The sequence below is a fragment of the Acinetobacter sp. Ac_3412 genome, from assembly GCF_013072675.1.
In the GTDB taxonomy this organism is placed as follows: domain Bacteria; phylum Pseudomonadota; class Gammaproteobacteria; order Pseudomonadales; family Moraxellaceae; genus Acinetobacter; species Acinetobacter higginsii.
Genome location: NZ_LXUJ01000012.1, coordinates 230,687 through 288,357, shown reverse-complemented (window position 1 = coordinate 288,357; position 57,671 = coordinate 230,687). Strand labels below are relative to the sequence as shown.

General features: G+C 40.6%; 51 protein-coding genes and 1 riboswitch (1 of these 52 cut by a window edge). Of the genes, 28 read left to right on the top strand and 23 right to left on the bottom strand.

From position 1 onward, the window contains the following. Window positions 1-8: 8 nt before the first annotated feature. Window positions 9-764, top strand: a complete 756-nt coding sequence (locus A7P54_RS16635; protein WP_004802722.1) for a hypothetical protein — start codon at window positions 9-11, stop codon at window positions 762-764. Window positions 765-850: 86 nt separating this feature from the next. On the opposite strand, the gene A7P54_RS16630 is transcribed toward A7P54_RS16635, so the two are convergent. The 3 genes from A7P54_RS16630 to A7P54_RS16620 are packed head-to-tail and all read right to left on the bottom strand — an operon-like array spanning window position 851 to window position 3,959. After that, window positions 851-1,876 (bottom strand): NAD-dependent epimerase, encoded by a 1,026-nt coding sequence (locus tag A7P54_RS16630; RefSeq protein WP_171550232.1) that lies wholly within the window; start codon window positions 1,874-1,876, stop codon window positions 851-853. After that, window positions 1,873-3,042, bottom strand: a complete 1,170-nt coding sequence (locus A7P54_RS16625) for a nucleotide sugar dehydrogenase (protein ID WP_171550231.1) — start codon at window positions 3,040-3,042, stop codon at window positions 1,873-1,875. Before A7P54_RS16625 ends, A7P54_RS16630 begins: the two co-directional genes overlap by 4 nt. Before the next feature lie 35 nt (window positions 3,043-3,077). Then, window positions 3,078-3,959 carry an ATP-grasp fold amidoligase family protein gene (locus tag A7P54_RS16620; protein ID WP_171550230.1) on the bottom strand — a complete coding sequence of 294 codons (882 nt, stop codon included), beginning with the start codon at window positions 3,957-3,959 and terminating at the stop codon, window positions 3,078-3,080. 375 nt (window positions 3,960-4,334) lie between these two features. Here A7P54_RS16620 and A7P54_RS16615 point away from each other — a divergent pair, with 375 nt between their 5' ends. The 3 genes from A7P54_RS16615 to A7P54_RS16605 all read left to right on the top strand — a co-directional run bounded on the left by A7P54_RS16615 (window position 4,335) and on the right by A7P54_RS16605 (window position 7,076). Beyond that, entirely contained in the window at window positions 4,335-5,333 is a 999-nt protein-coding gene (locus A7P54_RS16615; RefSeq protein ID WP_171550229.1) for a Stealth CR1 domain-containing protein, read from the top strand. Between the two features lie 3 nt (window positions 5,334-5,336). Further along, a complete protein-coding gene (locus tag A7P54_RS16610; RefSeq protein ID WP_171550228.1) occupies window positions 5,337-6,095 on the top strand; it encodes a glycosyltransferase family 25 protein in 759 nt (252 codons plus the stop codon). 69 nt (window positions 6,096-6,164) lie between these two features. Next, window positions 6,165-7,076, top strand: a complete 912-nt coding sequence (locus A7P54_RS16605) for a capsular polysaccharide synthesis protein (RefSeq protein ID WP_171550227.1) — start codon at window positions 6,165-6,167, stop codon at window positions 7,074-7,076. 18 nt (window positions 7,077-7,094) lie between these two features. On the opposite strand, the gene A7P54_RS16600 is transcribed toward A7P54_RS16605, so the two are convergent. Both A7P54_RS16600 and A7P54_RS16595 read right to left on the bottom strand, forming a co-directional pair. Then, entirely contained in the window at window positions 7,095-7,991 is an 897-nt protein-coding gene (locus A7P54_RS16600; protein ID WP_171550226.1) for a lipopolysaccharide biosynthesis protein, read from the bottom strand. Between the two features lie 77 nt (window positions 7,992-8,068). Then, window positions 8,069-8,971 carry a hypothetical protein gene (locus tag A7P54_RS16595; protein ID WP_004802739.1) on the bottom strand — a complete coding sequence of 301 codons (903 nt, stop codon included), beginning with the start codon at window positions 8,969-8,971 and terminating at the stop codon, window positions 8,069-8,071. Window positions 8,972-9,086: 115 nt separating this feature from the next. On the opposite strand from A7P54_RS16595, the gene A7P54_RS16590 reads away from it, so the two are divergent. The 4 genes from A7P54_RS16590 (at window position 9,087) to A7P54_RS16575 (ending at window position 13,965) form a co-directional block, all read left to right on the top strand. Next, the gene (locus A7P54_RS16590; protein ID WP_171550225.1) at window positions 9,087-11,054 is read left to right on the top strand and encodes an HAD-IA family hydrolase; all 1,968 of its coding nucleotides are present in this window, start codon (window positions 9,087-9,089) and stop codon (window positions 11,052-11,054) included. Window positions 11,055-11,439: 385 nt separating this feature from the next. Then, window positions 11,440-12,252, top strand: coding sequence for a glycosyltransferase family 25 protein (locus A7P54_RS16585; RefSeq protein ID WP_081406954.1), 813 nt, complete (start codon window positions 11,440-11,442; stop codon window positions 12,250-12,252). Continuing rightward, the gene (locus tag A7P54_RS16580; protein WP_171550224.1) at window positions 12,249-13,022 is read left to right on the top strand and encodes a glycosyltransferase family 25 protein; all 774 of its coding nucleotides are present in this window, start codon (window positions 12,249-12,251) and stop codon (window positions 13,020-13,022) included. The genes A7P54_RS16585 and A7P54_RS16580 overlap by 4 nt, the downstream gene beginning before the upstream one ends. Window positions 13,023-13,158: 136 nt before the next feature. After that, window positions 13,159-13,965 (top strand): glycosyltransferase family 25 protein, encoded by an 807-nt coding sequence (locus A7P54_RS16575; protein WP_171550223.1) that lies wholly within the window; start codon window positions 13,159-13,161, stop codon window positions 13,963-13,965. A 28-nt stretch (window positions 13,966-13,993) separates the two neighbouring features. Here the strand turns inward: A7P54_RS16575 and A7P54_RS16570 are convergent, their stop codons facing one another. The 4 genes from A7P54_RS16570 to A7P54_RS16555 all read right to left on the bottom strand — a co-directional run bounded on the left by A7P54_RS16570 (window position 13,994) and on the right by A7P54_RS16555 (window position 17,905). After that, window positions 13,994-14,860 (bottom strand): lysophospholipid acyltransferase family protein, encoded by an 867-nt coding sequence (locus A7P54_RS16570; RefSeq protein WP_033133855.1) that lies wholly within the window; start codon window positions 14,858-14,860, stop codon window positions 13,994-13,996. A 4-nt stretch (window positions 14,861-14,864) separates the two neighbouring features. Then, window positions 14,865-15,086 carry a hypothetical protein gene (locus A7P54_RS16565; protein ID WP_004802750.1) on the bottom strand — a complete coding sequence of 74 codons (222 nt, stop codon included), beginning with the start codon at window positions 15,084-15,086 and terminating at the stop codon, window positions 14,865-14,867. Window positions 15,087-15,208: 122 nt separating this feature from the next. Beyond that, a complete protein-coding gene (gene aspS, locus A7P54_RS16560; protein WP_171550222.1) occupies window positions 15,209-16,990 on the bottom strand; it encodes an aspartate--tRNA ligase in 1,782 nt (593 codons plus the stop codon). Between the two features lie 144 nt (window positions 16,991-17,134). Next, on the bottom strand, window positions 17,135-17,905 hold the full coding sequence (locus A7P54_RS16555; protein ID WP_171550221.1) for a DUF4184 family protein: 771 nt from the start codon (window positions 17,903-17,905) through the stop codon (window positions 17,135-17,137). Window positions 17,906-18,107: 202 nt separating this feature from the next. Between A7P54_RS16555 and A7P54_RS16550 the strand changes: the two genes are divergently transcribed. The 4 genes from A7P54_RS16550 to A7P54_RS16535 all read left to right on the top strand — a co-directional run bounded on the left by A7P54_RS16550 (window position 18,108) and on the right by A7P54_RS16535 (window position 24,066). Then, window positions 18,108-19,364: an O-antigen ligase family protein gene (locus tag A7P54_RS16550; protein ID WP_171550220.1), complete on the top strand. Its 1,257-nt coding sequence runs from the start codon at window positions 18,108-18,110 to the stop codon at window positions 19,362-19,364. Window positions 19,365-19,588: 224 nt separating this feature from the next. Continuing rightward, window positions 19,589-21,661, top strand: a complete 2,073-nt coding sequence (gene znuD / locus A7P54_RS16545; RefSeq protein WP_171550219.1) for a zinc piracy TonB-dependent receptor ZnuD — start codon at window positions 19,589-19,591, stop codon at window positions 21,659-21,661. 106 nt (window positions 21,662-21,767) lie between these two features. Then, window positions 21,768-23,231 carry a phospholipase D family protein gene (locus A7P54_RS16540; protein WP_171550218.1) on the top strand — a complete coding sequence of 488 codons (1,464 nt, stop codon included), beginning with the start codon at window positions 21,768-21,770 and terminating at the stop codon, window positions 23,229-23,231. Between the two features lie 25 nt (window positions 23,232-23,256). Further along, window positions 23,257-24,066, top strand: a complete 810-nt coding sequence (locus A7P54_RS16535; protein ID WP_171550217.1) for a hypothetical protein — start codon at window positions 23,257-23,259, stop codon at window positions 24,064-24,066. An 84-nt stretch (window positions 24,067-24,150) separates the two neighbouring features. On the opposite strand, the gene A7P54_RS16530 is transcribed toward A7P54_RS16535, so the two are convergent. After that, a complete protein-coding gene (locus A7P54_RS16530; RefSeq protein ID WP_171550216.1) occupies window positions 24,151-24,597 on the bottom strand; it encodes a hypothetical protein in 447 nt (148 codons plus the stop codon). A 170-nt stretch (window positions 24,598-24,767) separates the two neighbouring features. On the opposite strand from A7P54_RS16530, the gene A7P54_RS16525 reads away from it, so the two are divergent. Further along, the gene (locus A7P54_RS16525) at window positions 24,768-25,259 is read left to right on the top strand and encodes an RcnB family protein (RefSeq protein WP_171550215.1); all 492 of its coding nucleotides are present in this window, start codon (window positions 24,768-24,770) and stop codon (window positions 25,257-25,259) included. A gap of 153 nt (window positions 25,260-25,412) precedes the next feature. Beyond that, window positions 25,413-25,784, top strand: coding sequence for an RcnB family protein (locus A7P54_RS16520; protein ID WP_171550214.1), 372 nt, complete (start codon window positions 25,413-25,415; stop codon window positions 25,782-25,784). 41 nt (window positions 25,785-25,825) lie between these two features. Here the strand turns inward: A7P54_RS16520 and A7P54_RS16515 are convergent, their stop codons facing one another. From A7P54_RS16515 to A7P54_RS16500, 4 genes are all read right to left on the bottom strand, one after another. Next, window positions 25,826-26,323 carry a phosphate-starvation-inducible PsiE family protein gene (locus tag A7P54_RS16515; RefSeq protein WP_171550213.1) on the bottom strand — a complete coding sequence of 166 codons (498 nt, stop codon included), beginning with the start codon at window positions 26,321-26,323 and terminating at the stop codon, window positions 25,826-25,828. A 122-nt stretch (window positions 26,324-26,445) separates the two neighbouring features. Then, window positions 26,446-28,227 carry an acyl-CoA dehydrogenase C-terminal domain-containing protein gene (locus A7P54_RS16510; protein WP_004652441.1) on the bottom strand — a complete coding sequence of 594 codons (1,782 nt, stop codon included), beginning with the start codon at window positions 28,225-28,227 and terminating at the stop codon, window positions 26,446-26,448. A gap of 162 nt (window positions 28,228-28,389) precedes the next feature. Continuing rightward, window positions 28,390-30,192, bottom strand: a complete 1,803-nt coding sequence (locus A7P54_RS16505) for an acyl-CoA dehydrogenase C-terminal domain-containing protein (RefSeq protein ID WP_005193034.1) — start codon at window positions 30,190-30,192, stop codon at window positions 28,390-28,392. 311 nt (window positions 30,193-30,503) lie between these two features. Continuing rightward, window positions 30,504-30,878 carry a hypothetical protein gene (locus tag A7P54_RS16500; protein WP_004652439.1) on the bottom strand — a complete coding sequence of 125 codons (375 nt, stop codon included), beginning with the start codon at window positions 30,876-30,878 and terminating at the stop codon, window positions 30,504-30,506. Window positions 30,879-31,009: 131 nt separating this feature from the next. On the opposite strand from A7P54_RS16500, the gene baeS reads away from it, so the two are divergent. From baeS to A7P54_RS16480, 4 genes are all read left to right on the top strand, one after another. Further along, on the top strand, window positions 31,010-32,683 hold the full coding sequence (gene baeS / locus A7P54_RS16495) for a sensor histidine kinase efflux regulator BaeS (RefSeq protein WP_005322421.1): 1,674 nt from the start codon (window positions 31,010-31,012) through the stop codon (window positions 32,681-32,683). A gap of 45 nt (window positions 32,684-32,728) precedes the next feature. Continuing rightward, complete coding sequence (locus A7P54_RS16490) at window positions 32,729-33,415, top strand: response regulator (RefSeq protein WP_004652437.1); 687 nt, start codon at window positions 32,729-32,731, stop codon at window positions 33,413-33,415. Between the two features lie 163 nt (window positions 33,416-33,578). Further along, window positions 33,579-34,934 (top strand): hypothetical protein, encoded by a 1,356-nt coding sequence (locus tag A7P54_RS16485; protein WP_171550212.1) that lies wholly within the window; start codon window positions 33,579-33,581, stop codon window positions 34,932-34,934. A 38-nt stretch (window positions 34,935-34,972) separates the two neighbouring features. Then, the gene (locus A7P54_RS16480) at window positions 34,973-36,046 is read left to right on the top strand and encodes a hypothetical protein (protein WP_171550303.1); all 1,074 of its coding nucleotides are present in this window, start codon (window positions 34,973-34,975) and stop codon (window positions 36,044-36,046) included. A 516-nt stretch (window positions 36,047-36,562) separates the two neighbouring features. Here A7P54_RS16480 and A7P54_RS16475 read toward each other — a convergent pair. From A7P54_RS16475 to A7P54_RS16465, 3 genes are all read right to left on the bottom strand, one after another. Then, window positions 36,563-37,144, bottom strand: coding sequence for a L,D-transpeptidase family protein (locus A7P54_RS16475; protein ID WP_171550211.1), 582 nt, complete (start codon window positions 37,142-37,144; stop codon window positions 36,563-36,565). Window positions 37,145-37,156: 12 nt separating this feature from the next. Next, the gene (locus tag A7P54_RS16470; RefSeq protein WP_171550210.1) at window positions 37,157-38,599 is read right to left on the bottom strand and encodes a protein adenylyltransferase SelO family protein; all 1,443 of its coding nucleotides are present in this window, start codon (window positions 38,597-38,599) and stop codon (window positions 37,157-37,159) included. Between the two features lie 137 nt (window positions 38,600-38,736). Continuing rightward, window positions 38,737-39,906, bottom strand: coding sequence for an acyl-CoA desaturase (locus A7P54_RS16465; protein ID WP_016162632.1), 1,170 nt, complete (start codon window positions 39,904-39,906; stop codon window positions 38,737-38,739). 211 nt (window positions 39,907-40,117) lie between these two features. Here A7P54_RS16465 and A7P54_RS16460 point away from each other — a divergent pair, with 211 nt between their 5' ends. Continuing rightward, window positions 40,118-40,645, top strand: coding sequence for an META domain-containing protein (locus A7P54_RS16460; RefSeq protein WP_171550209.1), 528 nt, complete (start codon window positions 40,118-40,120; stop codon window positions 40,643-40,645). 33 nt (window positions 40,646-40,678) lie between these two features. Here the strand turns inward: A7P54_RS16460 and A7P54_RS16455 are convergent, their stop codons facing one another. The 3 genes from A7P54_RS16455 to A7P54_RS16445 all read right to left on the bottom strand — a co-directional run bounded on the left by A7P54_RS16455 (window position 40,679) and on the right by A7P54_RS16445 (window position 43,967). Further along, window positions 40,679-41,395: a glycerophosphodiester phosphodiesterase gene (locus A7P54_RS16455; protein ID WP_171550208.1), complete on the bottom strand. Its 717-nt coding sequence runs from the start codon at window positions 41,393-41,395 to the stop codon at window positions 40,679-40,681. Between the two features lie 23 nt (window positions 41,396-41,418). Continuing rightward, on the bottom strand, window positions 41,419-42,006 hold the full coding sequence (locus tag A7P54_RS16450; protein WP_005206161.1) for a cob(I)yrinic acid a,c-diamide adenosyltransferase: 588 nt from the start codon (window positions 42,004-42,006) through the stop codon (window positions 41,419-41,421). 104 nt (window positions 42,007-42,110) lie between these two features. After that, window positions 42,111-43,967, bottom strand: coding sequence for a TonB-dependent receptor (locus A7P54_RS16445; RefSeq protein ID WP_171550207.1), 1,857 nt, complete (start codon window positions 43,965-43,967; stop codon window positions 42,111-42,113). 36 nt (window positions 43,968-44,003) lie between these two features. Next, window positions 44,004-44,218, bottom strand: a riboswitch (cobalamin riboswitch). Between the two features lie 119 nt (window positions 44,219-44,337). On the opposite strand from A7P54_RS16445, the gene A7P54_RS16440 reads away from it, so the two are divergent. From A7P54_RS16440 to A7P54_RS16430, 3 genes are read left to right on the top strand one after another with little or no spacing between them, the layout of a single operon-like run. Next, a complete protein-coding gene (locus tag A7P54_RS16440; protein WP_171550206.1) occupies window positions 44,338-44,994 on the top strand; it encodes a phosphoribosylanthranilate isomerase in 657 nt (218 codons plus the stop codon). Beyond that, a complete protein-coding gene (trpB, locus tag A7P54_RS16435; protein ID WP_005206155.1) occupies window positions 44,978-46,207 on the top strand; it encodes a tryptophan synthase subunit beta in 1,230 nt (409 codons plus the stop codon). The genes A7P54_RS16440 and trpB overlap by 17 nt, the downstream gene beginning before the upstream one ends. Before the next feature lie 9 nt (window positions 46,208-46,216). Then, entirely contained in the window at window positions 46,217-46,729 is a 513-nt protein-coding gene (locus tag A7P54_RS16430; protein ID WP_171550205.1) for a DUF1543 domain-containing protein, read from the top strand. Between the two features lie 61 nt (window positions 46,730-46,790). Here the strand turns inward: A7P54_RS16430 and A7P54_RS16425 are convergent, their stop codons facing one another. Next, complete coding sequence (locus tag A7P54_RS16425; protein WP_252728628.1) at window positions 46,791-48,539, bottom strand: bifunctional metallophosphatase/5'-nucleotidase; 1,749 nt, start codon at window positions 48,537-48,539, stop codon at window positions 46,791-46,793. 244 nt (window positions 48,540-48,783) lie between these two features. Between A7P54_RS16425 and A7P54_RS16420 the strand changes: the two genes are divergently transcribed. Continuing rightward, on the top strand, window positions 48,784-49,779 hold the full coding sequence (locus A7P54_RS16420; protein WP_171550203.1) for a DUF2804 domain-containing protein: 996 nt from the start codon (window positions 48,784-48,786) through the stop codon (window positions 49,777-49,779). 54 nt (window positions 49,780-49,833) lie between these two features. Here the strand turns inward: A7P54_RS16420 and A7P54_RS16415 are convergent, their stop codons facing one another. Further along, the gene (locus tag A7P54_RS16415; RefSeq protein ID WP_005206151.1) at window positions 49,834-50,709 is read right to left on the bottom strand and encodes a metal-dependent hydrolase; all 876 of its coding nucleotides are present in this window, start codon (window positions 50,707-50,709) and stop codon (window positions 49,834-49,836) included. A 116-nt stretch (window positions 50,710-50,825) separates the two neighbouring features. Between A7P54_RS16415 and A7P54_RS16410 the strand changes: the two genes are divergently transcribed. After that, window positions 50,826-51,848, top strand: coding sequence for an AraC family transcriptional regulator (locus A7P54_RS16410; protein ID WP_171550202.1), 1,023 nt, complete (start codon window positions 50,826-50,828; stop codon window positions 51,846-51,848). Between the two features lie 303 nt (window positions 51,849-52,151). On the opposite strand, the gene A7P54_RS16405 is transcribed toward A7P54_RS16410, so the two are convergent. Continuing rightward, window positions 52,152-53,483 carry a Na+/H+ antiporter NhaC family protein gene (locus A7P54_RS16405; protein WP_171550201.1) on the bottom strand — a complete coding sequence of 444 codons (1,332 nt, stop codon included), beginning with the start codon at window positions 53,481-53,483 and terminating at the stop codon, window positions 52,152-52,154. A gap of 275 nt (window positions 53,484-53,758) precedes the next feature. Here A7P54_RS16405 and trpA point away from each other — a divergent pair, with 275 nt between their 5' ends. The 4 genes in view from trpA to A7P54_RS16385 are tightly spaced (each overlapping or abutting the next) and all read left to right on the top strand, a layout consistent with a single transcriptional unit that may run on beyond the window. Next, window positions 53,759-54,562: a tryptophan synthase subunit alpha gene (trpA, locus tag A7P54_RS16400; RefSeq protein ID WP_005208793.1), complete on the top strand. Its 804-nt coding sequence runs from the start codon at window positions 53,759-53,761 to the stop codon at window positions 54,560-54,562. Next, complete coding sequence (gene accD, locus A7P54_RS16395) at window positions 54,559-55,455, top strand: acetyl-CoA carboxylase, carboxyltransferase subunit beta (RefSeq protein WP_004802814.1); 897 nt, start codon at window positions 54,559-54,561, stop codon at window positions 55,453-55,455. The genes trpA and accD overlap by 4 nt, the downstream gene beginning before the upstream one ends. Continuing rightward, window positions 55,452-56,738: a bifunctional tetrahydrofolate synthase/dihydrofolate synthase gene (folC, locus tag A7P54_RS16390; protein WP_171550200.1), complete on the top strand. Its 1,287-nt coding sequence runs from the start codon at window positions 55,452-55,454 to the stop codon at window positions 56,736-56,738. The genes accD and folC overlap by 4 nt, the downstream gene beginning before the upstream one ends. Continuing rightward, a protein-coding gene (locus A7P54_RS16385; RefSeq protein ID WP_171550199.1) for an SPOR domain-containing protein crosses the window boundary here: on the top strand, window positions 56,729-57,671 show its 5' portion. 137 nt of this gene lie beyond the right edge of the window; 943 of the gene's 1,080 nt are visible here — the first part of the coding sequence; it begins with the start codon at window positions 56,729-56,731; the stop codon falls past the right edge of the window. Before folC ends, A7P54_RS16385 begins: the two co-directional genes overlap by 10 nt.

Sequence of the window (57,671 nt, the reverse complement as noted above, 5' to 3'; positions counted from 1 at the left end):
GTTATCAGATGGTAGATATTCAACAAAATTCGGCAACTCATGAAGACAATGTGATCTTGTGCATGAAGTGGGGAACCAAGTATGGTGCTGAGTACGTCAACCGTTTGTATAACATGGTCAAACGTCATTTGACTCTGCCTTTTAAAATGGTGTGCTTGACCGATCGTACCGAAGGTATTGACCCGAATATTCAATGTTTTCCGATTCCATCTCTGGATTTGCCCGCTGGTAGCCCTGAGCGTGGCTGGAATAAACTCTCGACTTTTGAACCTGATTTGTATGGCCTAAAAGGCAATGCATTGTTTCTCGATCTAGATGTGGTCATTATTGATAATATTGACTGCTTCTTCCAAGCGGAAGGTGAGTTCTTGGTGATTCACGACTGGAAACGCCCTTGGCGTATCACAGGCAATAGTTCGGTTTATCGTTTTAAACTGGGGGCTTTCCCTGATATTTTGCCGTACTTTCGTGCAAACTTTAAAGAGATCAGTCAAAAGTTCCGTAATGAACAAGAGTACCTGTCTTGGTTTGTGCATAAAGAAGGCAAATTGAGTTATTGGAATAAAGAGTGGTGCAAAAGCTATAAATACCACTGTTTAAGACGAGTGCCATTTGCTTATTTCCAGCCGCCTATTAAACCAAAAGGCGCAAAAATCATTATTTTCCATGGTGAGATTAACCCACCTGATGCGATCAGTGGTGGTGGTGGTAAGTGGTATCGCTATGTATTGCCATCGGATTGGATTAAAGAGTCTTGGCAATAATCCAAGTGTTATTCATCTTGAAATTGAATAGATGAATAGGATAAAAAAATCAGGCGGAATGCCTGATTTTTTTGCTTTAAGGGTTGTTAAATATTGTGGTATTGGCGATACCAATCGACAAAGTTTTTCACGCCATCAATCACAGAAGTCGCGGGTTTATAGTCCACATAGTTTTCTAGCGCAGAGCTATCGGCAAAGGTATCTGGTACATCGCCAGGCTGAAGAGGAAGCAGGTCTAAAATCGCTTCTTTACCTGCCGCTTTTTCAATCGCCTGAATATATTCAATCAGTTTCACCGTACGGTTGTTACCAATATTGAAAATTCTAAACGGAGCATTGCTGGTGGATGGATTTGGATGGTTGCTGTCCCACGTCTCATCAGGGGTCGCAATCTTGTCACTGGTACGGATAATCCCTTCAACAATATCGTCGATATAGGTGAAGTCGCGGGTGTGATTGCCATGATTAAACACAGGAATCGGTTTGCCTTCAAAAATATTCTTGGTGAACTTAAATAAGGCCATATCTGGACGTGTCCACGGTCCATAGACAGTAAAGAAACGCAGTCCTGTGGTTGGCAATTTAAATAAATGACTGTAGCTATGCGCCATTAATTCATTGGCGCGTTTGGTTGCGGCATAGAATTGTAGCGGATGATCCACACCATGTTGCTCGCTAAAAGGCATGGTGGTGTTGGCACCATAGACACTACTGGTGCTGGCATAGGTTAGGTGGGGTGTTGCTGCATAACGGCAGGCTTCCAAAATGTTGGTAAATGCAATCAGGTTGCTCTCCACATAGCTATGTGGATTTTCAAGTGAATAGCGTACACCGGCCTGTGCGGCCAAATGAATCACACGGTCAAAACAATGATCTTGAAAGCATTGATCCACCACGGCTTTATTGGCGAGATTGTCACGAATCAGAGTGAAACTACCTGTATCGTTGCGTTCAGCCAACAGTTGTAATTGCTGAGCACGGGCCTCTTTCAGGGATGGATCATAATAATCGTTAAAATTATCAAAACCGACCACATCATCACCGCGTTCCAACAGTTTTTTTGCAACACTAAAGCCGATGAATCCAGCAGCACCTGTGACTAGAACTTTCATTCATCGCCTCCAAAAATATCTCGGGTATAAACTTTATCTTGTACATCTAGCAATTCATTGGAGAGGCGATTGGCAATAATCACATCACAAGATTGTTTGAACTCATTTAGATCTTGAGTGACTTTAGAGTTAAAAAAGCTGTCTTCGTGAAAGGTCGGTTCGTAGATAATGATTTCCAGACCTTTGGCTTTTAATCGCTTCATCACGCCTTGAATCGCTGAAGCTCGGAAATTATCTGAGCCGCTTTTCATCACCAGACGATAGATTCCGACCGTGCTTGGGTTTCTTGCCAGAATTGAATCCGCAATAAAATCTTTACGGGTGCGATTGGCATCCACAATCGCTTTAATTAGATTGCTTGGGACGTTGTTATAGTTGGCCAATAACTGCTTGGTATCTTTCGGTAGGCAATAGCCGCCGTAGCCAAAAGATGGATTGTTATAATGACTGCCAATACGAGGGTCGAGACAAACACCGTCAATCACTTGTTTGGTGTCTAGGCCAAAGCTTTGTGCATAAGTATCCAATTCATTGAAGAAGGCCACACGCATCGCCAAATAGGTATTGGCGAACAGTTTAATCGCTTCAGCTTCAGTTGAATGGGTCAGCAAGACTGGAATATCTTGTTTTACTGCACCTTCTACCAGTAAATCGGCAAATTGCTGGGCACGTTCAGACTGTTCTCCAACGATGATACGCGAGGGGTAGAGGTTGTCGTGCAGGGCTTTACCTTCACGTAAGAATTCAGGCGAGAAAATAATGTTTTCAGTCTGATATTTATTTTTGACTTGCTCGGTGAAACCCACAGGAACTGTAGATTTGACGATCATGGTTGCATTGGGGTTAATGGCCAGTACATCCTGAATCACGCTTTCTACACTTTGCGTATTAAAGTAATTGGTTTGAGGGTCATAGTCAGTTGGGGTGGCAATAATAATAAAATCAGCATCTTGAAAAGCCTGCTGTTTATCCGTAGTCGCCGCGAAATTGAGCTGTTTTTCTTTTAAAAAAAGTGAAATATCATGATCTTGAATCGGTGATACTTTGTTATTCAGTAAATCTACTTTACTTTGTAGGATATCCAGGGCGATGGTTTCATGGTGTTGTGCAAATAGCATTGCATTTGACAACCCGACATATCCTGTTCCAGCAATCGCTATTTTCATAAGTACCTAACAGATTCGACATACATGATGGACGGCTAATAGGATAACCAGAGTGAGCCTAATTTTAAATCCCATTCTACAGGTGTAATCACCATTCGTCCTGCATTCGGAGTGAGGGTGATTTCACTAAAATACACATGATCTTGAGAGAGTAAGAAATCTACTCGGCTATAACCATACGCAAAACAAAGCTTTTCTGACAGTTGAATGATCTCTTGCAATTGTTTCGGTGCAGCCAAAGCGGATGGAGAGTTATCTTTTAGATCGACCCGAAATGGCTGTAACTGCCATTGTGTATCATACATATTTGAATAGTCGTTGCCTTGAGCATCTTGGACATCAATTTCTAGATATTCCGGACGGCCTTCAAAACAGTGCGCACGACACGTGGTAATGGCAGATTTACTGGCAGGATCGACATAGAGCTCTACATATTCTTCAACCAGTACTTTAGGGCAAATATCTTTGTAGTGCCATTCACGCTTTCTAAAATACATATTCATTTTAAGATGATTTTTGATTTTAGCGGTTGCTGCTTCGACATTAAACTTGCTTTTATCGCGACAGACCATGGCGCTGCCACTGTCATGGGTACATTTTAAAACAAATTGATTGGGTAACTGGTTAAAATCAATCTCATCAATACATTTGTAAATGCCAATCAATGGAACAAAATAGGCATCACCGACTTTTGCAGAAACCAACTGTCTGACTGCACATTTATCTGCTAATTTTGTGAACAGGGGACTCCGCTCGAAAATCATTCGGGCAGTGACTTTTTCATTGAAGCTTTTTGGCGAGCAAAAATCAGGGGTATAACCTAATTTGCAGATAAACCGTTTAGTGAGATACGCTTTATCTGAAACAAATTTAGTTCTAATTATTTTTGCTTGATACTCAAAGTAATTATAAATCATCAGTCAAAAGATTAAATCCCGTCAAAGTAACCTGTAATTATAATAAAAATACCTAAATTCGTCTAATAAAAATGTGGTGGTTTTAGGTGTGAAATGATTCCAAAAGGTTTGATTTTGTTAGGGATTGTCAGGAGTTAAGCTGATGTTAATAAAGTTACTAAACAAGGTGGAATTATATATCTGCTGATTACCTCATCGATATTAAAATTTAAACAATTATAATATATTGATTTATATGGAATGATTGCACAATCAAGATGTCTGCCATTACGAAAAGAGACTGCCAGTGAACAGATCAGTGATGTTATCATATGCTTCTAGATTAAACATGTTTGGCCGTATTTTCGGGCTTTCGGATCGTTTAAGAGTGAATTGATGAGTGAAATGATGCAACCGGTTGATGTGGTGATTGCTTGGGTGGATGGCAATGATCCGAAGTTAAAACAGAAGCGCATGCAGTATCAGGGCAAAACACAAGCTTCTGATGCCGTCAGTGATACCCGTTTTGCCAGCAACCATGAAATTTATTATAACGTTGCATCTATTTTAAAATATGTCCCATTTTGTCGACATATCTATATTGTGACAGATGGTCAGCAACCGCAATGGATTGATGACTTTGTTCAGGATGGGATTTGTGAGGCGGGTAAAATTCGGATTGTTGATCATCGTGAAATATTTACGGGGTATGAGCAATACTTACCCACTTTCAATACACGTTCGATTGAAACCATGCTCTGGAATATTCAGGGCTTATCCGATTACTTTTTCTACTTGAATGATGATTTCTTTTTTAACGCACCAGCACAATTAGAAGATATTCTGATTGATCAGAAAATGGTGATTTACGGGCATTGGCAAAGCAGTTTTGTGCTCAAGGCCAAGCTTTGGTATCGTCAGGTTTTAAATCAATATTTTTCCAAGCCGATACAACCTAAACATATGATTGCGCAAATGTTAGGTGCAGATATGCTTGGATTTAAAAAGTTTTTTGAGATTCACCATTATCCGCACGCGGTTGACCGTAAAATATTACAAGATTATTTACTTGCTCATCCTAAGTTTCTAGAAAAACAGATTCAGTATAAGTTCCGCAGTGTCGAACAAATCAATCCGATTTCATTGATGAATCATTTGAAAATTCAAAAGGATGAGGTCTTGTTAAAGCCTGACCTTGAGATTGCCTATTTGAAAAATGAAAGTAGTTTAAGCAGCTTCTTGCAAAGCTTGGGTAATGAACAGATTAAATATGGGTGCATGCAAAGTTTGGATCAATTAAGTGATGCGGCAGCGGCAGAAATTTATGCAGCTTTAAATCAAAAATTGGCAGGTTATATCCCGAAAGTTTTATTGGCTGAAACGGCCAAAGGATAAATGATGAAAGTTGAAACTTATCTAATTAACCTTGATGGCAGTGATCAGCGTCTGGCGAGTGCGACCGAACAATTACAGCAACAGGGATGGCCATTTACCCGTTTTTCGGCCTACGATGGTCGCGGCAAAGCGCTGTCTGAGTTTAAACAATATGATGATGCCGAGGCGCAGCGAATTTTAGGTCGTAGCTTGATCAATTCCGAGCTTGGGTGTTATCTGAGCCATTATGGTTGTGTCGAAAAATTTCTCCAAACAGATGCCGATTATTTGGTGGTGTTGGAAGATGATATTCAGGTTTTACCGAACTTTAAAAATAATCTGCAATCACTACTGAACTATCTAGATCAACATAAAGAGTTAGACTGGTATGTGGTGAATATGGCGGCGAAAAAGAAAAAACTCGCCAAAGATATTGTGCAGATGGATCAATACAACCTGTGGCATGCTTATTATTTCCCGATTCGTGGGGTTGGACTGCTTTGGTCGCGTAAAGGTGCAGAAGAGTTTGTCAAATTAGGTAAAAATATTCATGTGCCTGTCGATATCTTTTTCCAAGGCTGGCTCAGCAAGAATGGAAAAGGCCTCGGCGTTTGGCAGCCTTTTGTTAAACCTGCTGGATTGGACAGTGATATTTTGGGTACGGTTGCAACACAGGGTATTCAGCGTAAAGACTTGGAAAAGCGCGATTCGTCTCATGGTCTAAAGAAACAGAAACGAATGTGGCGTGACCGTTTTTATGCTTTTAAGCATCTTTACTTTTAACTAAATATTCTGGGCAAATCACTTGAGTAAAAAGCTGAGATGATTTGAAGATATGGCTGAGTGATCTGTATGAAAATATTTAAAAAAATATTCTATCTCTTAAAGTTCTATACGATGTATTCGAATAAAAAGAGAGGGGTTAATGAAGCCATAGACAATGAAGCAGATCTGATTGTACTTAATCCGATTGTGCAGAATGCGGTAATTCCTAAAAAAATCTGGATGTATTGGGAAGGACCACTGGCTGGATTTGTGGAAAAATGTGTTGAGCAAGTTAAAAAGACCAATCCAGATTATGAGGTTCATTTTCTCACGCCAGACACAGTGAAAAACTTTTGTGATATTGATTTTGGTCGTTTCCCAAAGGCAACACCGCAACAAAAGGCCGATTTGCTCCGTTTTGAACTGATTTATCAGTATGGAGGAATTTGGTTGGATGCAAGCATCCTGGTTTATGAAAGCTTAGACTGGATTCAGGAACTGATTGCGAAGAATCATACCAACAGCTTTGCCTATTACCGTGCCAAGAATACAACACTTAAAGATTTTCCCGTCTTAGAGAATTGGTTATTGGCCAGTGCAGAGAAAAATATTTTCTTTAAAGAATGGTTTGATGAACTGGCGAAAGCGATTGAAATGACGCCTAGAGCCTATCTGCAAAAACTGAAAGAAACAGAACCTGATTATCAGGATATGTTTCAACAGATTGGTCGTCTGGAATATCTAGTGGCCTATGTGGCCTGTCAGAAAGTGATGCGTCGTCATTTACCCAGTATGTGCTTAATTAACTGCGATCAAAATGCGCTGTATTTTCAGGTAAAACACCAATGGGTGAAAGAAAAAGTGCTGATCGATATGGCAATCAATTATCCACCTCAGCAAATGCCAAAGCTGATCAAGCTTGCAGGGAAGGAAAGAAAAACCCTGAGTCATTATTATGAAAAAGGCATGTATCTGGAAGGTTCATTACTCGATATCTAAAACAAGAGCTTTCAGGGTTTAAAGTAAGGTTTTCGGGTCAATCTTCTCAAATGCTTGAACAGCACTGTTTTGAGACAGGTTGAAAACTTTAATTTCTTTTTCTTTAAATAGTGTTGCAGCGACATCAAAGGCTTGGAATACGTCATCGACATGATGATTTAAGGTTGTTGGTTGCTGTCCGCCAATACTTTCATAAAAACGTGGCTGAGAAAAATTATTCATGTCTAAACCCGCAATATAGATTTCTTTATACCCCAGAGTAAAGAGAATCTGAAGGGCAACATAAGCCACGGTAAAATAGTCAAAAGTACCTTTATAGATATCGAGTGAGAAACCCATGCCTTTGTGAATAAAGAAGTCAGTTTCATTTTGATCAAAGTGTCTAGCATGGTCTAGAAAGGTTTCGACTTGACCATCGGTAATTGTTTCAATGGTCTTGATCTGACAATGAATATCTTCAATCCGAACGTGTCTTAAAATCAGGTCTAGGCAGCGTGGTGTGGTGTAAAAGGTGCAATCGCTATTCAAGACTTTTTGGACCAGATCGAAACGGCAGTTCACAAAGTTATGGTCAATAATGACATAACTAGAAAATGGAATTGAATCAAATGCGATAGCGCCATTTACACCGATATAATCTCGATCACTTTGATGCAGAATTTTGGAATCTAGTTGTTGAATAGAAGGGCCTGTCGCCACCAACATGCATTTTTTATGAGAAATTTTTGCTGGAAGGAGATTATTGGACACCAGTTTTTTCTTAAAATAAATTTTCTCAATACGATTCTGGGAACCGCGCTCCACGCTATAAAGTGGCCAGTAGCGACGATTATGTTTTGCTGCTTTAGGGAACAAAAGCTTATAAACCAATTTATAAATACTTCTAGAAATGCGATCTGAAAAGAAGTGAACCATTTAAAAACTCATTTATAAAATCATTGAGACGAATGAAACTAGATAACTTGGTTTAGGTCATCTAGTTTCGATTGATATTAGTCGTCTAAAGAAAAGCTTTTCTTTTTCAATTTGGTTTTTAGACTATGTAATGAACGAGCAAACCAATTTCTATCTTCTGGGCGAGTTACTTTGTTGCCGCGATAATGAATTTGGGTCGCTTTAGAAAAATCACCAAAGGGCTCAATACGATAGTTCTCTGGGCGATAACCCGCTGCAATGGCTTCTTGATAATATTGGTCGAACAGTTCAGTCAGGTCTTCACGTGGATGCGGCATGATTTTACCGTCGAACCAGTGTTTTTGTCCTTCAGCCTCTAAACGAGGTAAGGAGTATTTATGGCTGAATTGCGTGCCCATGTCTGAATAATGCAAGATTTTAATTTGATCAGCAGCCAGACCTTCACCATCAATATTATTATAGGAGTCTTGATAGGGCTGAACTAACTTAGGTTGATCTTTTAACAGCTGCATCAACTTTTTATGGCTTTGTGGATCCGCTTGAATATCCTTTAATGAAGGAAGGTATGCTTTGGCTTTCTCACAATCCCAAACACAAGTACACAGTCTGGCTGAGTTTTTACCGCCTTTGGCAATCACGATTGCTTCATCTTTTTTAGGATGCGCCCATAGCTCCGCAATATCACATAACACCACAACGTCCGCATCCATATAAATGGCACGGCCTTCGAAATTGCATGACTCTGGGATTGCCCATCTAAAACCTGAAAATGGGGTCGCCCAATGTTCTGTATGCCAGCCTTCGTCTGTTTGCTGATTGGTATACCATGGACTATTTTGATCGTGGCTAAGCTGCATCCATACAATTTCAACAGGATGTTTGGTATGCTTGCGGACACTATAGTCCAGAACCATCATTTGTTCTAAGTCGCAGTTATTGGGGTCGCAACCAACAAAAATTTTAATTGTGGAGTTAGACATGACTAGCTTCCATTTTTAAGGCTTTATTCATAATTATAGTCTAAAAAGAGGGGCTTTTTTTGAAATATTTCTCTACTTCTGGTTATATTGTAAAGTGATTATGTGAGGCAATGTAATGATAATAAATACATTTATTGAAAAGGCAAAAAGGAAAATTGCCCAAGCAGAGATTGTCTCTTTTGATATTTTTGATACCTTATTGCTACGTCCGTATTTATCTCCACGAGATTTATTTTTACATATCGAGATTGATCAATGTTTGGAAGGTTTTGCTCTGGCTCGAAGAGAGGCTGAATTTAGAGCGAGAAAGAAAAATCCAGATCGACAAGAGATCTGCTATGACGATATTTATAATGAAATTGAGGTTGAGTTTAAATGCGCCAAAGAAATTGAATTAAACTGGGAGTTTATGGTTTTACAACCGAACCCAGAAATGAAAATACTATGGGATTATGCCCTTGAATTAAATAAAAAAGTTATTGTAATTTCGGATATGTACCACTCATTTGAGAGTTTGCAGAAATTACTGATTAAAAATGAATTTCATGCTTTTGAGCATTTATATGTGTCTAGCAGCTATGGTAAAACCAAGAAAAAAGGCACATTGTTTGAGCAAGTCTTTTCTGATTTAAAGGTGAGCGCACAAGATATTGTTCATATTGGTGATAATAAGAAAGGGGATTATAGAGCGCCCGCGAAACTAGGTGTCCAAGCAATTTTATATAAACAGATTGCACAGCAGTTCTTAGCTGTTGATGAACGGGTAAGACGATTTACAGAACAAGGCACGCTCAATTTAGGCAAGAGTATTTTGGTCGCAATGCTAGCAATGAGGTGGTTGAACCAGTCATTGGTACAGAATAAGCATCCATATTGGCAAGAGATTGGTTATGGCTATGCTGCACCTTTGGCTTATGGTTATAGTAAATGGATTGAAACTACAGCACTAGAAAAAAAGCTAGATCATCTTTTGTTTGTTGCTCGAGATGGCTATTTACTGCAAAAGGCTTTCAAACAATTTCATGTTGGTGGAATTAAAACCAGTTATGTATATGCACCACGCCTACTCAATCTAGTTTACCGACTTGATTATGAGAAGCAGAATATTGAAAGTGCTAAAGCGATTGTCGATTTTTATGCGCATAAATATGCAGATATTGCTGCATTAACAGAAGGGCAATCTTTTAACAAAGCTAGTCATTATCACCATTTTATTCAAGAGCATAAGCATCATTTTGAACAACATGCTGAGCAAATGTACGCTGATTATCATCATTATATTGATACGATCATAGGCAAAGATGAACAGGTCGGAATAGTTGATAGTAAGACCGTTGCTTTGACCTCTCAGAAAATGTTGGAAGATGTGTTACAGCGTCCAATCAATGGTTTTTATTGGTCTACGTTATTGCCGTATCGCACTAAAAAATATGCATTCGATACATTTATTCCCAATAATTTAAATACTTTAGACTCAAATGTATTTACTAAAAACTGGAAGTTTGTTGAGTTGCTTTTAAGTTCACCTGAGTTTCCAATTTATGGCGTTTCGATGAAGGGGCAGCCGATATATAAAGATAATCCAAGTAAGGATGAGGGTCTCATTAAGGAAAACTATGCAGAAATTGTTCAGGGAGCTGAAGCATTTTTTGCAGATATAAAAGCTATTTTTGGTCAAACCAATCTTTATCTAGAAGGTGGAGATCTTGTCGCGTGGACCAATATCTTTTGTGACTATCCACGTGGCGTTGATGTTGAAAAAATGACAGAGGTTCGGTTAGCCGTTGATGTTTCACATCATCGCGCTATACCACTATTTTCGATGAAGACCTCGTTGGCAGATTTCCTTAAACAGCCTAAAACAACCTTAAATATATGGAAGGGGTTAGTTTGGAGAACCCCTATACAATCATTGCTTTTACATGTTTTTAAGCCATTAAAGGTGAAGAAAAGTCATGCTAAGCACATTAAAATCGGTGTTCTGCCATATCTTAAGACAAGATATTTTATCTGGACATTGTTATTGTTTAAGCGGTTTTCGCTGCAATTAACCTTAGGAAATTATAACAAACATCATTCTTGAGTTTAAAAGGCGCTGGTCGTGCCCTATGTGGAATTGCCAGCTCTTATCTTTTAATTTGAATAAGAGCATATAGTTTGGGCCTGTTTTTAGTGTCGGTGCTGCGGGGAAATTTATCTTCTTGTCAGTAATTTGTTGTCTTTATTTTTATTCTGGAAAAACTAGTGTTTTAAAATTTAATTTATAGCTTTGATTTTATTTGATTTATTGTGGTTCTATTTTGGGTTTTGTAATCTTGTCTGTGTTCGCTGTGAGAAGAAAAAAATAACTATTTTTGAAATGTTGATGCTTATCCATAACTTACATGTTGTTAGCTTAGGCAACAGTCAGGCAAGATTGAAATCATGTACATCATAATCAAAAACAAGTATTCTTAGCGCCTGTAGGTATGTCGCCTAATTTGTCTGAATTACTCCTATCCCATATGAAAAAGTTTGTTGTCAGTCTCTCAAGCGCAATCGAGCGCCGTAATCATATCTCATCTCAATTTGAGAGACAGGGAATAGAGTTCAGCTTTTTCGATGCAATAACTCCTGATGTGGCCGCATATGATGCACAAGCCATGAATCTTAGTGTGCATGAAAACTATATTGCCAAAGGTGAACTTGCCTGTTTTATGAGCCATGTACATTTATGGAAGAAGATTGTCGATGACAATATTCCCTATATGGCAATTTTTGAAGATGATATTCATTTAGGGGAAAAGGCTAACAGGTTCTTAAATCAATCTGACTGGATCGAACCAGACTGGCATCTCATTAAGTTAGAAGCATTTACGCCGAAAGTGATATTGGGGGCTAAATGTAAAGAATTCCCGCAAGAAGGGCGAGAAATCTATAGGTTAATTGGAAAAAACTTAGGAACTGCGGGCTATATCCTGTCATTGCAGGGCGCAAAATTTTTATTAAATGAAATTGAAAAGATTGACTATATTATTCCCTTAGATAACTTGATGTTTGAGCATGTTGTTAAAGATCATAAGTTTATAATGTGTCAAATGCAGCCCGCACTGTGTATTCAAGACACCATATTGCATTATAGATCAACCAATATTCAGCTGAAAAGTCAGCTCACCTCGGAAAGAAAAAAGAGGATGAGAGCCAATAAAGCCAATGGTCTGCAGAAGATTTTTTTAGAATTGGTTCGTATTAGCACCCAATTAAAAATTATATTTTTTGCTCGTCGGGTAACATATAAGTGAAAACTTTTGTCATCAGTTTACAGTCCGCAGCTGATCGTAGAATACATATTGAAGAACAGTTTGGGGAAAAAGGAATTTCATTTCATTTCTTTGATGCCATCGAACCTCCTCAGGTCGATCTCCAAGCTGAAAAGATTGGCCTTACGCTTCGTCAAGGTGATTTAAGCAGAAATGAATTGGCTTGTTTATTAAGCCATGTCTCCTTGTGGCAAAAAGCTGTTGATGAAGAAATTTCAGCCATTGCAATTTTTGAAGATGATGTCCATTTGGGAGATGATGCTGAGCTACTCTTAAAACAATCAGACTGGTTAAAGGTTGATATTGTGAAGCTCGAAAAATCTTACGATAGTGTTATCTTAGATTTAAATAAAACCCAAATCTTTGATCATAAAGATTTTATTTTAAGACGTTTGAAAAACCCCCATCTTGGAGCAGCAGGCTATATTCTCTCTTATCAGGGAGCAAAGGCATTGCTTGAGTATATGAAAGAACAACCTGTTTTAGATCATGTTGATCAAATTGTTTTTCGAAAATATATTGCTGAAGGTCAGCTTGGTATCTATCAATTAAATCCAGCATTATGTATGCAGGACTATTTATTAAATCCACAAAATCAAAAGTTTAAAACAACACTTCAATGGCGTAATAAACAAAAAATTAAGTCCAGAGGATTACAGAAGTTATCTCGTGAACTCAAGCGTCTTTTGACTCAATTGAAAGAATTTCCTTATAAAACTAAATTAAAGTTTAAAGTGACTAATAAAAATTAAACTATGACATTATTTATTAAAGGGTTATCTGTCTTGATTTGCACTGTGAAATAGTATGAATATTCCTTTGAGGTTTATTTCATATATTTTAATTGTATAATTCTGCTGTTTTTTCTCAAATATGATGGCTTTCTAAATGAGTGTTTTTGTTATTAGTTTGGATTCTGCAATTGAGAGAAGACAACATATAGATGCAGAGTTTAAAAAATATTTAGTTGATTTCCGCTTTTATGATGCAATTACGCCAGTTACATCTGATGATGCAGCAAAAAGTGTAGGAATTGATTTGACTCGGCGAGGAAGCTTAACGAAAGGTGAAGTTGCTTGCTTGTTAAGTCATATTATGTTGTGGAAAAAGATTGTTGATCTCGACTTAGACTATATGGCAATTTTTGAAGATGATGTGTATTTAGGTGAGAATATACAGTGCTTTTTCAATGACTTTTCATGGATACCCAAAGATGTTCACATTATCAAATTAGAAGCTTTTGATAAAAAAGTTGATCTGTCTTTTTTCTTAAAATTATCAAAAAATGGAAGAAGTTTATATCATCTTAAAGGGATGCATTTAGGCGGGGCGGGTTATATTTTATCAAAAGCAGCTGCTGAGCATTATCTTCAGCTGATTGCAGATCTGCCAGAATTAGTTCCTGTAGATCATATTTTATTTGGTCGTAATGTTAAAAATGGGAAGTATAAAGCTTACCAAATCACGCCGGCAATTTGTGCGCAAGATTTTTATCTGAATGATCAATATCAAAATTTAGGAAGTTATCTAGAAGAGGATCGTGCTGTTCGGCATAAGGCTGAAAAACTAGAAAGACTTCGACAAAAGCAGCAAATGAGCTTATCTTTAAAAATTAAAAAGGAGGTTTTAAGATTAATTTTTCAAATCTTGAAACTTAAGGATCTCTCCGCTTATCGTACAGTGAAGTTTAAATAGTTTTAAGACGCTTAAAATCAATAGCCACTCATTTGTAGGCAGATTCAGATTTTCCGCCTCTAAACCGTTTATAACCCCACATATATTCAGCAGGAAAGCGGTTAATCATCTGTTCAACGGCTTGATTGAGTGCAGTTGTGGCAACTTCAATATCTCGATCATAGAGCTGTGGATCATTCAGGTCATCACAATACACATCAAAACCTTCACCATCTTCACGACGGAAACAGCTTAATCCGACTAGGCGACATTGGGTTTTTTGTGCCATTTTACTGGCCAGTGTACTGGTGAGACATGGAACTCCAAAAAAAGGAACCACAACACCACCAGACGGGTCTGGGACATGATCGGGCAAGATGACACTGAAGCCACCTTGTTTTAGGTTTTTAAACAAGGCCTTTACACCAGATGCATCAGTTGGGACTAAAGTGGCGTTAAGACGCTGACGGGCATGTAAGGCAAAAGCATTAAAGCCAGAATCTTTCATGGGTTTGTACATGATGGTTGGAATACCATATTGATGTACCCATGCATTCATCATTTCCCATGTGCCCAGATGCGGGGTAATAATCAGTGCGCCTCTTGGATCACTGAGCGCATCGGTTAATACGTCCAAATGATGTACCGTATGAATCTGTTGGATGCTCCATTCAGGTGGCATTGCCCAACATTTACCAGATTCAATATAACTGAGGCATTGTTTGGTGACGCTTTCTCTCGCGAGCTGTTCTTTTCGTTCTAGACTAAGTTGAGGGTAGGCTAGCCCTAAGTTGACTCTGGTTTTCCACAGCATACTTTTATTCGGATTTTGATTGATAAAGTATGCCGCCACTTTTGCGATACTACGTAAAAGTGCTAAAGGGAGAATACGAAGTAGGGTAGTGTAAAACGACATGATCTTAGTCTTGTTTATCTACGTTGCCTTTAAGGACCATATAGATTAATGCGACAAAAATCAGTAGAGCGCCTGCCAAGCTACTTACACAGAAGTATAAAATGCGTTGATTGGTGTCCATATTGAAGAGTTCATTTGCCAAGATGTAACGCATGAAAAACCATTGAGCAAGTGAAAATACAATAAGTACAATTGCATGTCGACGTACATCAGGACGCATTGCCATAAGACGGATCTCTCAATAAAAAGCAGTCTATTATGCCACTAGCGGACTTGTTCGCAAAGTAAAACTCGAAGATAAAAAACCCTGCATAGAGCAGGGTTTTTGTTGAAGCATAAACTCAAGGTTTATTTTTCTTCAGCTTTTGGCTTTTCGCGTAAACGAATACCTAAGTCGCGCAATTGATTTGCTTCAACTGGTGCTGGTGCTTGAGTCAATGGACATTCAGCTGTCTTGGTTTTCGGGAATGCAATTACATCACGAATCGAAGAAGCACCTGTCATTAACATGATCAGGCGGTCAAGACCAAATGCCAAACCACCGTGCGGAGGCGCACCGTAACGTAATGCATTCAATAAGAAGCTGAATTTCTCTTCTGCTTCTTCTTCACCAATACCTAAAGCTTCAAAAATTGCTTTTTGCATTTCTAAAGTATAGATACGAAGTGAACCACCACCGATTTCAGTACCGTTCAGTACCATATCGTATGCAACAGACAATGCTTCACCTGGATTGCTTTTCACGTCTTCAACACTTGATTTTGGTAGCGTGAATGGGTGGTGAACAGAAGTCCATTTGCCATCATCAGTTTCTTCGAACATTGGGAAGTCAACAACCCAAAGTGGTGCCCACTCACACGTTGTCAGTTTCAAGTCATGACCGATTTTCACACGAAGTGCGCCCATCGCATCATTTACAACTTTAGCTTTATCCGCACCAAAGAACACGATGTCGCCATTTTCAGCGCCAACACGTTTTAATAGATCCAGCACGATTGGCTCGATGAATTTAACGATTGGAGATTGAAGACCTTCGATGCCTTTTTCAAGTTCGTTGACTTTGATGTAAGCCAAACCTTTTGCACCGTAGATGCCTACGAATTTGGTGTATTCGTCGATTGCACTACGTGGCAATGAACCAGCACCAGGAACACGTAAAGCAACGATACGACCTTTCGGGTCTTTTGCAGGGCCAGCGAAGACTTTGAACTCTACGTCTTGCATTAAGTCTGCAACGTCAACCAATTTCAATGGAATACGCATATCTGGTTTGTCAGATGCATAGTCACGCATTGCGTCTGCATAAGTCATACGTTCAAATTTATCGAATTTTACATTCAATAATTCATTGAACATTTTAACCGTTAAGCCTTCCATTAAATCCATGATGTCATCGTCACTCATGAACGATGTTTCAACGTCGATTTGGGTAAATTCAGGCTGACGATCCGCACGTAAATCTTCGTCACGGAAACATTTCGCAATTTGGTAATAACGATCGATACCACCCACCATCAACAACTGTTTGAACAATTGTGGTGATTGTGGAAGTGCGTAGAAGCTACCATTTGAAACACGACTTGGCACTAAATAGTCACGTGCACCTTCTGGTGTAGCACGTGTCAAGATTGGGGTTTCAACATCTAAGAAACCATGATCTTCAAAATAGTTACGGATCAAGTTGGTCACTTTAGAACGGAAACGCAAGCGCTCTAACATTTCAGGACGACGGATGTCCAAGAAACGGTATTTCAAACGAATTTCTTCTGAAATATTGGTGTTTTCGTCATTCAATGGGAATGGCGGAGTATCAGAAGCTGCAAGAACTTCGATCTCTTTACCTAAAACTTCAATCTGACCACTCACCATGTTGGCATTTTCAGTACCTTCATAGCGACGACGAACACGACCTGTAATTTTTAATACAAATTCTGAACGTGCTTTATCTGCTGTTGCGAATGCTTCTGGCGTATCTGGATCGATCACCACCTGTACGAGACCATCACGGTCACGCATATCAAGGAAAATTACACCGCCATGGTCACGGCGACGGTGAACCCATCCGCATAAAGTAACGGTTTGATCGATTTGGGCTTCTGTTAAAGAGCCACAGTAATGAGTGCGCATCATATTGAATTATGTATCCAAACTATATTGGCTGTAGAAGGTGAATGCGTAAACAGCGCACCACCAATGAAGGGGAGATTATGCCTTGTTGAACGTATAGTCTCAAGTCTTAATGTTTTCAAGCGAATTTTAAAGCAACACTTCTACTTAAACTGATTTCAGACGAGCGATCCAATCAAAAAATAAAAACAATAGGCAGGCTACGGTAAACCAGCTTAGGCTTGCTTGTGTAAATTCATTAATCGATTTGCCTATATAAAAATAGCGTTCACTATTCCATAGATCAGCGCTGATCTGTTGGCTGTAGTCTAAGACTGCGATTAGTCCTACGATGATTGAAACACTGAAGCTGAGTAGTGCAAAAGTTTTTATTTTGGTTGAAACAGGATGGTTATGTTTATGCCTAAGGTAATAATGCCAAGACATGACCAGAATGATGGGTAGGGTGAGCACTGATGAGGCAATTTGTAAGACAAAATGCAGGGGATAACTTAAGCCAAGAAGTGAAATGTTTTGGGCAAGCGTTTCTTTGAATGCAAATGTTCGAAAGTCGAGGTGAGTAAGTCCATCCCAAATTAAATGTGTAGCAATACCTATGCTAAGGGCTATACAACTCATCAAGATAAAAGTTAAGGCATGATCAAAGGAGCTGACTTTTAATGGATGATGAATACCTAAAATGCGGTAAATCACAGGGCGATAGATCAGATACCACAGTAGACAGAAGAATAATCCGATTGGAAGATTGGGAAATAAAAGACCTGACCATTGGTGGGTTAAGTTGATATTTTCTTGTGTAAATAATCGATAGAGATCTGGTGTCATACAGCCAATTGCTAATGCTGCAAGTGGTAAATGACCTTTGCTTAATTTGGATAAGGGAGGGGCAAGTACTGCATGAGAAAGAGTGAAAGGCATAATAAAAAAAGCATTATAGATAATAAAATCTTACGCGAAAGAACAGTAAATAAATAATCAGATTTGTAAATAGGCTGACCGATCATGCTTGTTTTTTACAATGTTGTATTGTAGGTGTGTTTTTGCTTAAATAATGCAATGAATTTTGGTCTATTTTGATGGTTAATCAGTTTGCAGATGTTGATGAGGTTTAAATTTTGTAATGGGGTGTAATTTAAATTTTTTGGGTGAGAATAAAGTTGCAAAACTTATCTCGTTGACGATATTGATTCTATTTTTTTATTATATTTTTAATGAAAAATTTAGAGTTTGGTATGTTTCAATTATCTATACTTTAATGTTTACCTATGTTTTTATTAAAAATAAAAAAATAATCATGAATATGCCCTTGATGCTCTTCTGTCTGATTAGTTTTTTTACTTTTAGCTTAAGTTATTATCTTTTTGATCGGTTGGATGTTATTCCACAAGATGGCCCACAGAGAACATATAAAAATATTGTTAATCAGTATCTGTGGGTAATTCCTTTCTGCTTTTTACCAACGATCTATCATTATTTTAGTTTTAAAACTAAACAATTTTTTTCTGTCTTGTATATTATTATTGGCTTCTTGCTGGTCTATAGTTGGATTGTCGGGTTTCAACTCGATTTCCACCGTGGGTTGCTGGCAGATTTTTATAATCCAATTATATCGTATGATATTGTGTTTGTTTCTTTAAGTATTTTAGTTTTTGTTTTTTCATTTTATTTAAAATCGAGATCCTCATATCTGATAACAACTATAAGTTTATTGACTTTATTTGTGTTTATACTACATGGTTCTAGAGGGACATGGTTGGTCATACCATTTTTACTGTTATTTTTAACGTTATTTTATTATAAAACTCAGAAGAAAAAGCTACTTTTTAGTGGGGCACTGCTTTTAATCTTTTTGATTGTTAATGCTGTTATTCCAAATTCACCTGTATTTAATCGATTTGATGAGTTTCAAAAAGATAAGACTCATATCGAAAACCATAGCTATAATAACAGTACAGGTTCTAGATTGGTGATGTGGCACAATGCAATTGAACTATTTCAACAACAACCTGTTATCGGTGTTGGTGTTTATGGTGTTGAAAAGGAACATTGCCATCTAGCTGAACAAGGTATTTTACCAAGTTGTTTCCAGCATAAGCATAATATTTTCTTTCAAGATCTGGCTGCTAATGGCTTGATTGGTTTGGTAGGTCTTATTATTTCATTGCTTACGCCACTGATATTCTTCTTCTCTCAATTTTTTAGCAGAAATGAATTGGTTAAGAATTTGGCACTTGCTGGATTTTTATTTGTATTTTCATTTCTCTTGAGTGGATTAACAGAATATTATTTATTCTTTCCCCATGTCACTTATATATTCTTTTTTATAACGGCCAGTTTAATGAGCTTTATCATATTGAAAGACAAAAATAAGATTTGATAAATTAAGCAGAATTCAACCGGCATATCGAGAGAGAATGTCGGTTTTTTTTATCAAAAAATTAGGCTGATATGAGGGATAACGTTTCTCGTATGCTGAAGGTCTTTCATTGAATCATGGAGAAGTCGTGTAGCAAATGTTCTTTGTTGCACTGTTTTTTATTGCAAAATAAGTGAAATGTTATAATATAACAAAAACAACGATCGACTGATTCGAGACCCGATATGTCATTTCCACAGAATATTTTGACCTTATCTATTTTAGCTGTTGTATCTGTATCTACTTTTGCAGCAGAAAATGAGCAAGTGACAAGCTTAGAGACAATACGAATTAAAGCACATCCACTAGAGCAAACATCGAAAGATTTTGCGGTTGCTGATACTGTCGTAGATCAAAAACGCTTGCAACAAGGAGCTGTCACCATTGGTGAGGCATTGAGCAGTGAACCTGGGATCTATTCCAATCAATTTGGTGCGGGCTCAAGCCGCCCTGTGATCCGTGGTCAAGATGGCCCACGGATAAAAGTTTTGCAAAACTCCTCTGAAAATATTGATGTATCGACGCTATCTCCTGACCATGCAGTGACTGTAGATCCTGCGCTCGCTCAACAGGTAGAAGTAATTCGTGGGCCATCCACCTTATTATTTGGTGCTGGCACAGTAGGTGGTTTGGTGAATGTGACGGATAGCAAGATTCCAACCAAAATGCCTGAAAATGGTTATGAGGGAAATGTAGGTTTACGTTACAACACCGGCAGTGATGAAAAACTGGCAACAGCAGGAGTCACCGTTGCTCTTGGGGATCAAGTGGCCTTACGTGTTGAAGGCTTAAATCGTGAAGCCAATGACTATATCGCGCCAAACTATGTGCACGAAGGTGAGAAAGAGCGTCGTGTCGGTAATACCTTTGCCAAAGGTGAAACGGTGAATGTCGGTTTGTCTTGGATTTATGACCGTGGCTTTACCGGAATTTCATATAGCAATCGCCAAGATAAATATGGTCTGCCTGGACATAGCCATGAATATGAGAGCTGTAGTGCTCACCTTTCAGGACGTCCACATTTACACTGTGGCGACCATGATCACGAGGATGGAGATGACCATGGTCATGACGATCACGACCACGATCATGCACATGAGGCAGGCCCTTGGATTGATCTGAAATCTGAGCGTTATGATGTACGTACAGAATTGAATGATCCATTTGCAGGTTTTAAAAAGCTACGTGCTCAGGCCAGCTATACTGATTATAAACATGATGAAATTGAAGAAGATACCATCGCGACTCGCTTTAAAAACAAAGGTTATGATGGTCGTTTAGAATTGGTACATAATCCAATTGGGCCATGGGAAGGGGTAATTGGAACCCAGTATGGTCAACAAAAACTGGAACTCACCGGTGAAGAAGCGTTCTTGGCACCTAATACGACGAAGAAGTGGAGCATCTTTGGTTTAGAGCATGCACAATTTAATGATGTCCATGTTGAGCTGGCAGCACGCGCAGAAAAACAAAAAATTGATATTGATGACTCAAGCAAAAAAGATTTCGACGGTTCAGCCTTTTCTGTTTCTGGCGCTGCAAACTGGGAGTTTGCGCCCAACTACAAACTCTCTTTGGTGACTTCACATCAAGAACGTTTGCCTTTAGCGCAAGAGCTGTATGCCAATGGTGGACATTTTGCGACCAATACCTATGAACTAGGTAATGATCAATTGAAGAAAGAAAAATCGAATAATGTGGAACTCGGTTTCCATTATGACAATAACAAGTTTGATTACCATGTACATGTCTATCACAACTGGTTTGATGACTATATCTATGCTCAAACTTTAGACCGTTATAAAGATTTCCGCTTGGTGCAATATACCCAAGATCAGGCGCGTTTCTATGGTGCAGAGGCAGAAGCGGGTTATCAGATCTCGGATATGTACAAAGTCGGTGTATTTGGTGACTATGTACGCGGCAAGATTGACAATGAAAATGCCCCGCGTGTTCCAGCAGGTCGTCTAGGAACAAAAGTAAATGCTGATTTTGGCGATGGCTTTAGCGGTTCAGCTGAATACTATCATGTGTTCCAACAAGACAAGATTGCGGCTTATGAAACTGATACGCAAAGCTATAACATGCTGAATTTAGGTGTGGCATATACAGGTAAATATAGTCAGGCTACAGATTATCGTGTTTATCTGAATGCCAATAATTTGCTCGATGATCAGGTGTACCAACATGCATCGTTCTTATCAACGATTCCACAAGTGGGACGTAATTTCACGGTTGGGGTGAATTTTAACTTCTAAGTGAAAATTTAATTTTTGATTTTTTAAATGATCACCAAATTAGCATTGAAAAATCAAAGCATAAGCTCTAGCCTTAAGCCATTAGGCTAGGGCTTTTTTTGTTTATATGCGTATCTTCCAACGAATCCATCGAAAATTAAACTGGTCAGGTCGACGTTACATGGCAGTCATATTGTGTATTTTTGCGATTGGATACATTGCTTCGGCAATCTATCACACCGTAAAACCACTCCCAAAGGGATTGGATTTTGCTGGGCAATTACGTCATGCCAATGTGAAATTCTTAGCCGATCAGACTTATATCGATGCGCAAGGTCAGCAACAAGTGGACCAGCATATTTTCAAAGAAGTGTTTCAGTTGATTGATCAGGCACAGAGTACCATTGTGCTGGATATGTTCCTATTTAATCAGGAAGTGGGTAAGTCGACAGTCAAACAGTTTCCTTTAATGCAAGAGCTCACCGATGCCTTAATCGTGAAGCGCCGTTTGCATCCAAATGTTGAAGTGGTGGTGATTACTGATCCGATTAATTCGGTTTATGGTGGGTTAACGCCAAAGCATTATCTACAACTACGCCAAGCAGGTGTGGATGTCATCGAAACTGATTTAAAGCGATTGCGTGCTTCGAATCCGCTTTGGTCAGGTTTTTGGTATATCTGTTGTCAGAACTTGGGCAATAATCCTGAAGGTGGTTGGTTAAGTAGCCCCTTTGGCAATGATAAAATTACTCTGCGTAGTTATCTGGAATTATTTAATTTTAAAGCCAATCATCGTAAAACCTTGGTGGTCGATACTGTGGATGGCTGGAAAAGCTTAGTAACTTCGGCCAATCCGCATGATGGTAGTTCGCATCATAGCAATGTGGCCTTGGTGGTGGATGGGCCAACAGCGATTGATGTGTTACAAACCGAGCAAGCTGTGGCCAATATGTCTAAAGGTTCGAGCCCATTTGTGATTATGGGCGGGCTAGCCGAAGATAAAACATTACCACAAGTGCAAGTGCTGACTGAAAAAGCGATTTATGACGCCGTTCTGAAAATGATTCAGACTGCGAAAAGTAAAGAGCATTTGGATATGGCGATGTTCTATTTATCAGAACGCAATATCATTGATGCACTCAAGCAGGCACAGCAACGTGGTGTCAACATTCGTATTATGCTTGACCCGAATAAAGATGCGTTTGGTCGTCAAAAGAATGGCATTCCCAATCGTCAAGTGGCTTCGGAACTGAATGCAGTTGGTATTCCAATCCGTTGGTGTGATACCCGTGGCGAACAATGTCATAGCAAAATGCTGCTTAAATCAAATGCCCAGCAAGCAGAGATCATTCTCGGTTCAGCTAACTTAACTGCACGTAATTTAAAAAATTATAATCTTGAAACTGATATGCGGGTGATTGGTGCAGCACAAGCACCTGTATTTAAAGATGCGGGACAGTATTTTGATGCAGCATGGACCAACGCCAATGCACGTCAAATCACGGTGGATTATGCAAAATATGCTGATGAGTCAAAAGTAAAATACTGGATTTATCGTTTTATGGAATGGTCTGGCTTATCCACTTTTTAATTCAGCATAACGAGGGTTCTACGCAATGGCGAAAATTAAACTGAATATCAGACAGGATGAGCAGATTGGTTTAGAGGTACATCAATTTAATCATTATGCAGATATTGTTGAAATTCAAAGTTGGGCAGAACTCTTAGAATGTTATCGCTCCCTTAAACAAGATGTTTATCCTAAAAAAGTGTTTCTAGTTTTAGATGACGCCGCACAAGCAAAATATACCTCGATGCATGCGGTCGAGGATGACCGTCTGTATGTCGATTTTAGTGACGACCTCAAGGGAATTGAAGTCGATGATCCACGATGGGAGCAACGCTATCAAAATGTTTGTGTTCCAAAGCAATTGCAGCATTATCTTCAACAGTTGAATGATCCCGCACAGCAGCAGTGTTTTGAAAGCCTAGCTGAAAAAATGCAGCATTATGATGAAAATGACTTAGAAGCATTGCTTTATTTCAATCAACATCTATTGATTTCATTAGACAGTGTCATTGAAGTAAAAGTGGCTGATATTGAAACCGAAGCATTAAAACTAGCGATGCTACCGAATGGCTATTTTTCTTGTGATTTTGATCCCTTCGAAAATTATGCACTGATTCAGAAAATGCAGCACTATGGCTTCGAATTTATCGGACTTGGAGCAGCCTTATTGGGATGGATCAAAACAGCAGATTTTAATGCAGAAAAAATTGAAGATTTAATTCAGGATCTTGCTTTGATTTATCCGTTAGATTCCGCTCATCAAAAGGCAATGAAAGACCTGATTTTAAAAAATAATTATCTGATTTTACCTTATTCTGAATCACCACAAGAATATCTAGGTTACGACTTATCCTGATTCAGAACCTGAGCTCAACAAGCTGAATGTGGATGTTTATTTGCGATTCAGCTTGTTGAAAGACCTACATCCTCAAGAAAAAAATTAAGGGCTTGGAGGAATCAATTGATCTAAATCCTTATCAGCCATTTGCTCGAGTTCACTTAAATCGGTTTTAATTTTCCACTGACTTTCATCATCCACAGGATTTGGTAAGCGGGCTTCTAGCCAGTCACAGACCACATCTGGAGTGAATTCTGGATGATTACACTGGATTACCCAAGCTAAAAAATCTTTGGCTTCGCCGTTCATATAGGGTGGTGGAGACACAGGGAAGAACTGGGTTGGTAAACGCTCATTGGTGGATAAATAATTGAGTACATGTCCAAGTTCTTGAACGGTTTGCCATGCTAAAGGATGTTGAACATCAATATTGAATTTAAACCACCATGCGTGTTGACCATCTGCGCCATGTGCAACGATACGCGCTTCTTGCACGCTTGGCACTTTGCAAAAGAATTGATAGAGACGATCAAAATTCATTTCAGCCACTGATGTTGCCTTAAAACCAAAAAAATGATTTTAGCATATCTCGGTGGAGCTGTAGCTCGCTGCTGTTTATCTTGGGAATTCAACAGCTAATCTGAAAAAATATTATTACAACAGTTACGCTTATTTTTTATTCTAAAATAGACAGATACTCTGCTTTTAGGGAGATCACGATGAAGCAATTTAAACTTTATATTTATGGCTTGGCAGCTGTATTGAGCTATCTCCCAGTGATGAGCTATGCCGACAATGCTTGGAGTGGCTATAGTGGGGTAGAACGCCGCTCCTCTCATCAGACGACTCCTGCCTATCAGCCGCCAGCACAAGATCCATTTGCTTTTTCGAATCAGCGTTATACACCGACAGCGCCACCGAAAGGTTACTACTATCAACCCAATCAAAATAACTATTATCCTCATCCGAATCATCGACCGGGTGTCCGTGTCGAATATTATCCAGACACACAATATGACGGTAGCTATCGCCGTGAGTCTTTTGTGGTGGGTAATGAATTACCGGGTGAGTTCCGGAGCGAGCGTTATGTGGTTCGGGACTGGGATTACTACTCTTTACGTGAACCGCCGCGTGGCAGACATTGGGTGGTCGTGGATGGACGTTATTTTTTAGTGACTGATGATAATTTTACCATTGAGATTATTCGCTGATTTTTGATGGTTTTTTAAAATTTAATCTCTTGAGGATTCTCCATAATTTCTCACTATTCATTACAAAGCTTTGCAATGTCGTGGGTTTTATTCATGCTTTCTCCTTGAGTTTTTCTTAATCTGATTTCAGATCGAAAAACAGAGGATCAAAGAATGAAAAAGACAGCCGTATTACTGGTATCAACGCTTATGTTAGGGATTTCTGCCTCAGCTATGGCAGATTCAAATCGTTGGAATCATGATCATAAAGATCGCTACGATAACCGCTATGATCGTTATGACCACCGTTACGATCATCGTGAACAACCACGCTGGTCGAATGGCGATCGTGGTAATCATTATGGTCAACGTATTAACTTCAAGCGCGGCGAGCGCTTACCCTCAGAATTCCGTAGTAATCGCTATGTGGTTTCTAACTATCGGAACCATCGTTTATATGAACCACCTCGTGGTTATAACTGGATGCAGGTACAGGGTAAATATGTGTTGGTGGACTCGAAATATCGTGTTTTCCGAGTTGCATAGCAGATGCAATAAAAAAGCAGGCCATATGCCTGCTTTTTTATTTATGCTAGTTCGTCATCTTGTGGTCGAGGTGTTTTGTTGGAAGGCAATTGTTGTTCTTGATCCTTGCCCCGAATCACAGAAGGGTAGTTCCATGACGCAAATCGGACCACCAAAATCGCCACCGCTAAAATCAAGATCGAACCTGTGGTAATCACCAAATCCATAGAAGCTTTATGATTGTGCTGAATATCGGCAATCAACAGGCGGGTGAGTGCAGTAATCGCGACATAAATCAAAAAACGCACCGGCATGTGATTGGTCTTGAAGTAAATCCCCACCATTGCGCCTAATTCTAAATAGATAAACAACAGTAAGATATCATCAATGGTGGCGTACTGTTTTACCGTTAGAATTTCAATCACGGTATGTACGGCTGACCATGCAATCATACAGCCGATAATAAATAAGGCTAAATAATGAAAGGCTTCAACCGCGTAGTGACCGAAGCGATCAAGTAGGCGAGGTAAGCCTTCAAGTTTCTCTTTAGAGTTCAACATGGCGATTTATATTCTCAACATGATCATTAGAATGTTATGCAAGTTTTATGCTGATTTGATTATAGCGATAAAAAAACTGCCTCAACCAAATGATTGAGGCAGTTTTTAACATCACGCCAAAATTAAGCTTGGTTTGTGAAGTAATCTTCGCTGAAGTTCATGATCAAGTCAGAACCTGCTTTGATTTTCGCTAAACGCGCATCTAATTCAGGCAAGATACGGTCTACAAAGTATTGTGCTAATGCAATTTTGTTTTGGTAGAAATCACCAGATTTGTCTTTTGCAGCAGCAGCGATTTTTGCAAACATATAGGCAAAGCTGAGTAAGCCTACTGCATGTAAGTAGTCAACCGCAGCTGAGTTCGGGAAGTCAACATTTTCAGCTGCTTGCTCAATGATGAACTGCGTGATGGCTTCGATTTCAGTTGCAGCATCTAATGTTGCATCTTTAATGAAGTTCAAGTCTGTGTCTAGGTCATTGGCAAAGTCACGGATTTCAGTGATGTACTCAGCAATGAATGCGCCGCCACATTTAATGGTTTTACGACCAATTAAATCTTGAGACTGAACACCGTTAGTCCCTTCGTAAATTTGAGCAATACGAAGATCACGGATACATTGTTCCATACCCCATTCACGGATATAACCGTGACCACCAAACACCATTTGTGCATCTAAGGTTGCTTGGAATGCAGTATCAGTGAGGTAAGCTTTTGCGATTGGTGTTAACAGTGCAACACGGTTGTTCGCTTGCTTCACAGCTTCTGCATCAGTAGAGAATTTAGTGATGTCTAACTGTTGACCTACATAAACTGCAAATGCACGTGATGCTTCGTTATTCGCACGTACATTGAGCAACATACGACGTACATCACCGTGAACTAAAATGCTGTCTGCTGGTTTATTTGGTGATTGAACGCCTGCTGCGCTACGGCCTTGCAAACGGTCAGTTGCGTATTGTGCTGCATTTTGATATGCAAATTCAGAAGCACCCAGACCTTGAATACCCATCGACAAACGTTCGTAGTTCATCATCACGAACATTGCAGCAAGACCTTCGTTTTCTTTACCAACGAGGTAGCCTTTAGCACCATCAAAGTTCATCACACATGTTGCTGAGGCTTTGATCCCCATTTTGTGTTCAATTGAACCTGGGCCTACAGGGTTGCGCTCACCTAAAGAACCATCTTCATTTAACAGGAACTTTGGAACGATGAATAATGAGATACCACGTGAACCCGCAGGAGCATCAGGGGTTTTTGCAAGTACCAAGTGAATGATGTTTTCAGCTAGATCGTTATCACCACCGGTGATAAAGATTTTAGTACCGGTAATGTTATACGTACCATCTTCATTGCGTTCAGCTTTAGTTTTGATAATACCTAAATCTGTACCTGCATGCGGTTCAGTTAAGCACATCGTACCTGACCATTCGCCAGAATAGATTTTAGGTAAATAGGTTTCTTTTTGCTCTTGTGATGCATAGCTATTCAATGCCATACCAGCACCCACAGAAAGAAGCGGGTAGAGCATGAATGATGGATTGGTTGCGAATAACATTTCATCAGACAGTACAGTCAGCATTTTTGGCATGGCCTGACCGCCCCATTCTTCATCAGCACCTAAGCCGATCCAGCCACCGTCAGCGTATTGACGGAATGCTTCTTTAAAACCTGCTGGAGTGAAAACTTCGCCATTTTCCCAACGTGCACCTTCTTCATCACCCGTACGGTTTAACGGATGTGTCACGTTTTGGGCAAACTTCGCCATTTCTTCTAAAATTGCTTCAGCTGTTGCGGCATCTACATGAGCCAGTTTCTCATTAGACTGCCAAAATTGTTCTGCTTTAAATACATCATTTAAGATGAATTTCATGTCTGCTAAAGGAGCATTGTAAATTGGCATAATCGTTCCCTTCTACGCACCGTTTCATGTGCAAAGTGATCAAATAAAACGAACAAATAAATTGAATCGTATAAATTTAGCATTGATTAAACAAAAAAAGGACGGTCAAAACTGACCAGTCCTTTTTCTGTGATGAACGTTGCATCTCATTCTAAACTATGTTTAGAAAGCGAAGTGTTCCGCATCAAGTTCAAACAATGGCGCAACGCCAGTTGAAAGCACGTCTACATGTGAGCGAACACGTGGCAAGATCTTCTTGAAGTAGAAGCGAGCAGTGGTCACTTTTGCATTGTAGAAGTCAACTTCAGTTGAACCTTCAGCTAATTTCTCTTGAGCAACAAGCGCCATACGTGCCCATAAGTAAGCAAGCGTTACATAACCAGAGAAGTATAAGTAGTCAACCGCAGCTGCACCCACTTCATCTGGGTTTTGCATTGCACGCATGCCGATTTGCATGGTGATGTCGCCCCATTCTTTGTTGGCAGCAGCCAATGGCGCAATGAACTCTTGCATCGCCGCATTGTCTTTGTTTGCTTCAACAAATTTATGGATGATCTTGGTGAAGTCTTTCAACATTGCACCTTGAGTTTGCAAGACTTTACGACCTAACAAGTCAAGCGCTTGAATCTCAGTGGTACCTTCGTATAAGCAAGCAATACGTGTATCACGTACGATTTGTTCCATACCGTGTTCAGAAATGAAGCCGTGACCACCAAATACTTGTACACCGTGCTTCGCAGATTCAGAACCTGTTTCAGTTAAGAATGCTTTTGCGATTGGTGTTAACAAAGACAAGATGTTGTCAGCAAACTTACGCTCTTCTTCAGTTTCGCCTTTTTCAACGATATCTGCATATTGAGCCAATAAGTAAACCAACGCACGACCGCCTTCAGCAAATGATTTTTGCGTTAAAAGCATGTTACGAACAGCTGGGTGAACAATAATTGGATCAGCTTCTTTTTCAGGTGCTTTAGGACCAGAAAGAGAACGCATTGCCAAACGATCTTTCGCATACGCTAAAGCGCCTTGGAAAGAAGATTCAGATGCAGATAAACCTTGAACCGCTGTACCAATACGTGCTGTGTTCATGAATGTGAACATACAGTTTAAGCCACGGTTTTCAGGTCCGATCAAGTAACCTTTTGCTTGGTCAAAGTTAATGACACAAGTTGCGTTACCATGGATACCCATTTTGTGTTCGATTGAACCACAACGTACTGCATTACGCTCGCCAACTGAACCATCAGCATTGACGTGGAACTTAGGTACGATGAATAAAGAGATCCCTTTAGTGCCTTTTGGCGCACCAGGTAAACGTGCAAGTACGATATGGATGATGTTCTCAGCCATGTCATGTTCACCAGCAGAGATAAAGATTTTCTCGCCAGAGATTGCGTAACTACCGTCAGCATTTGGTTCTGCTTTAGAACGGATGATACCTAAGTCAGAACCTGCATGAGATTCAGTTAAGCACATGGTCCCTGTCCAAACACCTGAAACAAGGTTTGGCAAGTAAGTGTTCTTTTGCTCATCAGAACCGTGATGTTCTAAAGTACGAACCGCACCGTGAGAAAGACCAGGGTACATGCCCCATGACCAGTTTGCAGTACCCACCATTTCAGAGATAGAGATCCCTAAAGAGTTTGGTAATGCTTGACCGCCAAATTCTTCATCAGCAGAAAGAGATGGGAAGCCAAGTTCGATATATTTTTGATACGCTTCTTTAAAGCCTGTAGGTGTTGTTACAACGCCGTCATTCCAAGTACAACCTTCACGGTCGCCAACTTGGTTTAAAGGAGAAAGTTCGTTTTCGCAGAAATCAGCCGCTGCTTCTAAATATTGATCAACCAATTCACGGCTTACAGTGTCTTGAAATGCAGGAAGTTTCGCGTAATGTGCTTCAGCATTTAATAATTCGTGCAATACGAACTGCATATCACGTAAGGGTGCTTTGTATTGTGGCATAGCGGGTTCCTCAATACTGGTTAAACCAGAGTTATAATCTTAGTCAATGATAAATGTGCCCAACAGCACCATTTTGTACTGCTAATCGTGCAACAAGTTATAGTTCGGTACAAGCTTTTGCAGGTCATTTCTTAGTGACTGTGAAGTCAAAGTTTATGGTTCAACCTGTTTAAGCGTTTAGATTGTAGGTGCTTTTTGTGCTTTTGAGTCAAACTGCAGCGGCAAAATCGTAAGCAGCTGTGTACTTAAAAATGAATATGCTTTGGCCATAAAAAAAGGCGCTTGAAAAGCGCCGATGAGGAACAGAGGGATTAAGTCGTTGCGTTGGCTTGGCGTTTGAACTGTGATTTATCTGGGGTAAAACGAACCTCACAGGTGCCTTCAATTACACGCTTATTCCATTGAACATTCACACGTTCTCCAATACGCTTTCCTTGGCAGGCTTGTTCAATTTGGGCACGTTGTGCTTGATGTTCCTGACGCATTTGTTCGCGTTGCTCTAAACGCTGTTCACGTTTGGCTTGCCATTCAGCGCGTTGCTCTGGTGTAAGTGGTGCACGTTGCATATTATGGCGGTGATGGTCACGATCCATTGACTGTTCCGCTGGGGTGGTTGACTGACAGGCAGCCAAACCTAAAACAGAACCGAGTAGGGTGGTCATCAATACGATTTTTGTCTTGTTCATTGTTTTATCCAGCATGATCAGTTGTGATTTGATGGTTAAAGATTAGATAATAAAGATGAAGAAACAATGGAGAGTTTTTTTCGACCATGTTGGTTACAATCCACAAATAGAACACTATTGAGAATCTACTTTTGAATGTTCGTCGCGTGCCCTTAGCCTTACGCCTGTTTTTAACGGTATTACTGACCACCTTGTTGATCGCAACGATTAGCTTGGGGATTTTGCATTGGACCATGCAAAAGAACTTTGCCCGTTATGTGGCCGATGTGGAAATGCAGAAGCTAGACCGATTGATTGCCAATTTAGGCAACGTCTATACGGTTTATCATGACTGGGGCAATGCAATTCAGGCACAGATTCTGCAAATTGAAGGCACGGCAGCACCCGATGACTATGATCGCCTGTCTCAGTGGTGGTTGCGCCGTCAATACGATATTGCCTTACAACAACGTTATTTTAATGACCATACCTTACTTAGCCTGTCTCCAACGCTGGCGCAAAATAATGTCGAGATCAAAAACCGTCAGATCTTTAATGATGAAGAATTAAAAATTCTCAAACAGAATTTACCTTCGGAGTATCAACCTTTTGAAGGTTTACGCTTTCCTTTAAGTCCACGTCAATTTCGTTTAAAGACGGATAGCAAACAAGATAAACAGGACAGTAAACTCAATGCTGCACCTGCTGAACAGGGCAAAAAGCGCTTTGTCTCGATTCCTGATCGTTTAGGTTTGAGCTCACGACTGTCTTTATACGATGAGAATCAGCAGTTTATTGTGGGTGAACCTGCAACGGACCAAATTTCTTTCCGTCCGATTGTGGTGGGCGAGAAGGTGGTCGGTTACCTCGGATTAAAGCCCGTACTGGATCAGGATGATGCATCCAGTATCAATTTCTTTAGTAATCAAAAACGATATTTGCTGTTGGTCTATGCTTTAACGGTACTTTCAAGTTTGGTTGCAGCATTGTTGATGGCCACTTATTTTAAAAAACCGATTCAACGTTTATTAAAAGCAACTTTAGAACTGACCGATGGCAATTATCAACATCAAGTTGTGATTAAAAGAAATGATGAACTCGGTGATTTATCCAATCAACTGAATCATTTGGCTGATATTTTACATCAGCATGAAGAGTCTCGCCGTCAATGGGTATCCGATACCTCACATGAACTGAAAACACCTTTGGCGGTATTGCAGGCACAGATCGAAGCGATGCAGGACGGGATTCGTAAGGCGACTCCTGAACACCTGAATGCCATGATGCGTCAGGTCAGTACCTTGAAAAAGTTAACCCAAGACTTGGCAGATTTGGCGCAGGCCGATGCACAACAATTGAAATGCTATTTTGCTGAGGTCAATCCGTGGGATGTGGTACTGCAAGAAGTTGAAAACTTTAGATCGACGTTTGAGCAAAATCAGCTTGAAGTGACATTGTCAGGAGCAGGGGCAGTCCTATCTTTAGATCGGGATCGCTTTAAACAGATTATCGTCAATCTGTTAGGGAACTGTGTTCGTTACACCGAACAAGGTGGAAAAATACAGATTCACACTCAACAAGATGAGCAACAATGGATAATGTATGTAGATGATAGTCCATTGGGCTTAAATGATGAACAACTGGCACGTTTAGGTGAACGTTTCTATCGTGTCGATGATTCGCGTACACGCAGTACGGGTGGTACAGGTCTAGGTTTGGCCTTGTCGTGTAAGTTGGCACAAGCTTTAGGTGGTTCATTGACTTTCGATCATTCACCATTAGGTGGATTACGTTGTGTCCTGACTTTCCCAAAATCAATTCAATAATTTTTAGATCCTCTTGTGTTGAGGATGATGGATAGGATGAAAACCATGAAACATATTATGTTGGTTGAAGATGAGGTTGAACTCGCACAGTTGGTTCGTGATTATTTAGAAGCTGCTGGTTTTGAAGTCAGTATGTTTCATGATGGTCAGGATGCTTATACCCAGTTTCAGCAACGTAAACCGAGTTTGATGATTTTGGACTTGATGGTGCCACGCATGGATGGCTTGACCATTTGCCGTAAAGTCCGTGAACAGTCTGATCTACCGATTATTATGGTCACCGCGCGTACTGAAGAAATTGACCGCGTTTTAGGTTTGAATATGGGAGCAGATGACTATATCTGTAAGCCATTCAGTCCAAAAGAATTGGTTGCCCGTGTACAAGCAGTATTACGTCGTTTAGAGCGTAAAGCAGAGCCTGAACAAAATGATTTATTCCGTATTGATAAAGCACAGCAACGTATTTGGTATCAACAAAAAGCACTGACTTTGACCCCTACTGAGTTCCGTTTATTAGAGTTGTTCTTGGAGCACTTGGGTCAGGTTTATTCTCGTGCGCAATTACTTGATCATATTAACCCAGATAGCTTCGATGTAGCCGATCGTGTAATCGACAGCCATATTAAAAACCTGCGCCGTAAGATTTCAGAGGCGGCGGATACCGGTAATCGTCATGAATGGATTCAGGCGGTGTATGGGGTGGGTTATCGCTTTGAATATCCAGATGAGTAAAATATTAAAAGCCCTTTATTTATAAAGGGCTTTTTTTGTTGAATAAAAAATTGTCATTATAAATATAAATAGCTATTATTCCTCGCAAAGCCTATATATGGGTTTTTAAAATCCTAAATTTAAAACAGTTTAGATAATAAGTTTATTATAAAAGGGGTCTCCAATGTTTAAAAAGACATTTTTAGCTTTCGCTTGTTCTACAGTTTTAGTTGCTTGTGGAGGAGGTGGTGGCAGCTCATCAAATAATACGGATAATGGTAATCCAGTCGCACCTGTTTCAGATTTAGATAAAGCAAAACAGCTGATTGATACAACCAATAGCATTGTTGCTTATTTTGATAGTTTTGATAGTTTGCAATCTCAATATCAACCAACCTTTGATGCAGTTAGCGATGCTGGGAAGGATATTGACAATGCAGCAGGGCTGGTGCTCACACTTGCTACCTTAGCCTATAATGATGCTCAAGGGTCAAATAAGACCTATAATGCAGCACAATTGCAGACTTTACTCGATAATGATGATTATATTGACTATCAATTAACGGATAGTACATTTGCTGTGACAGTAAATGCATCATCCGTGACAGTTTCAGGTAGTGCAAAAGCAAAATATTGGACAAATACGATTTGGGATTTTAAAACCAATACATTGAAAGATATTTTTGATGAGGGGGCTCAAGTTACGGTTAATGCTGTGAAGCTAGAGGCACCTTATACAGCTGTAACGGATAAATATAATTTTAAAATCGTTGCTGGTGGGAAAATCCTAACCAAGAATGATGCAAATAAAAAAGATGCTTCTTTAGAGTTTAAGAGTGATAGCACAGCACAAGCGATTTATAGCACTGCTGCATTATTAGAGAACCGTGGTGATTCACGTCCTGAGACTGCGGAACTTAAATTCTCAAATGTTGTATTGAAAACAACAGATGCAGAAATTGAATTAACCGAGTTGGCAAGCAAAGCTAAAAAAGTTCAATTCAAAGATGGTAATAATGTTGGGACAGAGATCATTCCAACTGAACTTACGTTGAAAGGTAAGGCAATTAGTGGTTCGGAGAGTCTAAATTTAGATGCAAGTATCAAACTAAATAATGATTTAACCAAGACAATTGATATCACAAATGGTGAATCTGCTGCATCCTTTATTAATGCAGACCTGGTGGTAAAACTATCAGGTAATGTTAAAGGTGGCGCTAATGCAATCAAGCCATTTAATATTGATTTATCTGCTAAACGCAGTGATTATCAAAAAGGGACTGCAAATATTAAAATCGCAGTTGATAAAAATGCTTTAAATGTGGATGTTAAAACAGAAAATTTAGTTGCTGAAAAACCAGCTGTTTCTGCAAAAATCTCTCATGCAAATGGTGCATTTGTAGATATTGCAAATGTAGATCAGTTTACTTCAGCTGATATTAAAGTTGGCAATACCAAGTATGGAACAATCAATAAGGTTTCAAGAAGCGTTTATTCTGCCACTTTTACTGATAACACCACCAAAGCCATTGCACCATAATGATTAAAGGAGAGGGGTAGATGCTACCCCTTTTTTATATGCTAAGAAAAAGTTTCGTGCTCTCTATTTTATTGATAGCTGGCTCTTGTAATGCCCAAGAGCAATTGTACTATCAAGTACGTGCCGATGTTTATAGTGAACCTTTATCGATTAAATCATTTACAGATGATTGGAGTGATCCAAATTTTAAATCTGGAAAGAATGCTTTTGCCCATGGGTTAATGCAACTCGGTGTAAAACAAGGTGCATGGGATCTAAGCTGGATCTGGCGTTATGATTATGTATTAAGATTCAGTCAAGATACGGCTAAACTTTATTATCAAATAAAAAATGAAAAACCAATTGATGCGAATACTCAATATAATTTACAGCTTGAGGCGCAGCATGTGGATACAGTCGGGTCTAGATTTGCCTATACATGGCAGTTGAGTCCGAACTGGAGTTTAACGACGGGTGCAACCGCATTAATTGGGCGGCATTATGTGGATGGTCAAGTCAATGCTTTGGCTCAAACAACGGACCAGATACAACTCATGGATCGAGTCAAATGGTTGAACGGTCAAATTGACTATAGCTATGATCAGCCTGCGTTAAAAGAAGATAAAATGGGGTGGAAAGCGCAAGCCAACCAAGGTTATGGTTTTGCTTTAGATGCCTCAATTACAGGGACGATTGCGAATAATTTTAAGATTCATGTCAATATTCAAGATGCACTAGCCTATTTATATTGGCAAGATGCGCCTTATACCCGATATAAAATAAGCTACGATCAGGATATGCGTCCGCGCTTTGATATTCAGGGGAAATTTAATACATATCAGCAATACACGCAGAAGCTACCTTATAAAGTTTATACTGATATGAGCTACCAGTCTGATCAACCATGGAGCGTTGGGCTCAGTTCGATAAGCAATGAATATACGAGCCTTTGGCAAATGAATGCGTATTGGGATACGATTTTGAAGTGGGGAGTACACTATGAACCCCAAACTCATGCCATGGGAATCTCTATTCAGCATGATAACTTCGGTTTGAAATATATCACTGATGATCTGAATACCAATCAAGCCAAGAGGATGGGCGCGCAATTATTTGCTCAATATCAATGGTGATAATGATTGAATAGCCCATCATTTTTGTTTTGATACGAGACTGAGAGGAACGTAGTGTCTTATGAAGGCACTATTTGAAGAAAGGCAAAAGTTTTATCCTGTGGCTACCCCTTGCGCCGCTTCAACGCGGCTCATATCTAAGAAAATGTGGAATAGCTTCTACAGATGAGTTCGTCACTTTTCCTTCGTATAGTAAAGCTGAAATAAGATGGATTTTGATGATGATAAGGGATGAAGCACAGTAAAATATTTTATCCTGTGGATAACCACAGCGTTATCCACAGAAAATGTGGATAGTTTCGCAAAGATTTTGTCGAAATTATCTTCTTGTCTGGTTTTAAGTTGAGCATTCGTTTATTACAAGCCAATCAATATTACATTACTTTACAAAAGGTTGTGAGGATATCAGTGGCGTAATTGAGATTAATTCCAGTTGGTAAACTTATCCCCTGCATAAGCCTTGTGCAGTTTGATCATTGTCTTTATCCGCAAAAGTTGTCCTGAATACTAGCTCCTTTATGGATGAATGATGATAGGGGTGTGATCCTTGACCAATTGCCATATTTCATCCATATCTGAGTTAGTTACCGCAATACAGCCCAGCGTCCAGTCTTTACGTGGCATATAGCTTGCGCTTGCAGGAACGGATGTGGCTCGCGTCGGAACCGTACCATGAATCATCACATTACCGCCAGCGGATTGACCCTGCTGTTGAGCATAGGCGCGATCGACTTTATTCGGATAGGAGATATGCAAAGACTTATAGTAAGCACTTTGAGGATTTCGCCAATCGATAGAATAAGTCCCTTCAGGTGTTTTGCCATCCCCTTCAAACTGTTTATGTCCGATCGGATCAAAGCCTAAACGCATAGGATAGCTGCGAATGACTTCCTGCTGATGTTTTAATTGTAAAATGCGCTGGCTCTTAAACACTTCAATTGAAGTCACGGGTTTGTTTTGTTGAAGCTGTTCTATTTCATGGTCTGAAAGAGGTTGATGTGCCGATCCCAACGTTGGGATGAACTTACCATACTGGGAATATGCTAATCCCAATAATAGGATTAAAATCGCACATCCGATCATCAGCCCAATTTTCATAGATTTCTTCTTCTAAGATGAACAACTGACAGAAATTTCAGCTACATCGCTTGGTAACGGTCCAGTATCCTGTTCAGTTTCTAAATCAGCTTGTTTTTGATAAGGTTGATTCAGCAGCTTAAACAAACGATCAACCTCACTAAAATCACCACGCTCCGCAAGCTCAATGGCTTTCTGCGCCATATGATTACGCAGGATATACTGTGGATTGACCTGCTGCATGATCTCATCCAAGGCATCAGTATCTTGATGTTGTCGGATATTTTGATAGCGTGTTAGGAAGTCATCAAACTGTTGTATATGGATACAATCATCTCTTAAGGCTTTGTAATCCTGTTGCTGCAAACGAAGAAAACTTTGCGTGTAATCTAGCTGCTCTGTTTGCAAAATACCAAGAAAGGCAAAACTACAATCTAGACTGTCTTTATGAAATTCTGGCAGCCCCATTTTTTGGCATAAGCCTCGACCATAATGTTGTAAGAAGGTCGGCTCAAACTTTTCTAAACATGTTGCTAGATCGAGTTTGAACTGTTCTTTATTTTCTGCGCTCGCCAACGGAATTAAATTATTCAGCCACGTCCAAAGATTCCAATGACCAATACTCGGTTGGTTTTGATAGGTATAACGACCTTGGTAATCGGAATGGTTGTTAATCCAATTCGGACGGAAACGCTCCATAAAACCGTATGGGCCAAAGTCGAGTGTCGAACCGGTAATATTTAAATTGTCGGTATTCATCACCCCATGCGCAAAGCCAACCAATTGCCATTTAGCAATCATGATCGCGGTTCTCTCAATCACGGCTTCTGCGAAAGACAGAATTGGATTTTCAGCTTTCAGGCACTCTGGATAATGCCATTCAATACATTTCTGAGTGAATTCAGCCAAAAGTTCAGGTGCATATTGATTGATCCACTCAAAATGCCCCAAACGAATATGACATTCGGAGGTACGTAATAGCATCGCACCCAGCTCTAGGGTTTCACGCTGTACGCCTTGAGTTGAGCTGGTAAAACCAATAGCATGACTCGATGCAACACCAAGGGCATTCAATGCATGGCCCGCTAAATATTCACGAATCACTGAACGTAGGACTGCACGTCCATCGCCCATACGCGAGTAGGGGGTAGAACCTGCACCTTTCAGATGTAGATCAATGGTTTCGCCATGTTTATTCAGGATTTGTCCGATCAGCAATCCTCGACCATCTCCTAACTGACCAGCCCATTGTCCAAACTGATGGCCTGCATAAACCATAGCAAGTGGGGGAAATTCAGCAAAGGTTTTTTGTCCGCTGCAAATTTCAACCCAGTTGGCTTTATCTTCTTCGCTCCATTGCAATTCATCTGCTAAAGCTTCATTGAGATGACCTGCTTTGGCACCATGCAATGGACTTGGCTGCTGCTGGTGATAGAGCTTAGGATTAAGGGAGGCATAGCGGGGATTGAATTGCATAACTGAAACATCAGAGAGAGCTGAATCATGACTATAGCAAAAATTAGTGTGAAATGGGGAATCGTAAGGAAGGGGAAAGGTAGATGAACAGGCATAAAAAATGGCCTCTCTTGAGACCATTTTCGGTAGGTATTTCGTTATTCAGAAACTGGCGCTTTTTTGATATTACGCATCAAGGTTTCTAAACATTCACGATGGTGACTTAAGCGGTGTTCAAGCAATTGGAAATCAACTTTCAGTTTGTGATCCATCTGATGGATTTTCTCAGCCATCGCTGCTTTTTTCGCTTGAAGTTCTTGTTCTTTCAGCTTAGCCCAATCATTTAAAGTATGGGTGAAAGCTTCATATTCTTGTGCGATACGTTGTTTCATTTGCACGATGTCCGTATTCACATCATGACCATAAATTGCCAAGTCACGTTCCGCATATTTGAATTTCATCGCAAGCTCTGCTTTTTTGATATTAAAGCTAGGAATACGACGTAAGTTTTTTGCTAAACCAAGTTTAGAACTGGTCCAAATCAACCATTTGGTTGGGTCATATTGCCACCATTTCACACCATTACGGTAATCGTATTGGAAAATGTGGTGGTAGTTGTGGTAGCCCTCACCCCAAGTGAAAATAGCTAACACGAAGTTGTCACGCGCCGTATTTTCATCAGTATAAGGACGTTTACCCCACATATGACACAGTGAGTTGATAAAGAAAGTGACGTGATGGCTGATGATCAAACGTAATAAACCACCGAGTAAAATTACACCCCAAATATCGCCTGTCGCCCAACCAATCAAGCCTAATACACCAACGTGAACTGCGATCACCATTGGCACATAGTAGTTGTGTTGGAACATCACTAATTTGTCATTGAGCAAATCAGGTGCATTTTTAAAATCTGGTTTAGATGGGGAATGATCGCGAATCATCCAACCTAAATGGGCATACCAAAAGCCACGTTTGATTGAATACGGATCTTCATCAACATCATCGACATGGCGGTGATGGGTACGGTGACCTGAAGCCCAGAATAAAATACTGTTTTGAACAGCAAATGTGCCGCCAATCATGAGTAAGATTTTAAGCGGTAATGCTGCCTCATAAGCACGATGTGCCCATAGACGGTGATAACCTGCTGTAATTCCTAGGCTACTGAGTGCCAATAGGAAAATCATACTCACCCATGCACTTACACTAAAATCATAATAATAGGCGTACAAAGGAATTAAAATGGCAGCAACAATTGGTGTTCCAATTAAGGTAATGCTAGCAGTCCAGTTAATGGGTGCTTTTTTGAGTGGGGCGGAAGTCATATCCGTCAGCGCTCCTAAAAACCTTGTTTGCACAAGATAATAAAACTAAACGAGATAGCAAAACCAATCATGACGATATATTGCTATTTTATCACTGATATTAGCATGTCCAAATCAATTAGCACTAGCATTATTCTACAGTTGTATCGCAAGAACAGTAACAGAATTCATTTGTAAAATTAATCAATGAATTAAAAGGTGAAATAAATCAATGTCTGAGCAAATTACCATGAAAAATCCCATTTTTTCTTTGAAGGCATTTTTTAACAAAACTTTAATATTCTCTGCTGCAGTCATGCTTGCAGCGTGCCAAAGCCAACCCAAACCTGTGCCCAAAAGCACCCTGCAACCAAAGAGAGTTGTTCAGCCACCAACAATGCAAGTACGCAAAAGTGTAGATGGGGTTCAGGATGTGGAATGGCAGATTACAACGATTCAGGGCAAGCGAGCATTGTTCTTTAATCAGTATCCAAGTTTCTTACTCAACTCTGTCTCAAAAATGGTGACAGGGCATACAGGATGTAACAATATTTATGGTCGTTATAAATATGATTTCACCCAACGCATACTGGATTTTGATGTAATGGCACAACATCAGAGTTGTAATCGTGCTCTAGCACAAGAGGCCGATTTGATGGATTCGATTCAGCGGGTTGAACGCTTCCAGTTGGATGGAGAAAACTTATATTTATTAGATGCAAAAGGGCAACGTCTTATTCAGGCGCAACGTAAAAAATAAAATAAAAAAGGCGGAATTTATTCCGCCTTTTGCTTACGTCAAATGCTGCAACATCGTGGTGGGTACATCGGTAATCAAACCTTGAATGCCTAATTGTTGAAGATGTTTGGCTCGTTCAACTTCATTCACTGTCCAGACACTAATCTCAAGATTGGCCTGTTGGGTACGTTGAATAATTTCATCTGTTGCCAAGGCATCTCCCCAGCCAATTTGACCGCAGCCATATTGCTGCGCCAGTTCTATCGCATATTCCCCAATAGGGATTTCTACCAACAGCCCGCGTTTAAACGAACTCCGTTGTTGCTGTAATGCGGCCAAAATTTTGACATCAAAACTGGTAATGGTCGCGGTTGCTTCAAAACCTTTTAAATCTTGTTGTAACTGCAGAATTAGACGTTCAGCTGCAGTTTCGTCTGCAACCGCTTTAATCTCAACTTCAATATGCTCAAAGTCAGTGAGGCAGTCTAAAACATGTGACAGGCTCGGCGTGTATTCTTCAAAGGCCCATGCTTGCCATTGATGGCGGTGATCGAATTGCTGGGCTTCAATTAAGCTACTGTTTTCGACTTGTTGTGAACGACCCGCAGTACGTACAAAATCATCATCATGAATCACCACCAAGTGGTCATCTTTCAGTTGGCGCACATCAAATTCAACGGCACGTACACCTAAGTCATGCAGATAGCGGAATCCACCTAATGTGTTTTCAGGCGCTTCGCCACGCGCACCACGATGACCAATAATTCGCATTTGTTTCTGCCTTGATTGAAAAATTATGCTTGATCAATACTGTCATTAATATTCTTTTGCCATAGCACTTCGCTACCACCTTCAGCACGTTGTAAGGCACGTGAAGCAACGAACAACCAGTCCGATAAGCGATTGAGTAATTGTAATGCGGTTGCCTGAATATTTTGGTCACGATTGTGTACAGACAATAAAGCACGTTCGGCACGACGGCACACTGCACGGGCCTGATGTGCATAACTACAAGCTAGAGTGCCTGATGGCAAAATGAAGTCTTTTAACATTGGCAGTGATTCATTCATGTGATCGATTTCTTTTTCCAGAAATTCAATGCTCACAGGCTGCAGTAAATGATAGTTTGGAATACACACTTCGCCACCTAAATCGAATAACCAATGCTGAATCAGGCTTAAGCTTTTGTCCCAGTGCACTTTATTTTCAATTTTGCTGGCGCTGATTTGTGCGCGAAGCACGCCAATGGTTGCATTCAGTTCATCAACATCACCGAGTGCAGCAATACGTAAATCATCTTTGGCAACGCGTGAACCATCCCCAAGACCAGTTGTACCTGAATCCCCTGTACGGGTATAGATTTTACTTAAACGATGTCCCATAGTTCTGTTTCTCTGATCCTAAAAATAAAAAGGGGATAATGTCGGTCAGAACATTACCCCGAAACTGGAGTTAAGAAAATATTTTTTATTATTTTATCACGCGATTAATAACGGAATGTGACACCCGCAGAGGCTTGACGTCCACCGTTGATGTAGTACACGCCGTTACCGTTATAAGCAGTTTTATAATTTACATCACCAATGTTCTCAATATTTGCAAAGAGTTTAATCATTGGTATAGGTTGCCAATACACATTTACATTCGTGGTGACATAACCAGGGTTAGTTGTTGGTGTTGTTGATGGCCAATCTGCAAAATCTTTTGAATTCGATTTCGCAACAACAGAAGCTGAAACACCATATTCTCCATCATCCCATCCCGTTGTAAGGGTTAGGCTTTGACGTGGGCGACGAGTTAGATCTTTTTTGGTTTCATCATCTTTTGCTTGTACATAAGCATAAGTTGTACTTAAAAAGAGTTCATCTTGCTGCCATTTAAATGAAGCTTCGCCACCAGTAAAAGTTGCTTTATTAACATTGATCAACTTGCCTGCTTGAAAACTAATGAGGTTATCCACTTTATTGCGATAAATAGATAAGCCTAAGTCGATGTTGTAGTTTAACTTTTGATCTACACCGATTTCATAAGAAAAGCTTTCTTCTGGTTTTAAATCAGGATTTGCACCCCAGGATAAGGCATATAAGTCATTGGTCGTTGGTGCACGGAAGGCAGAACCTACATTGGCATATACACTTGTAAGGGGTAATACTTGGTAGCGAATAGCCCCTTGACCAACGGTATGAGTACCAAACTTATCATTATCTTCAACACGAATACCCACTTGGGTGTCTAAGCCATTGTGCTGATATTGGTGTTGAGCAAAATAACCAATGGTATCTACGGATTCTTTATATTTGACGTCTTGTCCGCCGTATAGATTTTTTGAGTAGACATCACCTTTAATATCTTTAAAGGTTGAACCAACTAAAATATTTTGGGCAGGCGTTATTTGCCATTTTGTATAAAGTTCAGCTTCCTGAGTTGTACTATGCACGTAATCTGAAGAAGTATTTTGATCAATATTATCTTTATATTGTGAAAGACGGGCATGTACTGCAAGGTTATCTAAAACATTGAGGCGACCTTTTACATTGATAGCCTCGTTTTTAAAGTCTTGAGAAACTAAGTTACCGTAATTATCGTAATCGCTATAGCCTTGGTTCTCGCTATAGTCAACCGAAGCTGCATATTGTTCTTTATCAATGCCAACTTTTGCACTATAGCCTTTTTGATCAAAGCTCGCTTTTTTATTGTCTTTTGCGTCGGTAACAGGCGTACCATCTGTTTCTAAACGTTGTCCACGAATTTGAGCATAAAAACCATTTTCAGCCAGATCTGCACCAATAACAGATTTATAGGTTTTATTTTCACCAATTTCGCCTGTTACAAAAGCTGATGTTTTTTCAGGTGTTTTGGAAATCAGCTGCACCACACCACCAATTGCATCAGCACCATATAAAACAGAGGCTGGGCCTTTGAGAACTTCAATCTGTTTAATATCTGTGGTATCAATAAATGGGAGTGATGCTGCGCCAGAGGTATTTGAGTTTAGACGAACACCATCTCTTAAAAGCAATGTGTGATTCGAATTTGTACCACGTAAAAAAATAGAAGCAGCTTGCCCATAGCCACCAGTTTGTACCATATTGATTGAAGCATCAGTTTGTAATAACTGGGGTAACGAAGCGATTGGTGATTGTTCCAGAATCTTAGGTTCAATAATATTGATTCGCGCAGGAACTTCACTGATTTTTTGTTCAGTACGAGATGCTGTCACAACAATAGTATCTAGCGTCGCAGTTTTATCGCTTGATTGATCTTGAGCAAAAGCAGGTGAAGAAAACCCCATCGCAATAGCGATAGCACCAACTAAACGAGTCGGTTGAAAAACAGTAGACATGATGTCGCTCCAGACATTCACCCGTCGTGAATGATAATGTGGAAATAAACAACAAGCAGGTCTCCGGACTTCACTATAATCATCAAATGAATGATGTTACTCATCATCTTCCCACATCATACCGATGCAGTGATTTGGCGTTGAGCTGAGATGAGTGATTCGGTGTTACCGTTGCGAGGGCAGTGTTGGACTTACACCAACTTCCCTATAAACAAAAGAATTTGCTTTAGACTTGTTGCAAGATTACGCAAAGTATAAAGTGTTAACGTTTTTTAAACAATTGCATTTCCGAATGAACTTTGCACAAAGCAAGTCAAATTGCATTACAATGCGAGAGTTTCAAAAATATTCAGTTTTAATTGGACAGCTCATGCGCCAAAGCCAAATGCGAACCCGCGCCAAGATTTGTGGAATTACCCGAGCACAAGATATCCAAGCCGTTGTAGAAGCAGGGGCAGATGCGATTGGTTTTGTGTTTTTTCCACCCAGTCCACGACATGTTAGTATTGAGCAAGCCCAAACTTTGGCAAAGCTGGTACCGCCGTATGTGCAGTTGGTCGGCTTATTTGTAAATGCCAGTGCTGAAGAAATCCAAACGGTGCTTGATTCCGTTCCTTTAGATGTATTACAACTACATGGCGATGAAACACCAGAACAATGTCAATTAATTGCAACACACTGTAAACGCCGTTGGTATAAGGCCATTCAAGTCAAACCTGATTTAGATATTGTGACTGAAATCCAGCGTTATCAAGCAGCGGGAGCCAGTGCAGTGCTGTTGGATGCATGGCATCCTGAACTGAAAGGCGGCACAGGACACAGTTTTGACTGGGCCCAATTTCCCCAATTAGATATTCCACTCATTTTGGCAGGTGGCTTGACCCCTGAAAATGTCAGTGAAGCTATTGATACTACAGCGGCTTTTGCTGTGGATGTCAGCGGAGGCGTCGAGTCCGCAAAAGGTATAAAAGACCAACAACTGATTGAAAAATTTATGCAAGGAGTCCAACGTGGATCAGCAAAATAACGTGATTGACTACACCCAGTTTCCAGATGCTCAAGGGCATTTCGGTATTCATGGTGGACGTTTTGTATCAGAAACGCTGATGGCTGCACTTGAAGACCTCGAAAGTCTTTATGGTCGTATGAAGAATGATGCACAGTTTTTAGCAGAGTTTGACCGTGATCTTGCGTTCTATGTTGGTCGTCCTAGCCCACTTTATTATGCTGAACGATGGTCTCAGCACCTCGGCGGTGCGCAAATTTACCTGAAACGTGAAGACTTGAATCATACTGGTTCGCACAAGGTTAATAACACCATTGGTCAGGCTTTATTGGCAAAGCTATCGGGTAAAAAGCGTATTATCGCGGAAACAGGTGCAGGTCAGCATGGTGTGGCGACCGCAACCATTGCAGCACGTTTAGGCATGGAATGTGTGGTGTACATGGGTGCTGAAGACGTGAAACGTCAAGCCATGAATGTCTACCGTATGCGTTTGTTGGGCGCGACGGTTGTACCAGTACAAAGTGGTTCAAAAACATTGAAAGATGCCATGAACGAAGCGATGCGTGATTGGGTGACTAATGTTGATAGCACCTATTATGTGATTGGTACGGTGGCTGGCCCACATCCTTATCCGCAACTGGTTCGTGATTTCCAGTCGATTATTGGCCGTGAGGCTCGCCAACAAATCCAACAACAAGCAGGGCGTTTACCAGATGCTTTGGTCGCTTGTGTAGGCGGTGGTTCAAATGCAATGGGCTTGTTCTACCCATTCCTGAATGATCAAGACGTGAAAATGTACGGTGTTGAAGCCGCAGGTTATGGCATTGAAACGGGCAAACACTCTGCACCATTAAATGCAGGTCATGTGGGCGTGTTACACGGAAACCGTACGTATTTGATGTCTGATGAGCAAGGTCAGATCATTGAAACACATAGTATTTCAGCGGGTTTGGACTATCCGGGTGTTGGTCCTGAGCATAGTTTCCTGAAAGATATGAACCGTGTTGAATATGTGCCAATCAATGATGATGAAGCCTTACAAGGTTTCCGTGATCTCACTCAAATCGAAGGGATTATTCCTGCGCTTGAAAGCTCACATGCGATGGCTTATGTCACGAAACTTGCGCCAACGATGTCGAAAGATCAAATCATTATTGCAACGGTTTCAGGTCGTGGTGATAAAGACTTGATGACGGTTGCGCGTATTGATGGTGTTGAAATGGTCGAGATGTAAGTTTTTACAATGCCAAGTTTGTTTATGGTGATGTTGGGTGGCCGGCATGCTAGAGCCAATACCGAAGTTCATGATGTGGTAATGGCAATAGGTGAATCCTTATCTGAAGTCATCCCTCAGCTCAAACAGGCTTGGTTTGGTGAATCAAAAGGCTTACATATCGATGCTTGGGCACAGATTTCAGGTGTTCAATCACAAGGCGTGAATTATCAAATTCAGTTTTCTGATGCCGCACCGTCAGCTTCGGATGAAAAATTATATTTGATTAACCTAGGTGGATATTCACTTAACGCTTTTGGTGAATTACATAGCTACCATTTGGTGCTTGCACCAGATGCAGGGATTGCAAAACAGTTGGGTAAACAATTTATCGAACAAGATTGGCATAAACCGCATACCGATCGTGTGGTCGATGTCGATGATTGCATTCCAATTGATCATGTTGCAGGACGTTATATCCATTTAATTCAAGGTGAGTTTAATCCTACAGTTTGGGAAAATACTTATCTGACTTTGGATTAATCAGTAGTAAACATGAAAATAGGGAAGCAATTGCTTCCCTATTTTTTTATTGCGTATGTAGTTAAGGAAGTACTTTGATTCGATCGGTTTTAGGTGCCGTCAGTAGAGAATGCTGCGCCACATATTTTTCTAAGGCATCGATATCTTGTCCGCCACCGACTGGATTTTTACCTTCTTTTAATACCGTGAAGTTATCACCGCCATCAGCAAGGAAGCTGTTTACCGTCACACGATAAATCTTGCTATCCACGAGTGCTTGTCCTGCAACCAAGATATTGCTGGCGCGTGGTAAAGACGAGTTGTCTTTCTTATACGAATAACTGAACTCTTTTGATGGCTGTAAGATACGAACTGTGGCTGCATTTGCACCAGACCATTGTTGTTCTAACACATCACGAATCTGCTTACCTGTTAGGCTCAACGTCACAATTGAGTTACCAAAAGGCTGTACGGTAAAGACATCGCCAAAGGTGATCTGATTACTGCTATTTACCAATAAATCGGCACGTACACCTCCTGGATTCATCAGGGTAAAGTCAGAACCTTGATTACTTGCTGTTAGTGCCATAGCCTGTTGTGCATCGGCAATTAAATTACCGAGTGGGCTTTCACCACTTTCGGTGGCATTACGATTAATCACACCGTTGGCTGTACCGACCACACGGGCTGAAATAGTGGTGACGGCTTGGCGATATTTATCCAAAATCGCTTCAATACTTGGGGTTTTATTGAATTTCTCATAGAGATCAGTCAAGTTCACTGTAGTTGTACCAGAGGTATAGGCTTCACTTTGAATCGGAACTTGTTTGGCATCCTTCTTAATTACATCCCCTGTTTTGCCATCCAGTTCTAACTGAATATTGGTAATGGCTGTGCCGTATTGCCCTGCAGAAGTGAGTAAGAACGGTTTTTGTGGATTCTTGGTTGCATAATCACAGATATAAGACTGATGGGTATGACCAGAAACCACGACATCGACCGCAGGATCTAAGCGATCTAAGATACCGAGTAATGGACCACTGAGACCATCACAGGTTTTTTTATTAAACTTGGTACTTGGTGCCACACCTTCATGCACCACCACCACAATCGCTTCAATACCTTGTTTTTTTAACTCAGGAATCAAGGCATTCACAGTATCGGCTTCGTCATGAAAGTCGACATCTTTAATGCCCGCAGCTGACACGATACTTGGTGTTGCTTTCAGGGTCATACCAATAAAGGCCACTGGAATACCGCCATAAGTTTTAACTTTATAGGCAGGGAACAGGGTTTTCTTGGAATCAGCCTTCATTGAGACATTGGCGGCCAAGAAATTGAATTTGGCACCCTCAAATTTTGGATTGATCTGGCAGGGTTTAGCACTGGTATATTGCTGACAGCCACCATTTTGCAAACGACGTAATTCATCTGTCCCGCGGTCAAATTCATGATTACCGACTGCATTGAAATCAATCTGAATGTCATTCATGGTTTCGATGGTGGGCTCGTCCAAGAACAACGATGACGTGAGTGGCGAGGCGCTAATTAAGTCACCTGCTGAAACCACCGCATTATTGGGGTATTGAGCGCGTAGTTTTTTAATGGCATCGGCAAAATAACTGACCCCACCAACTGGAATGCGTACGGTTTTACTATTATCACTTGGATCATCTGCTTCAATGAAGCGTTTTGGTGGTTCTAAATTGCCATGAAAATCATTAAACGCAAGGATATTGATATTTTGATTTTTACGTTCAACTGTTGGTGTTTGATTATTATCATTGTCGTCATTGCAGGCTGTTAAAGCCAGCATCATGAGACAGAGCATATTTGCTTTTAAGAGTCGTTGAGTCGTCATGTTTTTTGATCGAGTGGTATAAGATTGTTTTTTAAAATAAAACTTATGTATGAATCTTTGATGAAATTGTGAGCTAAAAAAGTCCATTAGGGACTTGGATTTATCGGTTAAAATGTGAATTAAGTTGCACTTCTTTATATAAAAATAGTAGTAAATTTGATCACTTACAGTCTATTATGGGCGTAGCTGCGACCTAGCAATCATGGAATATAAAATGGATTTGATACAAGCCAATGGTCAACCGCGTTACGGACGTTTTGAGCAAGTCCCTTCGCGGATTAATCTGGACGACTATATTTATAAAACGCCTTATGGGCAGGTGCTAACAGGCTGGCGCAAACAACTTAAATATAAAAAATTTAAATTCTGTGGTTTGCAGCATGAGCATTACAGTATTGGGGTTGCGATTGTCGATTTATCTTGGGCAGGTCATGGTTTTTTCTATGTCTACGACCATCAATCTAAAAAAGTGATTGAGTGGAATGCGATTCAACCTTTAGCGTTAAAAACACAACTCGACGAGCAACCCTTATTTAGCCAAAGTTCGTTTAAAAAATCCGCTTATCAATTCGATATGCAGCATGCCAATGGGGTGCGCTACATTCAAGTGACCAAACATGGTGAAGTACAATTGAAAGCCCGAATTTTTTGTGCAGGTACGGATGCCTTAAGTTTGTGTAGCCCGACGGGAATTAATGGCTGGACTTATACCCAGAAGCAAACCACATTGGCAGTTGAGGGATTCTTTATCAGCCCTGATCGACAACAGATTGAATTTAATGCCCATAGTCTTGCAGCTTTGGATGATACCTGTGGTTTTTTGCGCCCTGAAACAGCTTGGTTTTGGTTGTCTTGCCAGTTCCGTGATGCGCAGGACCGTCGTATTGGGTTGAATCTTGCATCGGGAGTCAATGAAAGTTTTGGCAATGAAAATGCCTTATGGGTTAATGGTCGTTTATTTCCACTGACTGATGTTTTATTTGAACAGCAAAATGAAAACACTTGGTCGATTCGTTCTTTGGGTGGATGTTTGAATTTGATGGTGGAAACAGGCTGGTGCCGTTTTGAAAATATTAATTTGCGTTTGATCGGCAGCCAGTTTAATCAATGGCAAGCCAAAGTCAGTGGCACCATTGCACATGAACAGGTGGAGTTAGTGACCTTGGATAATGAATATGGCTTATTAGAGCAGCATTATGCGAAGTGGTAGTGAGTGAAAGAAAAACTCCCCTCAATCCAAAGGGGAGTTTTTATAGGGAATGAATTAAAGCCCCGCTTGCCAGAATGCTTCACCCGCTGCAATTGGATCATTGGTCTTAGCTAAAGTATCAATCCAAACATCATACTGGCGAATAACTGGATGTTGATTTGGATGGAAATCCTTTTTAAACCAGTCGCTATATTGCGCTCTTTTCGCCGTTAAAATACCGTTACGACCAAAGAACCACGGTAAACCTTTACGTGCCATATCAAAACGTTGTCTTAAGTTAAAACCATCGGTTTTGAGCATCACATCGGTACGGTACAAGGTAAAACCAAACATCATCACTGTGGTGAATACCAAGGCAAAGCGACGGGTTGCTTCAGGCACTTCACCGACTTCGCGCATCACATCAAAAGCCACATCGCGATGCTCCATTTCTTCAATCGCATGCCAAGCAAAGAGTGCACGTACAAACGGATCAGCCTCAGCCAAAGTTTCTTTTTTACTATAGAAGGTATCAGCCATCAGTGCAGTTAAATGCTCGGCAGCTGCGGTCATGGCAATGTTGTATTGTGGAGAGCGATTCTTGAGCTCAAATCTAAAAATTTTCTTTAAACGCGTGGTGAACTGATCTACAGGCATGCCTTGATCTTTCATGACTTGGTTCATTTTGTCATGCGCGATGCCATGTTGTGCTTCCTGACGGATAAAATCAGCAACACGTTCCTGCAAGTCTGGATCATCAATTTTGTCACGGAATAAACGGACACATTCGATAAAGTAGCGCTCGCCATCAGGGAAGGTGAGGCTTAAAGCATCAAACATACGAGTACGGAACGGATCACCCCCAAACCAGAAGCGTGGCGCTTGATCGAGGTGGAAGTCCAGTTTGGTTCTGACAACAGGATCAACTTGATAGGAAACATGTGCATTCATCTTGACTATTCCTTGTTTTTCTTCATGCACTCAGTATGGAAAAAGTCCGATGAAATGTTTTGACAGTTACAGCCAAGTTTTATACAAATAACGACAGATCAGGATGAGATTGGCGTATGTCAGTTAAAATAATCATTGGATATTTGCGTTTGTTTAATCGTGTTTTACAACAGGAACAAATTGATTTGTCTAAAGTTGTTGCACCTGAACTTTGGCAATCCTTTCAAGCCTGTTTGGAAAATCCTGATGAGCGTGACTTTGACGTCGAGCGCTATGCCTTGTTGTTACAGGCCGCTCAGCCACACTTTACTCGTCCGATTACTTTGGTATTGGCGGAGCATGCCAATTTACAAGATTTGGGGCTGATGGGCTATCTGGCATCGACCAGTATTGATCTACAACAAGCACTTCAACTATTACAACGCTATTATTCTCTGGTCTTTAAACAAACCAATTTAGAACAACTCGATGTGCAGCAATTTTCTGAATATATTCAAATTGTTTGGAGTGCATCCTATAGTGACTATCGGGAAATGTACGAGTTAAATTTGGCCTTGATCTTTAAAATTTCACAATCGATTGTGCAAGATGCTTTAGTGCCACCGCAGATGATTCAATTTGGTTATGCACCGCATACTGCACTTTATCATTTTGAAAAGTTTTATGGTTGTCCGATTCAGATTCAGCAGGGGCAATATGCCATCCGCTTTTCCAATCAAATTTTAAAGGCAAAAAGTATTGCTGCCGATCAGCAACTGAACCAAGTTCTATCCACTCAAGCGCAGCATTCATTGAATAGCGTGAGTTCTTTTGAAATCCAACAGCAGCAATTTCGTCAAAAAATACATAGCTTTATCGAGCAAGGTTTATTGCAGCAGGAAGAGGTGTTGCAAAGTTATGTGGCCAAGCGTTTGCATTGTTCTGAACGGACTTTGCAACGTCAACTGAAGGCTTATGAACTGAATTTTCAGGATGTGCTGGATCAGTGTCGTTTGGAGCAAAGCAAGCTGTATTTGCAACAAGGTAAGTCTTTTTCTGAAATTGCGGAGCGGCTGAATTATGCTGATCAGAGTGCGTTTGGACGTGCATTTAAGCGTTGGACAGGAGTTACTCCCAAGCAGTTTTTAAAATCTCCTTAGATTTTAAATATAGCGCTAGGCTTGATTTAAATTATGGTATGAAATGTGATACGCGGAAATGTCATCCACAACCTGAGTAAGCCAAAGCGACTTAAGCTTTGGTGAAACGCAAGTAAGAAATGAACCTTGCGGAGCTTCAATCGCTCCTCATGTGGATGACGGATGCCTTTGGTTACTTTGGGCTAAACCAAAGTAACTCGCCGAAGGCATATCCTATAATACGATGAGAACTAGGAGGGACGTCCTTATGATCATTGTTAATTTCAACAGATGAATAAAGAACTTATAACACTCTGTATTATTTTAACGTGTTTTGAGGCGTGGATAATTAAAGACAATGGCAAGGACTGCGCAAATTGCAAGGATCCAGCAATAATAAATATTGCCAATCAATTCAACGGGCGAAAGTTTGGCAATCGAACAGGCCAACAGTAGTTGCGCACCGTAGGGAATAATTCCTTGAACCACACACGAGAAAATATCCAGCAAAGCCGCACTGCGTTTAGGATCTACGCCATATTCTCTTGCTACTTCACGCGCCATATCGCCCGATAAAATAATCGCAACGGTATTATTGGCGACAAAGAGATTCGAGAAAACCACCAGAAAGCTAATCCCTAATTCACCAGCACGTTGTTTACCGAATTTGAATAGGCGTGTAATGTCATAGATACGTTGGATCAACCACTGCAAACCACCTTCTTTTTGCATCAAGGTCGATAACCCACCGAGTAACATGGAAAGTAATGCCACCTCAAACATGCTGACAAAGCCATCATAAATCGCACTATTCAGTTTGAGGAGGTCAAAATCTGGCTTTTCAATTAAGCCCATTAGCCCTGATAAAATCACTCCGATCATTAGCACGGCCAAGACATGCAGACGGGTAAAAGCAAGGAAAAACACAGCCAGATAAGGCAGAATCAGCCAGAGATCATAAGGGGTTGATTGAATTGCTTCCGCCTCATGGCTCATCGAAATGTAGACCAGCAAGGTAATAATGGCCGCAGGGAGTGCAATCCAGACATTGACTCTAAACTTATCCCTCAGCTCAACATTTTGGCTACGCGTTGCAGCAATGGTGGTATCTGAGATCATAGATAAATTGTCGCCAAACATGGCACCACCAACTACAGCCCCAATGGCATAGACAGGTGCAATATCAGTTGCTTGGGCAAAACCAAAGGCGATCGGGGCACAGGCGGCAATGGTGCCCATCGATGTTCCCATTGCTGTTGCAATAAACGCGGCAATGATAAACAGCATCGGCAAGACAAATTCTGGTGAAATAAGCGAAAGCCCTAACTGTACGGTTGCATCGACACTGCCAATAGCACCGGAGACACTGGCAAAAGCACCCGCCAGCATGAACACCATAAACATCAGAATTAGATTGGGGTGACTGGCACCTTGCAAAAACTCTTCAATTGCTGCATTTAGTTTTTGTTTATATAACAACAAAGCCAAAATCACGGCTGGAATGGCTGCAACAGGTGCTTTGACTTGATAGAAGGCAAATTCTGTCCCGATCATTGAATGATAGACACCACTCCCGAGAAAGATGATCAAAAATACCAATAGCGGTAGCAAAGCAAGGGCATTGCTTTGTACTTTTTCCTGAGAGTGGGCAGACATAAAAATAAAAAGAAAACTTAAAAATTGCGGCTAGTATAAAGGAGCTTGGCTGATTTCTAAAATGCTATGCGATCAGTCCAAAATTAGGAAGCTTTGATCATTGAGAAAAAACTCAAAATATAGATAAATGTAGCAAGGCTGTTGTAAGTAGCAAGATTCACTGTCGCATTCACGTCAAACTCTGTTCAATGAACAAAAAATAGCGTTACAATGCAGTGTTTTTGTATGACTACAAACAACTCCTTAATTTATATAAATCAGGAAAGCATAATCCTATGTCACGTCTTGCCACTCGTTTTGAACAGCTTAAATCTCAGCAACGTAAAGCGCTTGTTTCTTATGTTATGGCAGGTGACCCGCATCCACAGGTAACCGTTCCATTGCTTCACCAAATGGTTGAAGCGGGTGTCGATGTCATTGAACTGGGTCTGCCATTCTCTGACCCAATGGCCGATGGCCCTGTGATTGCTTTAGCCGCTGAGCGTGCTTTGGCAGGTGGAACCAATACTTTAGATGCATTGGATATGGTGAAAGCCTTTCGTGAAAAAGATCAAACCACACCAGTGGTATTGATGGGATATTTAAATCCTGTCGAAGTCATTGGTTATGAAAAGTTTGTTGCTTATGCGAAAGACTGCGGTGTCGATGGGGTGCTTTTGGTGGACTTACCGCCAGAAGAGTCGAAGCAATTAGGTGAAGTTCTTAAACAAAATGGAATGGATCAGATCTTCTTGCTTGCACCTACTTCAACAGACCAACGTATCCAACATGTGGTCAATCAAGCCAGCGGCTTTGTTTACTATGTGTCACTCAAAGGTGTGACCGGTGCAGCAACTTTAGATACTTCTGAAGCAGCAGCGCGTATTGCAAAAATTAAGTCTAAGACCAATGTGCCCGTGGGCGTAGGTTTCGGGATTAGTGATGCTGCGTCTGCAAAAGCGATGGGTCAAGTTGCTGATGCCGTGATTGTAGGAAGTGCTTTCGTTAAATCTTTTGCGACATTGCCAGCGGATGAAGCTGCGCAACAGACGGTGAATAAAGTGAAGGAGCTTCGAGCTGCGCTCGATGAGTTAGTATGAGTCAAGAGTTAACATCAGGGAAGGTTCTTAACCCTTCAACACCTTGGACTGAGCGTCATGTCCCAGGTATTCAGGTTGCAGATCAACAACAGATATTTAAAGCGACCTTTACTGAGCCTACGATTGAATGTCCTGAGTGCCATGCGCTGGTAACACGTACTGCAATGTCATTTAATGCCTATGTGTGTCCTCAGTGTGATGAGCACTTACATATGCGTGCGCGTGATCGTTTGAACTGGTTCTTTGATCAAGTGAATGGTGAGTTAGGTCAAGAATTTAATCCCAAAGATCCATTAAAATTTGTAGATAGCAGACCTTATCCAGATCGCATTCGTGAAGCACAAGACAAAACAGATGAAACCGAAGCACTTGTGGTAATGCAGGGTTCGTTGAAAGGCCTAGATCTGATTGCATGTGCCTTTGAGTTTGATTTTATGGCAGGTTCAATGGGTACTGTCGTTGGCGACCGTTTTGTACAGGCCGCTGAACGCGCAATCGCGTTGCATCAACCAATGATCTGTTTTGCTGCTTCTGGTGGCGCACGTATGCAAGAAGGCATGTTGTCTTTGATGCAGATGGCGCGTACTGCGGCTGCAATCCAAAAAATGAAAGAAGCGCGTGTTCCATACTTGGTGGTACTCACTCATCCTGTATACGGTGGTGTAACCGCTTCATTGGCGATGCTTGGTGATGTCCATATTGCTGAACCGAAAGCGATGATTGGTTTTGCAGGTAAACGCGTGATTGAACAAACAGTACGTGAAAAACTGGAAGAACCGTTCCAACGTGCAGAATATTTGCTTGATCATGGTGTGGTCGATCAGATCGTTCATCGTCATGCATTACGTGATACTGTATACAGACTTGTCGCTAAGCTGATGAATTTACCTTGAAACCACTCGCACCACATTCAACAGACACATTAACAACATGGCTCGATTATTGGGGCCATGTTCATGTTACAGGTATTGATTTAGGTCTAGAACGCGTCATTCCCGTCGCTGAAAAGCTCGGTGTGATGCAACCTCAAGCGAAGGTGTTTACCGTCGCTGGAACCAATGGTAAAGGTTCAACCACCACAACCTTGGCTGCGATTTTAAATGCGCAAGGTTACAAGGTTGGCCTGTATCAATCACCGCATATTTATCGTTTTAATGAAAGGGTAAAGTTGGCGGGTGTTGAAGTTGATGATCGAAGTCTGGTTGATGCTTTTGTTTTAGTTGATCAAGCACGACGTGAATGTGGTTTAAGTTTATCTTTTTTTGAAGCAACCACTTTGGCTGCTTTTTTGATTTTTAAACAGCAACAATGTGATGTTTGGGTGCTTGAAGTCGGCCTAGGCGGTCGTCTTGATGTGGTCAATGTGATCGATCCTGATATTGCTGTGATTACCAATATTGGTCTAGATCATGTAGATTGGCTCGGCGACACCGTAGAAAAAATCGCATTTGAAAAAGCAGGGATTATTCGTCCGAATATTCCTGTGGTGTTCGCGGGTCAGCAACAACTGCCGCAAGCCATTCAAGATAAAGTGGTTGAAACTCAAGCCCAGCTATATGCCTTGAATCGTGATTATTTTTACCAGCAGAATGATGATGGCCAAACTTGGTCATTTGCGTCTTCTGGCACAACCTTGCAGCTTCCTGTTGGACAACTAGCACTAGACAATATTTCTACCGCAGTTGCCGCTGTATTGGTGAGTGGTGTTGAGGTTTCTCAAGCAGCGATTGCTACGGGGATTCAACAAGCACGCTTACAAGGTCGTTTTGAAATACGACAAATCCAAGATAAAACCGTGATTTTTGATGCTGGGCATAATGCACATGGCGTCGAATTTTTATTGAAGCAGTTGCGAAAATTCTTAAAATACAATAAACAGTACACAGATGTTGTTGCAGTATTTTCAATGCTGGCAGATAAAGACATTGCTTCTGTCACCGATTTACTAAAAACAACAGTAAAAGATTGGTTTATTGCTAATTTAGATGTGCCTAGAGCCGCACCAGTGCAACAGATACATGATGCATTGCAAGGGCAACAGGTATACGAGTTCGGCAGTATCCAGCAAGCGTTTGAAACTGTGCTGAAACAAAGTAATAACAATCAGCTGATTTTAGTCTGTGGTTCGTTTCATACCTTAGAAGCGGTCTGGGAGTATTTAGAAGAATGTCGATGAATAACAAACAACGTTGGATGGGCGGCGTTGTTCTACTCGGTGGTGGTGTTTTATTAGCTGCATTGCTGTTAAAGGGCAATGATGAAATTGAGCAAGATCACACGCAAGCTCCAGTTACTCATCCGATTCCCAAAACTGAGTCTAAGCCGAAAACGGCACAGCCAGCTCAAGACAGCGAAATGGTGTCATTGCAACCATTGGCGGTCGATGTGGAAACAGAAAAGCGGTTGCTGGAAGAGCAGCGTCGTTCACGTGAAAAAGCGGTGGCTGAACAAGAAGCGCGTGCAGCTGAATTCTTAAAGATGCAGCAACAGGCCGAAGCAGCAGCAGCACGTAAAGCTGCAGAAGAATACGCAGCGATTAATGCACGTCGTACTGCAGCTCAAGAAAGCTCGGATAATATTCCACCAGAATTGGTTGAAGATGAAAAAGCCAAGGCTCAACGACTTGCGGATGAAAAACGTAAAGCGGATGAAAAGAAGCGCGCTGAACAACAGAAAACAGATCAACAAAAGTCTGATGCTGATAAGAAGTTAGCGGAAGATAAACGTAAAGCTGAAGCAGCAGACAAGAAAGCCGCTGAAGATAAACGTAAAGCAGAAGCAGACAAGAAAGCTGCGGAAGATAAGCGTAAAGCCGAAGCAGCAGACAAGAAAGCCGCTGAAGATAAACGCAAAGCAGAAGCTGACAAGAAAGCAGTAGAAGATAAACGTAAGGCAGAAGCAGAGAAGAAAGCTGCTGATGAGAAAAAACGTAAAGCTGACGAAGAGAACAAGAAGAAAGCTGAGGCTGAGAAAGCACGCGATCTGATGGAAAATGGCGATAAAAAGTGGATGGTACAAGTCGCTTTGGCAGCAAACCAAGCCAATGCAGATGCTGTTGTGTCGAAATTACGTGCTAAAGGCTACAAGGTAACGACCAGCCAGACCTCTA

Excerpts from the sequence above, each read along its gene's own strand:
- A7P54_RS16605 (WP_171550227.1), top strand. The coding sequence starts at position 6,165 with ATGAAAATATTTAAAAAAATATTCTATCTCTTAAAGTTCTATACGATG.
- A7P54_RS16420 (WP_171550203.1), top strand. The coding sequence starts at position 48,784 with ATGGATTTGATACAAGCCAATGGTCAACCGCGTTACGGACGTTTTGAG.
- A7P54_RS16425 (WP_252728628.1), bottom strand. The coding sequence starts at position 48,539 with ATGCTCTGTCTCATGATGCTGGCTTTAACAGCCTGCAATGACGACAAT.
- A7P54_RS16630 (WP_171550232.1), bottom strand. The coding sequence starts at position 1,876 with ATGAAAGTTCTAGTCACAGGTGCTGCTGGATTCATCGGCTTTAGTGTT.
- A7P54_RS16635 (WP_004802722.1), top strand. The coding sequence starts at position 9 with ATGGTAGATATTCAACAAAATTCGGCAACTCATGAAGACAATGTGATC.
- A7P54_RS16475 (WP_171550211.1), bottom strand. The coding sequence starts at position 37,144 with ATGAAAATTGGGCTGATGATCGGATGTGCGATTTTAATCCTATTATTG.
- A7P54_RS16470 (WP_171550210.1), bottom strand. The coding sequence starts at position 38,599 with ATGCAATTCAATCCCCGCTATGCCTCCCTTAATCCTAAGCTCTATCAC.
- A7P54_RS16460 (WP_171550209.1), top strand. The coding sequence starts at position 40,118 with ATGTCTGAGCAAATTACCATGAAAAATCCCATTTTTTCTTTGAAGGCA.
- A7P54_RS16610 (WP_171550228.1), top strand. The coding sequence starts at position 5,337 with ATGAAAGTTGAAACTTATCTAATTAACCTTGATGGCAGTGATCAGCGT.
- znuD (WP_171550219.1), top strand. The coding sequence starts at position 19,589 with ATGTCATTTCCACAGAATATTTTGACCTTATCTATTTTAGCTGTTGTA.
- A7P54_RS16455 (WP_171550208.1), bottom strand. The coding sequence starts at position 41,395 with ATGCGAATTATTGGTCATCGTGGTGCGCGTGGCGAAGCGCCTGAAAAC.
- A7P54_RS16405 (WP_171550201.1), bottom strand. The coding sequence starts at position 53,483 with ATGTCTGCCCACTCTCAGGAAAAAGTACAAAGCAATGCCCTTGCTTTG.
- A7P54_RS16550 (WP_171550220.1), top strand. The coding sequence starts at position 18,108 with ATGGGGTGTAATTTAAATTTTTTGGGTGAGAATAAAGTTGCAAAACTT.
- A7P54_RS16525 (WP_171550215.1), top strand. The coding sequence starts at position 24,768 with ATGAAGCAATTTAAACTTTATATTTATGGCTTGGCAGCTGTATTGAGC.
- trpA (WP_005208793.1), top strand. The coding sequence starts at position 53,759 with ATGTCACGTCTTGCCACTCGTTTTGAACAGCTTAAATCTCAGCAACGT.
- aspS (WP_171550222.1), bottom strand. The coding sequence starts at position 16,990 with ATGATGCGCACTCATTACTGTGGCTCTTTAACAGAAGCCCAAATCGAT.
- A7P54_RS16490 (WP_004652437.1), top strand. The coding sequence starts at position 32,729 with ATGAAACATATTATGTTGGTTGAAGATGAGGTTGAACTCGCACAGTTG.
- A7P54_RS16600 (WP_171550226.1), bottom strand. The coding sequence starts at position 7,991 with ATGGTTCACTTCTTTTCAGATCGCATTTCTAGAAGTATTTATAAATTG.
- accD (WP_004802814.1), top strand. The coding sequence starts at position 54,559 with ATGAGTCAAGAGTTAACATCAGGGAAGGTTCTTAACCCTTCAACACCT.
- A7P54_RS16620 (WP_171550230.1), bottom strand. The coding sequence starts at position 3,959 with ATGATTTATAATTACTTTGAGTATCAAGCAAAAATAATTAGAACTAAA.
- A7P54_RS16540 (WP_171550218.1), top strand. The coding sequence starts at position 21,768 with ATGCGTATCTTCCAACGAATCCATCGAAAATTAAACTGGTCAGGTCGA.
- A7P54_RS16415 (WP_005206151.1), bottom strand. The coding sequence starts at position 50,709 with ATGAATGCACATGTTTCCTATCAAGTTGATCCTGTTGTCAGAACCAAA.
- A7P54_RS16565 (WP_004802750.1), bottom strand. The coding sequence starts at position 15,086 with ATGGCAATGCGTCCTGATGTACGTCGACATGCAATTGTACTTATTGTA.
- A7P54_RS16590 (WP_171550225.1), top strand. The coding sequence starts at position 9,087 with ATGATAATAAATACATTTATTGAAAAGGCAAAAAGGAAAATTGCCCAA.
- A7P54_RS16585 (WP_081406954.1), top strand. The coding sequence starts at position 11,440 with ATGTCGCCTAATTTGTCTGAATTACTCCTATCCCATATGAAAAAGTTT.
- A7P54_RS16450 (WP_005206161.1), bottom strand. The coding sequence starts at position 42,006 with ATGGGACATCGTTTAAGTAAAATCTATACCCGTACAGGGGATTCAGGT.
- A7P54_RS16510 (WP_004652441.1), bottom strand. The coding sequence starts at position 28,227 with ATGCCAATTTACAATGCTCCTTTAGCAGACATGAAATTCATCTTAAAT.
- A7P54_RS16570 (WP_033133855.1), bottom strand. The coding sequence starts at position 14,860 with ATGTCGTTTTACACTACCCTACTTCGTATTCTCCCTTTAGCACTTTTA.
- A7P54_RS16615 (WP_171550229.1), top strand. The coding sequence starts at position 4,335 with ATGAGTGAAATGATGCAACCGGTTGATGTGGTGATTGCTTGGGTGGAT.
- A7P54_RS16480 (WP_171550303.1), top strand. The coding sequence starts at position 34,973 with ATGCTAAGAAAAAGTTTCGTGCTCTCTATTTTATTGATAGCTGGCTCT.
- A7P54_RS16625 (WP_171550231.1), bottom strand. The coding sequence starts at position 3,042 with ATGAAAATAGCGATTGCTGGAACAGGATATGTCGGGTTGTCAAATGCA.
- A7P54_RS16485 (WP_171550212.1), top strand. The coding sequence starts at position 33,579 with ATGTTTAAAAAGACATTTTTAGCTTTCGCTTGTTCTACAGTTTTAGTT.
- A7P54_RS16445 (WP_171550207.1), bottom strand. The coding sequence starts at position 43,967 with ATGTCTACTGTTTTTCAACCGACTCGTTTAGTTGGTGCTATCGCTATT.
- A7P54_RS16575 (WP_171550223.1), top strand. The coding sequence starts at position 13,159 with ATGAGTGTTTTTGTTATTAGTTTGGATTCTGCAATTGAGAGAAGACAA.
- A7P54_RS16505 (WP_005193034.1), bottom strand. The coding sequence starts at position 30,192 with ATGCCACAATACAAAGCACCCTTACGTGATATGCAGTTCGTATTGCAC.
- A7P54_RS16595 (WP_004802739.1), bottom strand. The coding sequence starts at position 8,971 with ATGTCTAACTCCACAATTAAAATTTTTGTTGGTTGCGACCCCAATAAC.
- A7P54_RS16465 (WP_016162632.1), bottom strand. The coding sequence starts at position 39,906 with ATGACTTCCGCCCCACTCAAAAAAGCACCCATTAACTGGACTGCTAGC.
- A7P54_RS16500 (WP_004652439.1), bottom strand. The coding sequence starts at position 30,878 with ATGAACAAGACAAAAATCGTATTGATGACCACCCTACTCGGTTCTGTT.
- A7P54_RS16520 (WP_171550214.1), top strand. The coding sequence starts at position 25,413 with ATGAAAAAGACAGCCGTATTACTGGTATCAACGCTTATGTTAGGGATT.
- A7P54_RS16555 (WP_171550221.1), bottom strand. The coding sequence starts at position 17,905 with ATGCCTTTCACTCTTTCTCATGCAGTACTTGCCCCTCCCTTATCCAAA.
- A7P54_RS16535 (WP_171550217.1), top strand. The coding sequence starts at position 23,257 with ATGGCGAAAATTAAACTGAATATCAGACAGGATGAGCAGATTGGTTTA.
- A7P54_RS16430 (WP_171550205.1), top strand. The coding sequence starts at position 46,217 with ATGCCAAGTTTGTTTATGGTGATGTTGGGTGGCCGGCATGCTAGAGCC.
- A7P54_RS16410 (WP_171550202.1), top strand. The coding sequence starts at position 50,826 with ATGTCAGTTAAAATAATCATTGGATATTTGCGTTTGTTTAATCGTGTT.
- A7P54_RS16440 (WP_171550206.1), top strand. The coding sequence starts at position 44,338 with ATGCGCCAAAGCCAAATGCGAACCCGCGCCAAGATTTGTGGAATTACC.
- A7P54_RS16515 (WP_171550213.1), bottom strand. The coding sequence starts at position 26,323 with ATGTTGAACTCTAAAGAGAAACTTGAAGGCTTACCTCGCCTACTTGAT.